This is a genomic window from Stutzerimonas tianxiuensis (genome assembly GCF_053470365.1).
On record NZ_JBPVWS010000024.1, the window covers coordinates 1 to 57450 of the forward strand.

General features: G+C 59.8%; 50 protein-coding genes and 1 pseudogene (1 of these 51 only partly in view). 35 read left to right on the top strand and 16 right to left on the bottom strand.

The features are described 5' to 3' along the window. Positions 1-157: 157 nt before the first annotated feature. The 11 genes from ACSSNI_RS21265 (at position 158) to ACSSNI_RS21315 (ending at position 16911) form a co-directional block, all read left to right on the top strand. Positions 158-1225: a TraK domain-containing protein gene (locus tag ACSSNI_RS21265; protein WP_019406468.1), complete on the top strand. Its 1068-nt coding sequence runs from the start codon at positions 158-160 to the stop codon at positions 1223-1225. Between the two features lie 14 nt (positions 1226-1239). Beyond that, on the top strand, positions 1240-2553 hold the full coding sequence (locus ACSSNI_RS21270) for a TraB/TrbI/VirB10 family type IV secretion system protein (protein WP_044315596.1): 1314 nt from the start codon (positions 1240-1242) through the stop codon (positions 2551-2553). Positions 2554-2563: 10 nt separating this feature from the next. Beyond that, positions 2564-3037, top strand: a complete 474-nt coding sequence (gene traV, locus ACSSNI_RS21275) for a type IV conjugative transfer system lipoprotein TraV (RefSeq protein ID WP_044315595.1) — start codon at positions 2564-2566, stop codon at positions 3035-3037. Between the two features lie 517 nt (positions 3038-3554). After that, positions 3555-9593, top strand: coding sequence for an Ig-like domain-containing protein (locus tag ACSSNI_RS21280; protein ID WP_448260235.1), 6039 nt, complete (start codon positions 3555-3557; stop codon positions 9591-9593). Between the two features lie 146 nt (positions 9594-9739). After that, complete coding sequence (traA, locus tag ACSSNI_RS21285) at positions 9740-10084, top strand: TraA family conjugative transfer protein (RefSeq protein ID WP_026012508.1); 345 nt, start codon at positions 9740-9742, stop codon at positions 10082-10084. A gap of 131 nt (positions 10085-10215) precedes the next feature. Continuing rightward, a complete protein-coding gene (locus ACSSNI_RS21290; RefSeq protein ID WP_173425588.1) occupies positions 10216-10917 on the top strand; it encodes a DsbC family protein in 702 nt (233 codons plus the stop codon). A 10-nt stretch (positions 10918-10927) separates the two neighbouring features. Beyond that, positions 10928-13402, top strand: a complete 2475-nt coding sequence (traC, locus tag ACSSNI_RS21295) for a type IV secretion system protein TraC (RefSeq protein ID WP_019406556.1) — start codon at positions 10928-10930, stop codon at positions 13400-13402. Then, positions 13402-13980 (top strand): S26 family signal peptidase, encoded by a 579-nt coding sequence (locus tag ACSSNI_RS21300; RefSeq protein ID WP_019406557.1) that lies wholly within the window; start codon positions 13402-13404, stop codon positions 13978-13980. Before traC ends, ACSSNI_RS21300 begins: the two co-directional genes overlap by 1 nt. Further along, positions 13974-15179, top strand: coding sequence for a TrbC family F-type conjugative pilus assembly protein (locus ACSSNI_RS21305; protein ID WP_019406558.1), 1206 nt, complete (start codon positions 13974-13976; stop codon positions 15177-15179). Before ACSSNI_RS21300 ends, ACSSNI_RS21305 begins: the two co-directional genes overlap by 7 nt. Beyond that, complete coding sequence (locus ACSSNI_RS21310) at positions 15179-16222, top strand: TraU family protein (RefSeq protein WP_019406559.1); 1044 nt, start codon at positions 15179-15181, stop codon at positions 16220-16222. Before ACSSNI_RS21305 ends, ACSSNI_RS21310 begins: the two co-directional genes overlap by 1 nt. Before the next feature lie 14 nt (positions 16223-16236). Then, entirely contained in the window at positions 16237-16911 is a 675-nt protein-coding gene (locus tag ACSSNI_RS21315) for a nuclease-related domain-containing protein (RefSeq protein WP_019406560.1), read from the top strand. Between the two features lie 346 nt (positions 16912-17257). Here the strand turns inward: ACSSNI_RS21315 and ACSSNI_RS21320 are convergent, their stop codons facing one another. Further along, on the bottom strand, positions 17258-17932 hold the full coding sequence (locus tag ACSSNI_RS21320) for a DUF1845 domain-containing protein (protein ID WP_125878296.1): 675 nt from the start codon (positions 17930-17932) through the stop codon (positions 17258-17260). Between the two features lie 456 nt (positions 17933-18388). On the opposite strand from ACSSNI_RS21320, the gene ACSSNI_RS21325 reads away from it, so the two are divergent. The 6 genes from ACSSNI_RS21325 to ACSSNI_RS21350 all read left to right on the top strand — a co-directional run bounded on the left by ACSSNI_RS21325 (position 18389) and on the right by ACSSNI_RS21350 (position 26140). After that, entirely contained in the window at positions 18389-18709 is a 321-nt protein-coding gene (locus ACSSNI_RS21325) for a hypothetical protein (RefSeq protein WP_019406563.1), read from the top strand. After that, complete coding sequence (locus ACSSNI_RS21330; protein ID WP_448260203.1) at positions 18706-19293, top strand: DNA primase; 588 nt, start codon at positions 18706-18708, stop codon at positions 19291-19293. Before ACSSNI_RS21325 ends, ACSSNI_RS21330 begins: the two co-directional genes overlap by 4 nt. 50 nt (positions 19294-19343) lie before the next feature. Next, positions 19344-20462: a DUF7146 domain-containing protein gene (locus ACSSNI_RS21335; RefSeq protein ID WP_080587306.1), complete on the top strand. Its 1119-nt coding sequence runs from the start codon at positions 19344-19346 to the stop codon at positions 20460-20462. A 72-nt stretch (positions 20463-20534) separates the two neighbouring features. Beyond that, positions 20535-21587 carry a conjugal transfer protein TraF gene (traF, locus tag ACSSNI_RS21340; RefSeq protein ID WP_019406566.1) on the top strand — a complete coding sequence of 351 codons (1053 nt, stop codon included), beginning with the start codon at positions 20535-20537 and terminating at the stop codon, positions 21585-21587. Beyond that, positions 21584-22993 carry a conjugal transfer protein TraH gene (locus ACSSNI_RS21345; protein ID WP_019406567.1) on the top strand — a complete coding sequence of 470 codons (1410 nt, stop codon included), beginning with the start codon at positions 21584-21586 and terminating at the stop codon, positions 22991-22993. The genes traF and ACSSNI_RS21345 overlap by 4 nt, the downstream gene beginning before the upstream one ends. 3 nt (positions 22994-22996) lie before the next feature. Then, positions 22997-26140, top strand: coding sequence for a conjugal transfer protein TraG N-terminal domain-containing protein (locus tag ACSSNI_RS21350; protein WP_448260206.1), 3144 nt, complete (start codon positions 22997-22999; stop codon positions 26138-26140). A 611-nt stretch (positions 26141-26751) separates the two neighbouring features. Here the strand turns inward: ACSSNI_RS21350 and ACSSNI_RS21355 are convergent. From ACSSNI_RS21355 to ACSSNI_RS21365, 3 genes are all read right to left on the bottom strand, one after another. Beyond that, positions 26752-27774: a hypothetical protein gene (locus ACSSNI_RS21355; RefSeq protein WP_019406838.1), complete on the bottom strand. Its 1023-nt coding sequence runs from the start codon at positions 27772-27774 to the stop codon at positions 26752-26754. A gap of 3 nt (positions 27775-27777) precedes the next feature. Further along, on the bottom strand, positions 27778-28323 hold the full coding sequence (locus tag ACSSNI_RS21360) for a transglycosylase SLT domain-containing protein (protein WP_037002714.1): 546 nt from the start codon (positions 28321-28323) through the stop codon (positions 27778-27780). Between the two features lie 311 nt (positions 28324-28634). Further along, the gene (locus tag ACSSNI_RS21365) at positions 28635-29615 is read right to left on the bottom strand and encodes a ParM/StbA family protein (RefSeq protein WP_125869360.1); all 981 of its coding nucleotides are present in this window, start codon (positions 29613-29615) and stop codon (positions 28635-28637) included. A gap of 278 nt (positions 29616-29893) precedes the next feature. Between ACSSNI_RS21365 and ACSSNI_RS21370 the strand changes: the two genes are divergently transcribed. The 11 genes from ACSSNI_RS21370 (at position 29894) to ACSSNI_RS21420 (ending at position 37188) form a co-directional block, all read left to right on the top strand. Further along, a complete protein-coding gene (locus ACSSNI_RS21370) occupies positions 29894-30430 on the top strand; it encodes a hypothetical protein (RefSeq protein WP_019406841.1) in 537 nt (178 codons plus the stop codon). Positions 30431-31072: 642 nt separating this feature from the next. Continuing rightward, complete coding sequence (locus tag ACSSNI_RS21375) at positions 31073-31276, top strand: hypothetical protein (RefSeq protein WP_448260209.1); 204 nt, start codon at positions 31073-31075, stop codon at positions 31274-31276. Positions 31277-31286: 10 nt separating this feature from the next. Then, positions 31287-31637 (top strand): hypothetical protein, encoded by a 351-nt coding sequence (locus ACSSNI_RS21380; protein ID WP_019406843.1) that lies wholly within the window; start codon positions 31287-31289, stop codon positions 31635-31637. A gap of 77 nt (positions 31638-31714) precedes the next feature. Continuing rightward, on the top strand, positions 31715-32263 hold the full coding sequence (locus ACSSNI_RS21385; RefSeq protein ID WP_448260211.1) for a hypothetical protein: 549 nt from the start codon (positions 31715-31717) through the stop codon (positions 32261-32263). After that, positions 32263-32727, top strand: coding sequence for a hypothetical protein (locus ACSSNI_RS21390; protein ID WP_448260213.1), 465 nt, complete (start codon positions 32263-32265; stop codon positions 32725-32727). Before ACSSNI_RS21385 ends, ACSSNI_RS21390 begins: the two co-directional genes overlap by 1 nt. Before the next feature lie 87 nt (positions 32728-32814). Continuing rightward, a complete protein-coding gene (locus tag ACSSNI_RS21395) occupies positions 32815-33528 on the top strand; it encodes a DUF2786 domain-containing protein (RefSeq protein ID WP_448260215.1) in 714 nt (237 codons plus the stop codon). A 1-nt stretch (position 33529) separates the two neighbouring features. Further along, entirely contained in the window at positions 33530-34027 is a 498-nt protein-coding gene (locus ACSSNI_RS21400; RefSeq protein ID WP_448260217.1) for a hypothetical protein, read from the top strand. Positions 34028-34353: 326 nt separating this feature from the next. Further along, positions 34354-34983 carry a hypothetical protein gene (locus ACSSNI_RS21405; RefSeq protein WP_044316129.1) on the top strand — a complete coding sequence of 210 codons (630 nt, stop codon included), beginning with the start codon at positions 34354-34356 and terminating at the stop codon, positions 34981-34983. Positions 34984-35049: 66 nt separating this feature from the next. After that, positions 35050-35262, top strand: a complete 213-nt coding sequence (locus ACSSNI_RS21410; RefSeq protein WP_019406848.1) for an exodeoxyribonuclease VII small subunit — start codon at positions 35050-35052, stop codon at positions 35260-35262. Next, positions 35255-36661 (top strand): exodeoxyribonuclease VII large subunit, encoded by a 1407-nt coding sequence (gene xseA, locus ACSSNI_RS21415; protein WP_448260237.1) that lies wholly within the window; start codon positions 35255-35257, stop codon positions 36659-36661. The genes ACSSNI_RS21410 and xseA overlap by 8 nt, the downstream gene beginning before the upstream one ends. Further along, on the top strand, positions 36658-37188 hold the full coding sequence (locus tag ACSSNI_RS21420; RefSeq protein WP_448260219.1) for a hypothetical protein: 531 nt from the start codon (positions 36658-36660) through the stop codon (positions 37186-37188). The genes xseA and ACSSNI_RS21420 overlap by 4 nt, the downstream gene beginning before the upstream one ends. A 43-nt stretch (positions 37189-37231) precedes the next feature. Here the strand turns inward: ACSSNI_RS21420 and ACSSNI_RS21425 are convergent, their stop codons facing one another. Beyond that, entirely contained in the window at positions 37232-37594 is a 363-nt protein-coding gene (locus ACSSNI_RS21425) for a hypothetical protein (protein WP_448260221.1), read from the bottom strand. Between the two features lie 304 nt (positions 37595-37898). Between ACSSNI_RS21425 and ACSSNI_RS21430 the strand changes: the two genes are divergently transcribed. Further along, positions 37899-38237, top strand: a complete 339-nt coding sequence (locus tag ACSSNI_RS21430; RefSeq protein WP_448260222.1) for a hypothetical protein — start codon at positions 37899-37901, stop codon at positions 38235-38237. Between the two features lie 389 nt (positions 38238-38626). Here the strand turns inward: ACSSNI_RS21430 and ACSSNI_RS21435 are convergent. Together ACSSNI_RS21435 and ACSSNI_RS21440 are read right to left on the bottom strand one after the other, a co-directional pair. After that, positions 38627-39220: pseudogene (locus ACSSNI_RS21435) on the bottom strand (sodium:solute symporter family transporter); the annotation flags it as partial. Next, positions 39217-39543, bottom strand: a complete 327-nt coding sequence (locus tag ACSSNI_RS21440; RefSeq protein WP_023123338.1) for a DUF485 domain-containing protein — start codon at positions 39541-39543, stop codon at positions 39217-39219. The pseudogene ACSSNI_RS21435 and the gene ACSSNI_RS21440, both read right to left, overlap by 4 nt. 294 nt (positions 39544-39837) lie before the next feature. Here ACSSNI_RS21440 and ACSSNI_RS21445 point away from each other — a divergent pair, with 294 nt between their 5' ends. Further along, entirely contained in the window at positions 39838-40788 is a 951-nt protein-coding gene (locus ACSSNI_RS21445) for a LysR family transcriptional regulator (protein ID WP_031654918.1), read from the top strand. Here ACSSNI_RS21445 and pqqF read toward each other — a convergent pair. From pqqF to ACSSNI_RS21485, 8 genes are all read right to left on the bottom strand, one after another. Beyond that, positions 40785-43145, bottom strand: a complete 2361-nt coding sequence (gene pqqF / locus ACSSNI_RS21450) for a pyrroloquinoline quinone biosynthesis protein PqqF (protein ID WP_124086851.1) — start codon at positions 43143-43145, stop codon at positions 40785-40787. The genes ACSSNI_RS21445 and pqqF overlap by 4 nt on opposite strands. After that, on the bottom strand, positions 43146-44297 hold the full coding sequence (gene pqqE, locus ACSSNI_RS21455) for a pyrroloquinoline quinone biosynthesis protein PqqE (RefSeq protein ID WP_126870474.1): 1152 nt from the start codon (positions 44295-44297) through the stop codon (positions 43146-43148). Continuing rightward, positions 44269-44547, bottom strand: a complete 279-nt coding sequence (pqqD, locus tag ACSSNI_RS21460) for a pyrroloquinoline quinone biosynthesis peptide chaperone PqqD (RefSeq protein WP_047712918.1) — start codon at positions 44545-44547, stop codon at positions 44269-44271. The genes pqqE and pqqD overlap by 29 nt, the downstream gene beginning before the upstream one ends. Next, positions 44544-45296, bottom strand: a complete 753-nt coding sequence (gene pqqC, locus ACSSNI_RS21465) for a pyrroloquinoline-quinone synthase PqqC (RefSeq protein WP_124086853.1) — start codon at positions 45294-45296, stop codon at positions 44544-44546. Before pqqC ends, pqqD begins: the two co-directional genes overlap by 4 nt. A gap of 29 nt (positions 45297-45325) precedes the next feature. Further along, a complete protein-coding gene (pqqB, locus tag ACSSNI_RS21470; protein WP_448260226.1) occupies positions 45326-46240 on the bottom strand; it encodes a pyrroloquinoline quinone biosynthesis protein PqqB in 915 nt (304 codons plus the stop codon). Between the two features lie 78 nt (positions 46241-46318). Next, a complete protein-coding gene (gene pqqA, locus ACSSNI_RS21475; protein ID WP_003239771.1) occupies positions 46319-46390 on the bottom strand; it encodes a pyrroloquinoline quinone precursor peptide PqqA in 72 nt (23 codons plus the stop codon). A 61-nt stretch (positions 46391-46451) separates the two neighbouring features. Then, entirely contained in the window at positions 46452-48539 is a 2088-nt protein-coding gene (locus ACSSNI_RS21480; protein WP_448260229.1) for a PQQ-dependent dehydrogenase, methanol/ethanol family, read from the bottom strand. 48 nt (positions 48540-48587) lie between these two features. Continuing rightward, positions 48588-49496: a transporter gene (locus ACSSNI_RS21485; RefSeq protein WP_124084237.1), complete on the bottom strand. Its 909-nt coding sequence runs from the start codon at positions 49494-49496 to the stop codon at positions 48588-48590. Between the two features lie 252 nt (positions 49497-49748). On the opposite strand from ACSSNI_RS21485, the gene ACSSNI_RS21490 reads away from it, so the two are divergent. Further along, positions 49749-51653: a sigma-54-dependent Fis family transcriptional regulator gene (locus ACSSNI_RS21490; protein WP_448260231.1), complete on the top strand. Its 1905-nt coding sequence runs from the start codon at positions 49749-49751 to the stop codon at positions 51651-51653. 96 nt (positions 51654-51749) lie between these two features. Here ACSSNI_RS21490 and ACSSNI_RS21495 read toward each other — a convergent pair whose 3' ends face one another. Next, positions 51750-53240, bottom strand: a complete 1491-nt coding sequence (locus ACSSNI_RS21495) for an aldehyde dehydrogenase family protein (protein ID WP_226033808.1) — start codon at positions 53238-53240, stop codon at positions 51750-51752. A gap of 303 nt (positions 53241-53543) precedes the next feature. Here ACSSNI_RS21495 and ACSSNI_RS21500 point away from each other — a divergent pair, with 303 nt between their 5' ends. The 4 genes from ACSSNI_RS21500 to ACSSNI_RS21515 all read left to right on the top strand — a co-directional run. Beyond that, a complete protein-coding gene (locus ACSSNI_RS21500) occupies positions 53544-55235 on the top strand; it encodes an AMP-binding protein (RefSeq protein ID WP_214361967.1) in 1692 nt (563 codons plus the stop codon). 70 nt (positions 55236-55305) lie between these two features. Then, on the top strand, positions 55306-56346 hold the full coding sequence (locus ACSSNI_RS21505; RefSeq protein ID WP_023123326.1) for an AraC family transcriptional regulator: 1041 nt from the start codon (positions 55306-55308) through the stop codon (positions 56344-56346). Between the two features lie 69 nt (positions 56347-56415). Beyond that, a complete protein-coding gene (locus ACSSNI_RS21510) occupies positions 56416-57183 on the top strand; it encodes a 3-hydroxyacyl-CoA dehydrogenase (RefSeq protein WP_023123325.1) in 768 nt (255 codons plus the stop codon). A gap of 68 nt (positions 57184-57251) precedes the next feature. After that, on the top strand, positions 57252-57450 hold the start of the coding sequence (locus ACSSNI_RS21515) for an acetyl-CoA C-acyltransferase (RefSeq protein WP_023123324.1). The gene runs 989 nt beyond the window's last position; only the first 199 of its 1188 coding nucleotides appear in the window; its start codon is at positions 57252-57254; the stop codon falls past the right edge of the window.

The following is a 57450-nucleotide window of genomic DNA, read 5'->3' on the forward strand; positions in this document are numbered from 1 at the left end:
CTGAACCGCCGTATACGGAACCGTACGTACGGTGGTGTGAGAGGACGGCGGATGTGAATCCGCCTCCTACTCGATCTTACCAGAATGTTGTCGAATTAGAGCCCATAGCGCGCGCTCAACTCGGGAAAATGGGTCATCAGTGATCTGAGGCCTTTCGATGAAAACCCGACCGCAAAACAATCCATTCGCACTGGGCACGCTCGTCGCAGCGATGACCATCGCGCCGCTGGTGCACGCTAGTGAAGAAATCAAGATCCCTGGGCTGAACATGCCCGTGGCTGCCAGCGTTCAACCTGTTGAGCCGCAGACCGCGCCTGAGGCCAAACAGAACAAGCATGAGGGCCAAGTAAACCCTGGGCAATCCGCAGCTCCCGCTGAGGCCGCAGAGGCGCCCAAACGTCTTGTTCTGGTTGAGAACAGCGCCAAAGACCTACCCCCTGTTCCAGCCAGTGTCGTGCCGCAGCGGCAGGCCCCGCACAAGCCGGTGGAAACTCGGCAGGATGTTGTCGTTGCATCAGGCACCAACACGCTGATCCCAATCAGTCGTTCCCAGATTAATCGGCTGGTTACGCCCTTCGACAGCCCGAACATCCAGACCGTAAGCCAGGCCGAAATCTCTACTAGCGGCAATGTCATCTACGTCACCACGCAGGATGATCAGCCGGTCACGATGTTCGTGACACCTGAGGATGATGAGTCTGTCGCCATCTCCCTCACGCTTTTGCCTCAAAGCATTCCCCCGATCCAGGCAAACCTCATCTTCGGCCGCAGCATCCAGGGCGGGGCTGTGGGTATGCCGGCGATGGGCTCGACTGCCTACAGCGGAACCGCTCGCAAGTGGGAGCGCAGCCAACCCTATATGGACACCCTGCGTTCGCTCATGCGCGAAATGGCCGTGGGCAAGCTGCCTCGCGGATACAGTTTCGGCGCACTCAGGTCGGGGGACAGCATCCCGGCCTGTGCTCAGCCTGCACTGAGCTTTGATTTCTCAAAGTCTCAGCTGATCCAGGGCCACGACTTTCGGGTTTACGTGGCTGTAGCGGAAAACATCTCTGGCCAAACCGTCGAGTTCGATCATGGAGCGTGCTCGCACCCGAATCGCGCAGCTGTAAGCAGCTGGCCTCATGAAATGCTTGAGCCAGGCCAGAAAACCGAAGTGTTTGTAGTAACGCGAGTCCCGGCTATCACCGCCGACACCTCCGTGCGCCCGAGCCTATTGGATTAAGGAGAACACAGTCCATGGAATCCATTCGCAACGCGATTGCAGGCTTGTCGCCAAAAACGAAGATGTACACCGCAATCGGCGGAACCGTGTTGGTAGTCGGTACGCTGGTGGGATACGCGATGAATCTCGCAACGCCTGAGGCGCGCTCCAGAGAGGCCGTGAGGCCAGCAGTTGCAGCTGTGCTTACCGACGAAGATCCGCGTGCACTCGGTATCGATGCAATGGCTGCACAGCTTCGGCAGATGCAGGTAGAGCAACAGCGGCTGCAGCGCACCCTTGGCGCCTCCGATAAGGATCGCAAGCTGGTTGAAACACAGGAAAAGGTCACCAGCCTCGAAGAGCAGATCAAGCTGCTACATCAAGAGATTGGACGCGTTGGCCGCAATGTAGAAAAAAACTCTGAAAGCAGCAGTAACGATGCTGGTTCAGTGAAAGAAGCCGCGACGGCGCTGATCCCTGAGCGCAATCCTCACTTCGTGCAACAGGCGACAAACTCAGCTGATGCCCTGGGAGACGTTTACTCGAATCTCCCGCCTCCACCGCCAGTCGATCCACGCGCGCGGAGCAGTGAGAAGGTCGAGGCACCGAAAATCCGAGTCATCCGCAACGAGAAGGCCAAGGATGAAGATCAGGAGGATAAGGAGTTGTCGGTGACCATCCCGGCCGGCTCGATCCTTTCTGGCGTACTGGTTACCGGCATGGATGCACCTACCGGCAAACAGGCTCAGCGTGACCCATTCCCATCGCTGCTTCGAATCAAGAGCGAGGCCATTCTGCCCAACCGTTTCCGGGCCGACTTTCGTGAGTGCATGTTGATTGCAGGAGGTTGGGGAGACCTTAGCTCCGAGCGCGCATACATGCGAGCCGAGCGTATCTCCTGCGTGCGTAATGACGGCACGGTGCTTGAGGCCCCTATCGAAGCTTACGCCACTGGCGAAGACGGCAAGACGGGGCTTCGGGGACGACTGGTCAGCAAGCAGGGGCAGCTCATCGCGCGCAGCCTGATGGCAGGCCTCATGGAGGGGGCCGCGTCAGCGTTTGATGTACGCCAGGTGCCATCGATCAACATCACCCGTGGTTTCCAGGACGGTGGCGAAACGCAGGCGCCTGTTTACGAGCAAGCCTTTGATTCGAATGCGCTACAAGCCGCTGGTGCCCGTGGTGCCGGATCAGCCTTGGAGCGTATTGCTGATTATTACCTCGAAATGGCTGAAAACATCTTTCCTGTTATTGAAATCGACGCAATGCGAAATGTTGATTTCATCGTAAACAAAGGGATGACTGTAAAGTTCAACTCAACAACCCTGAAAGTTGCAGACGTAAATTAAGGAAATTGACATGTATAAACTAATCGCAATATATGCTGCAGCTTTCGTTGTGACTGGGTGCTCGAACATGCTCAGCATCGGCTCAACAGAATATGCTTGTAAGGGCATGCCAGAGGGTGTGTCTTGTATGTCTGCAAAGGACGTTTACAGCGCTACGGAAAATGAGAACTACAAGACCATGCTGCAGGCAGAGCAGCAAGCGGCGAAAGAAGGCTCTGATAAAAGTAATAAGACAGATGGAGAGCCATCTACTCGCGTCCTATATGCCGAAGGGGCAGACAACGCTCCCATCCCTATGCGCGCTCGAAACCCGCTTCCGATTCGCACCCAGGCTGTTGTTATGCGAATTGCAGTAGATCCTTGGGAAGATGAAAACGGTGATCTTTATGTGCCTGGCTTTATCTATACGGAGATTGAACCGAGGCGTTGGGAGATCGGGTCGAGGCAGAACATCAAGTCGCACACATTAAAACCTCTTAATTGAATATATATCGGGCAGCTTAATAGCTGCCCTTCATGCTTTGGGGGCGGGTATGTGGAACAAAGTAGTACGTTATATATTTCTCTTCGCGTTAACCCTGTTCAGCGGCAATATAATGGCGGCATGTGTTTATAACAAGAATCAAGCGACTTATGTAAGCATTGCTAGCAATAGAAGCGGTGACGGGATGATAAGTACATCGTCCCAAATGTACTTTTATAAAGGAATACCAATTCTATTATCAAACGGGAACTATTACACAAGTCATCCTGCATCTGGGTCGATTGGCGGTCAGACCTTTACTAGAGGGAGTTTAAAAAGCTCTTACACAACGACAGGCATTTATCCCGTCGAAATGAAAGAGTATGAAATATGCTTCAACTTCACACCTGCAAATTCAGACCCCACTAGAACATATATTGACACCAAAAGCTTCTTCAAATATAGCACTAAACAAGCCCATCACAACGGAGAGCTTATTGGTGGGCTGTCGCAGATATATGTCCCCCCCATGTCTTACATGCCGGGAGGACACGTCTTGTTTAAGAATGGATATATATATTATGGTCCTGAAGCTGGGAGTGGTGATCTACGTGAGCTTTCTACCGATCATCCAATAGTGACTAATGCCGCGCCAGTTTCTCATAACGGTAGTATCTTAATGGCTGAGGATACTACGTTCTCTACTAATCTTTCAGGTTCCGATCCTGATGGAGACAGTCTCACGTACCATTTGGTTACCCCACCCAGCAGTAATCATGGCACTGTTTCAATTAGTGGTGGCAAAGCTACGTTTACGCCCAAAGATGATTGGAACGGAAATACATATTTTACTTTTCGTGTACGCGACAGCGGTGGGTTATACTCGAACATATCTACAATAAGCGTAACTGTAACGCCAGTTAATGATGTTCCAAGTGTGATCGACCACAGCTTGAGTCTTGATGAAGACACCATGGGTACGCATACACTAGAAGTGTCGGACGTCGATCTGCAGTTCGAGGGCGACAGCCATACTTGGAGCATCGTAACCGCACCGAACACCGCGCACGGCACAGCCAGCATTTCGGGCAACAAGCTGACCTTCACGCCGGTGAAAGACTGGAACGGGATTACGACGCTGACATACCGCGCCACCGATTCCAAATCAGCTACATCAAACACTGCCACCATCACCATCACAGTGCGGCCGGTGAACGATGCGCCTGTGGCAAGCAATCGCACTCTGACCACGGCAGAGGACACGGCCGGCACTGTGGTGCTGGTCGCTAATGATGTCGAAGGCGATACGCTTACCTACAGCCTTGTGAACGCGCCGAACAATGCCCACGGCACGGTAACGATTAGCGGCGACAGAGCTACTTTCACACCGAAGCTGAACTGGAACGGTACGACCACTTTCACCTATAGGGCCAATGACGGAAAGGCGAACTCCAACACCGCGACTGTCACGGTGACAGTGACCCCTGTGAACGACGCTCCATCGGTGAGTAACACCACTCTGGCTCTCGACGAAGATACCGTTGGTGAACTCACGCTTGCTGTAACTGATGTGGATCTGCAGTTCGAGGGCGACAGCCATACTTGGAGCATCGTAACCGCACCGAACACCGCGCACGGCACAGCCAGCATTTCGGGCAACAAGCTGACCTTCACGCCGGTGAAAGACTGGAACGGGATTACGACGCTGACATACCGCGCCACCGATTCCAAATCAGCTACATCAAACACTGCCACCATCACCATCACAGTGCGGCCGGTGAACGATGCGCCTGTGGCAAGCAATCGCACTCTGACCACGGCAGAGGACACGGCCGGCACTGTGGTGCTGGTCGCTAATGATGTCGAAGGCGATACGCTTACCTACAGCCTTGTGAACGCGCCGAACAATGCCCACGGCACGGTAACGATTAGCGGCGACAGAGCTACTTTCACACCGAAGCTGAACTGGAACGGTACGACCACTTTCACCTATAGGGCCAATGACGGAAAGGCTAACTCCAACACCGCGACTGTCACGGTGACCGTGACCCCTGTGAACGATGCTCCATCGGTGAGTAACACCACACTGGCTCTCGATGAAGATACCGTTGGCACGCTCACGTTGGACGTTGCAGATGTCGATCTGCAGTTTGAAGGCGACAGCCACACCTGGAGCATCGTCACCGCACCAAACAACGCGCACGGCACAGCCAGCATTTCGGGCAACAAGCTGACCTTCACGCCGGTGAAAGACTGGAACGGCACGACAACCCTGACGTACCGCGCCACTGACTCCAAATCAGCTACATCCAACACCGCCACCATCACGATCAACGTGCGGCCGGTGAACGACAAGCCCGTGGTACACGAGAAAACTGCAAGCATTCCTGAGGACACGAGCACGACGATTCGTTTGACCGTTAGCGATGTTGACCTGGGTATCGAAGGCGATTCGCACACTTTTGACATCATCGGAACGCTCAACCCCGCCGAGGGTTCGTTCAGTTTTGCTGGCTCTGACATCACCATCACGCCGGCACAGGACTGGAACGGCACACTGAGTCTGAGCTACCGCGCTCGGGACAGCCAAGGTCTGTACTCAGAGCCTAAGCCGATCACGGTCGAGGTCACCTATGTGAACGATGCTCCGACAGCGACTGAAGCCTTTATCCCTGCCAAGGAAGGGATGGCCAGTGACCATGTGCGCCCATCGGTAACCGATGTGGATCTGCCCTACGGCGACGAGCATTCTTTCGAGATCCTGACTCAACCGGCGAATGGCTCGGCCAAGTTGGTTTACGGCATGCTTGAGTACACGCCCAACCCGCAGTTCTTCGGAGAAGATAGTTTCACAATCCGGGCGACAGATAAGGCTGGGGCCAGCGTGGACGGCGTGGCCAATGTGGTGGTTGAGAAGTTCAACTATGCACCTACCGACATCGTGCCGGGTGAAGTGGTGCTGTACGCAGGCATCGGTGGCACCACGCAACTTCAGGCGACCGATCCTAATAACTGGGGATCGCACACGTTCTCGGTTGTGGGCCAACCCGAGGCCGGCACTGCGAGCATAGAAGGGAACACGCTGACACTGCGCACGGATGACGACAAACCGACCGTCATTCGGGTGAAGACGACCGACCAGGACGGAATGATCTTCGAGAAGGACATCAAGATCAGGTTTCAGTCGGCATGGGCGATGTTCGAGGGCCGGGAAGTCGAGCAGAGTGGTTCTGCACCTACGGTGCCGGCTGTCACCACTTTCATGACCTATCGCAACGGTAGCTATGGCCTACAGGTGAGCAGTCCCGAGCTGCTGGCTGCACTGGGTACCGATATTGTGGCGGCTGTATCGCCGGATTCTGCGGTGGGTGTGAAGCTTGAGCATCGCGACCTTGAGCCGGATCTAGGCATGCGGCTGACGCCTACCAAACTGCAGCCCAGTTATCTTGAGGCGAAGCTGGCGGGCCTGAAAGCGGGTGTGGATGGAACGGCGAATCTTTACCTTTCGCGTGCTGACATGAGCGGGCCGATCTATGCCATCCCTGTGAATGTCTGGACTCCGAAAGGCTCGCTGCAGGCTGACCGCTGGGAGGTAAAACAGGGGCTCGAAACTGCTCAGATAAGCTTCGCATCCGAGGGTTCCGCATGTGCGGTTCTGACATCCGAGCAGCTGGTCAAGCCGAAGAATGTCCTGCAGGAGCCTACCTGCTTGATCGAGTGGGAAATCACCCCTACGGAATGGCGCGACACCGGACATGCCAACCTGCTTTCTATGGTGGCTATTGGCGGCGAGGTCGGGCAGTTCCCGGTCAGAGCTAAGGCCTATGTGTTCGATCCGAAGGGAGGCAAACACTGGATCGCTGACTTTTCGCATGACCTGAAAGTGGTGTCGCCCACGGGCCTGCTGCAGCTCGGACTTAAGCCGGCGCCAGAGCAGACCTATCAGGCCGTGCAGGAGCTGTCGCTGCTGCTGCGCGCCCAGGACAACGATGTTTGCGAACTGACGACAAACGAAACGATTGCGCGCAATGCGGCGAAGAACTGGAACCGCTCCATGTGCTTTATACGCTGGACCGCGCTGCCCGAAGGACTGTCACAGAGCACCACTTGGCATGCACCTCAGTTGGTCGGGGCGGCGTCGGTACTGGGACAGCATTCAATCGCATGGAAAGCATCGGTATTCACGCCTAGCGGTCAGGAGGTTGATCTGACACATGGCGCCCATGAGGTAGAAGTCATCGAGCCGCCTGCCATCGAGATCGAGCTGCCGCAGGAGAAGAAGATCGATGAGAACACCTACTGGGTGTCGCAGCGAGGAGGCTATGTCGGCAGCCTTTCCATAATGGCGCTGCCTGCGAGCATCGACCTCAAGCTCAGCCGTGACAGTACCGTTATTGAAAAGGGGACTTTCCCGAGCTATGGCCGTAACCAGCGGCTGATGCGCAGTCTCGAAGGCACGGAAAAGCCTCTGTGGAGCCTAACGCCGTTCAACATAGACGCGCGCTTTACCAAGCTGCCAGCGGTCGAGACGGTCAAGGAAGTACAGCTTTACGCTGTTCCGCACGAGCAGATTCTGCCAGTAATCCTTAACGACGAGCGGAGCGTTCTGGATAGCGTCGCGCTGCCGGTAAATGTCCAGATGCTCGATACCCAGTACCCGCAGGATGGTTACAACCTGGCGACGATGGGGGATTGGGACATTCGCCTGCTGATGACCTCTGCTGGCATCAACTATGAGCCGGTGACTGACTGGGAACCGATAAACGAGGAGGGGATTGCCAGCTTCGAGCTAGACCTTGCAATGCTGACGAACAAGGCGGTTCGGGTCATTGCTGAGGCGCGTGTGCGCTCGCCGCTGCCGGGCTATGAGTCAATTCGGCAGTCCAACTACCCGATGTTCCTGACCATATTAAACGGCGAACCGCTGGATGGCGTGATCCAAGCACTGCGCGTTATTGGTGTGGCCCCGCTGCGAAACACCTTCTATGCCATGACGGTGGATCGCTTCGAGGCAAAGGACGTGGGTGATGTTCGCTGGGAGATGAGCACGGACAACGGCGTCACCTGGGATACAGTCGAGAACACCGGCAAGATTCCGCAGCGTCTCTCGATGACGTTTGAGAAGGGCACTTACCTGCTTCGCGCTGAGATGACAAACCGGAACTCGGGAGCCAAGTCGATGACCCCCCAGATCGAGGTCATAGCCTACGAAGTCCCGACAGCGCGGCTAAAAGGACCGAGCAACGTCTTCATCGGCGACGTTGGAAGGTTTGTGCTGACTGACCTTAACGGTGAAACCCTAGACACTACAGGGATGGTCGTCGAGTGGTCAGAGGATCGAGGAGAGACATGGGTACAGGGCACAGGCGAGTACGAGCTGACGCGCGACCAGGCTGAGCGGGTCTACCTGATGAGCCGGGTGAAATTTGCGGATTCGCCTGATGACAGTCGCGTCTACAAGAGGCTGCGGGTAGGTGTTGCGTTTCGCGCAGTCCGACCGCCGCGAGTTCAAATCATCGGCCCTGGGCGTCCTGAGGTCGGAAAAGAGGCGACTTGGCGAGCCAATATGATGATGCCCTATCCGAAGATGGATCTGACCATGGATGGGTACTTCATTCTACCGACAGGGGAAGAAGTGCACGAACGTGAGGTGTCCTATACCCCGACCATGGAAGACTTCAACAAGGAGCAGAGCTTTTTGGGCTTCATGGGCTGGATCAACGGTTACGAGGACATGGGCGGTAAGGGTCTAACTCAGCAGCGGTTGATTTTCTGGTCGTATGACTGGCCTACCTGGGCGATCAAAGCCAGAATTTCGGCCGTCTACTCGCCTGCCGATCTTGACCTGCAGGTGCGTTCGCTCGGTCTGTTCAGGGAGTTTGAAGAGCTGGAAATGGACTGGGACATCCCGCCGTATCCAGGCCTTGAAATCATCAAGGACACTTCGCAGACAAGCCGCTCCCTGCGGATCACCGAGCCAGGCACTTACACCTTCGGTGTGCACGTAAGTGATGCGCGCGGCAACTACACCTACGCTGAAACTGAGCTGGAGTTCAGCGATCCACTGCCCTACGAGGTAACTCTTTCTTGGAGTGGCGATAACCAGGCCAATCGTGCTCCGTTGGGTGTTCTGATTCGACCAAGCATTACAGGAGGCCATCCAAAAGACCGAATTGAGACACGCACGTACACGCTCAATGGTGATCCTCTGGAGGGTTCGGGCAACTATGGCCGTGCCGTCTTGGACAAGGGTGAGCATACGGTACGGTTGGAGATTGGATCGATGATGGGTCATACCGCTTCTGGCGAGACGCATATCAAGGTCGAGTCCAATATCCCGCCGAGCTGCAGCATCGAAGTGGTCGAAGGTCGGTCAAGCTGGATCGCCCGCGCCAGTTGTGCCGATGAAGATGGGCGTATCGTTCGGCATCTCTGGTATATCGACGGCGTACAGCAGTCGCTATCGTCCAGTTCGATCTCGATACCGATGTGGCGCTACCCGAATGGGGAGCCGATAATCACGCTGATCGGCATCGACGACTCGGGCGCGGAGTCACCAACCGTGGCGAACTACTGATGGAAACAAGGGGCCACGCGATGGCCCCTTTTTTCGTGCCTAAAACTTACAACGATCTGGTCGAATACCGGCACAAATAGGCGTTTTGACTATGGACAATGGTTGCCGAGCGCAGGCCCTGCGCATATTTGAAGGAGCGACATGCGATGCAACTGAGTAAACCGGCAATGCAAACCCTTATCCTGGCTGGGGCCATGATCGCGGCCACCGCTGCGTTCGGCGGTACCGGCGGGGATGACTTCGACAGTGTGTGGATTCAGCTCACTGACTGGATGCAAGGCACCCTTGGCCGCATCATCATTGGCCTGATGGTGCTGGGTGGTATCGGTGCCGGCGCGCTGCGCCAGTCTCTGATGCCGTTTATCACAGGCGTGGGCGGTGGCGTTGGCCTCTACGCTGCACCGGACGTAATCGAGTCGATCATGACCGCAACCGTTCCTGCTACCCTGGATGTAATCGAAGCGCTGAACACCCTGCCGGTAGGGCTCTGAATCCGGGATAATCCCCTTCCTGAGCCTTCCGCCAAAGGCCGTCTAAACCGACCAGAATCTGGTAAGTTTAGACGGCCTTTTTCTTTCCCCTCTCCCTATCCTGTGAGCATCCTCCCCGAAGAGAAATGCTCATGCCCCGCGTTCTGATCTCCTCCATTTGTGCCTTGGCACTTGCCACAGCTACCACTACCGCGTTCGCGCAATCGAAAAAAGACAACATGGTAATTCTGCCTGCGGCGGGCATGGTTGCCATCGAGAAGGATGGCAAGTTCGCCGTGATCAGCGACAACGGCCGCTTCCTCATTCAGGGCATGCTGTACGACACCTGGACCCAGAAGGAGCTGAAGACCCTGCAAGAGGTCAAGGTCGCCGCCAACTACATCCCTATCGATAAGGCCAATGTGGGCTTTGAAGATCTGGCTCCGATGACTGTCGGTACCGGCGACAAGGCCATTACGATGTTCTCAGATCCGGCCTGCGGCTATTGCAAGGAAGTGATCGCCGAGGCGCGCAGTTCACTACCTGAAGGCTATCGGCTCGATGTTCTGATGCTCCCCCTGCTAAGCGACCGCAGCGCCTCCCGCACGAAAGAGTTGCATTGTGCTGAAGACAAGGCGGCTGCCTGGAAAGCTGGCGTGCAGGGTGACCTGACGACACCTCTGGCGCAGAAGCCGGAGGGGGCCTGTGATGTCGATGTGATTGGCAAGCGGCGAATTACCGCCCAGTTCCTTGGGGCACGCAACGTGCCCTTCCTGATTCGTGATGACGGCCTTACCCGCGAGGGCAAGCCGACTGAAGGGCTTCGTGCCTGGATTGAAAACAACCGAATCTGAGGAATCGCAAATGCTGTCGTCGTTCGCCGCGCTCATCAACCAGACCCCCCGGCTGTCGAAGCTGATCAACGGTCTAGCCTATGACCCGAACCTGCACCTGTTTCAATTGGCAGGCAATCGTCTCGGTTTCGCGTTCCTCTGCCAGCCGCTGGCCGGCTCCTCCGGTGACGAGGGGGCGCGCCTTAAAGCCGGCTTAACCGTGGACTGGCCTGAAGGAACCACGATTCAGTTTTCGCTGATCTGCACTGAAAACATCAACCGCATCAAAACGAGCTTCACGCGCATGCGTCAAGCATTCATGGAAGCCGGCAAGTTCGATATGAGCAAAGAGACTCTGGACTTGCTGCAGCGTGTTACCCATGCCCGTGCTGACTATCTTGCCGAGCGCACCTTGGAGCCGGTGGACAAGATCTCCGGGGTGCGTGTTCGTGAGCAGAGCTTGGTCATCTCGGTGACCATGCCGATATCCAATGCCACGCCTTCTATGACCGAAGCGACGCGAGCAAAGGATCTGTCGGACGGCCTGGGCACCTCGTTGGATAGTTGCGGCTTGGCCCCAGTGCCGCTGAGCAACGATCTGTACAAGGAAATCTTCACCTCACTTCTCAACCAGGGACAGCATGCCAGCTGGCGGGAAGATCCACAGATCACCGCAGACGAAGACAAGCCACTCAACGAGCAGATCCTAGACTTCAATCGCGCGGTTCAGGTCCGCCCAGACCGAATTCTGATCGGCGACGATTGCATGCTCAAAACGCTGAGCATCAAGAAGTTTCCCGACATCATGTGGCAAGGTGAGGCATCGCAATATCTGGCCGACATCATGTCCCAGCGCGGCGGTATTCGCGGAAACTGCGTGATTACCATGACGCTCTTCTTCCCCCCTCAGCTTGAAACGAAAGACAAGCTGTCACGCGGTCGAAGCTGGGCCATCAACCAGACCCAAGGCCCGATGGCCACCTTCGTTCCGAAGATCGTCCAGAAGCGAAACGCATACGAAACACTCTTCACTGATCTCGACAAGGGCCTGCCCAACGTACAGGCCGCAATGACACTGGTGGTGTTCGGTCGAGACAAGGAAGAGCTGACGCAGGCTACCTCCAACGCAAAAAGTCATTTCTCTACGCAGAGCTTCACCTTCATGGAGGACCGTTATGTCGTCCTGCCGGTGTTCATTAACGCGCTGCCGATGTGTGCGGACCCTGACGCGATCCGGGACATGTTCCGCTACAAGACAATGAGTCTGGCTCAGGCACTGCCGCTACTGCCTATTTACGGTGACTGGAAGGGTACCGGCACGGCCGTGGCGCCATTCATCTCGCGCAACGGGCAGCCCATATCGTTCCACCTGTTTGACTCGGACACCAACTACAACGGAACCATCGCTGCTCAGTCAGGCTCGGGCAAATCGTTCCTGACGAACTATCTGATCACGTCCTACCTGTCGATTGGAGCGAAGGTCTGGTGTATCGACGTGGGCCGTTCCTACCTGAAAACCTGCGAGGCCTATAACGGCGACTTTGCAGAGTTCGGCCAGGATTCGAAGCTGTGCCTCAATCCTTTCGAGCTGATCGAAGATTATTCCGAAGAAGAAGACGTGCTTGTTGGGCTCCTCGCCGCTATGGCAGCACCCACCGTGCCGCTGATCGACCGGCAGACGGCTGGCCTGAAGAAATATCTGACTCAGGTATGGGAGATCAAAGGCAAAGCGATGATCGTCGATGACATCGCCGAGGCTCTGCTGCAGGACGAAGATCCGCGAATTAACGACATCGGACACCAACTCTTCGCCTTTACCTCCAAGGGTCAATACGGGCGCTTCTTCAACGGCAAGAACAACCTCGACTTCCGCAACCCTTTCACCGTTCTGGAGCTGGAGGAACTGAAAGGGCGCACCCACTTGCAGCAGGTTGTGCTGCTGCAGCTCATCTACCAGATCCAGCAGGACATGTACCTCGGTGAGCGCGACCGGCCGAAGCTGGTAATCATCGATGAGGCATGGTCATTGCTGAGCCAGGGCAACGTGGGTGAGTTCATCGAGCATGGCTATCGCCGCTTTCGTAAATATGGTGGCAGTGCCATCGTGATCACGCAGGGTGTCAACGACCTTTATCAGAACAAGGTCGGCCAGGCTATCGCCGAAAACTCGGCTTTCACTCTGCTGCTGGGCCAGAAAGCCGAGGCCATTGACGCCATCCAGGAAAACAAGCGACTGCCGCTTGGAGACGGTGGTTTCCGCATCCTCAAGACCGTGAAGTCCTACAAGGGCCACTACTCCGAAATTTTCATGCTCACACCGCGAGGAGCGGGTATCGCGCGGTTGACGGTGGATGAATATTCGAAGCTGTTGTACTCGACGGCTCCCGAGGATGTTCAGGCGATCCGCAACTACACGATAGCCAATGTGCCTCAGCACGAGGCGATTCTTCGTGTGCTGCGAGATCGCGGTGTGGCCTTCAAGTCCAGCGCTTACGAGGAGGTCTGATGGGCCTTCTACGGTTTGACCCGGAACAGGCGGTTGTGCGAGCCGAGGCCCGCGTCGCGGCGAAAAAGCTTCGCGGTGCGCGGCCGATGCCAAGCGCACGATTCCTGATCAAGGGAAGCGTACTGTCCTTGGTTGTGGCCGGAATGATCGTTGGCCTCGCACATCGTTACAGCATCGCCATCGCACCGCAGGAATACCTGTGCCTACCGCCATATCGGATCTGGATCATCGACAAAGGCGACCGCGAGCCTGTGAGGGGCGGCATTTACGCCTTTCATTCGGTGGGCCTCGGTCCGATCTTTCAAGACGGAACGAAGATCGTAAAGGTGCTCGAAGGTATGCCCGGCGACACCGTGAAAGTGGAACTAGAGCAGACCACGATCAATGACCAGGTGGTCGGGGAGGGACTTGCCGTAGCCACCGAGAAGGGGATCGATCCGCAGCGATACGTGCGCGAGGGGGTGATCGCCCAGGACCGTTACTGGTTCTTCGGCAAGACCAATGACTCTTTCGACTCTCGCTATTGGGGATCGGTCAAGGGTGAACAGATTGTGGGAAGGGCATACCCGATATGGTGAAGCACCTCGTTGGCGTGGCCATAGCGCTTGCGCTCTCTACCTCAGCAGTGGCCGGTGACCTTGGCATCAAGCCAATCGATATCAGCACGATGGACCCGCAAATACTGGAACAGGCCCGGCAGGCTGTCAGCGATGGGGAGAGTGCTCGCCAGCAGATCCCCGAGACAGAAACGCAATGGATTGAGCGGCTTGCTTCGCAAAGCCCCGTGCAGCCTGAGCAGCTGCAGGGTGCCGGTAACTCCGAGCAGCCCAGCAAGAAACATCCGCTGGGTGAAGGCGTGCGCACGCTGATCTTTGTTTCCTGGTCGCTAGGCGCCACGGCCATCAAGGACATCTTGACCAGCTACGATGGACGCCCTGCAACAGGCATCGTCTTCCGGGGCATCCCTGAAGGCATGAAGATGGTCGATGCAGTCACCAAGATGCACATGCTCACGCAGGAAACGCAGAGCCAGGTTAGCGTGCTGCTGGACCCGCTCGCGTTCCAGCGACATGGCATCGAAACCGTGCCGGCTATCGTCCTGGAAGGTGAGAGCGACGAGCTGCTGGTGAAGGCCTCAGGGATCTCTTCGACTCGCCTGGTCGATCAGGCGCTGTCGGAATCGGGCGAGAAGGGGCGCGACCTCGGTGTGTATGGACCAACCAGCGAAATCATTGAGCCTGATTTCCTGCAGGTGGCCAAGGCACGCATCGAAGCGCTGGACATGGAGGCCATGAAGAAGCGCGCTGTCGATCGTTTCTGGCATACCCAGACCGGCACACCACTCCCGCCCGTTACTACGCCCGCAACACGGTTCGTGGACCCCAGCGTCATCATTCCTGCTGACCTCAAGGACGCAAACGGCAACGTGGTGCAGAAAGCGGGGCGAATAAATCCGCTGGAAATGATGCCGTTCAATCAGAAACTCGTTGTGATCGATCCCACGCAAGCTTGGCAGGTTCGGCTTGCCCAGCGGGAATACGAGGCGCATGGCGATGAGCTGTTTGTGACGGTGATGGCGACACAAATACCGCCTTCCTCTGGCTGGGATCTTTTCCAGACTGTGGAGGACGCGATCAATGGCCCCTTGTACCTGCTGCCGGGTGACATGGCGCAGCGCTTCCAAATCCTGCGAGCACCATCGGTCGTGACGGCCGAGGGACTAATGTTCGCGGTGCGCGAGTACACCCGAGATGAGCTTGAAGGAGCAGAAAAGTGATGAGGCGGATCAAACGGTTCCTGCCGGCAATAGCGGCGTGCTTGTTGGTGATCTTCTCCCTACCAGGGACAGCATCAGCTGCTGATGCGATGTGTGAGGACTCTGGCATTTTCGGGCCAAAGCTGTTCACTGATATTTGCTGGGCGTGCCTGTTTCCCATCAAGGTTTCCGGTGTGCAGATCACCCCCGGCACAGCTCCGGCGAAAGCCTCGAAGCAGGTGTTCTGCGTCTGCCAAGAAGGCACATCGGGCATCTACAAGCCGGGCATCATCACAGCAATGTGGGAGCCAGCGCGCATCGTTGAGAATGTCCGTAAGCCCGGCTGCTCGCCCACTCTCGGTGGAGTTACCCTGCCACTTGGCTCCAAGCGTTCCTATGGCCGGCTGGTACAGGACCATGCAAAGCGCGATGACATGGAAGACGGGTCTTTCTACCAGACTCACTACTACGCCTTCCCCTTGCTGCAGATCCTCGACCTGTACACGCCGACCAAGTGCAATCCTGATGGCTATCTGGACGTGGACATCATTTCCTTCACCGAAATTGACCCAACCTGGGGGAACGCAACGCTAGCTTTCTTCCAGCATCCTGAATCTGCAGCGGTGGCCAACCCGGTGGCACGCGCGGCATGTGCCGTCGAGTCCGGCGCCCTGGCCGCTGGCAAGGAGCCCCTGGAGTCGATGTGGTGGTGCTCCGGCACCTGGGGCGGGATATATCCGCTGACGGGCCATGTATCAGCGCAGGACTTCAATCGCACCTCTGCATTGATCAGTGCCCGCTTGCTGAGCCAGCAGCACCGTCGCGGACTGGCCAGAAGAACGATGGGTGACGAAAACGTCTGCACGGCTGGCATTTACCCAACCATTCCGAAATCCCAGTACAAGTTCGCACAGTTCTGGCCCAAAGCGATGACGCAGGAGGGGATGTGGATCGGTGAGCACCCCTACCACTGGGACGGCGGCACGAATCGACACATTCCCGGCACCCTCAACGACAGCATGTACATGATCTGGCGATGGACAGATTGCTGCTCAAAACTGTAGTGAAGCGCTAACAAATGACTGACTTTCTCTCTCTCTATCTCCCGCCAACCATCGCGATGGTCATCCTGGCAGGCTTTCTTCACGTTCGTCTCATGGAGACGCCTGCATACCGGGGCTGGTGGGGCGAATACAAGGTCAACCTGATGCTGCGGCTGTGCTTGAGCGGCGAATACACCGTGTTCGCTAACGGCATCTACCGGGGAAAAAACAAGGGTGAAAGTACCCAGATCGATCATCTGGTGGTTTCCCGCTACGGGATTTTCGTTCTGGAAACCAAGGCCTACAAGGGCAAGATCGTCTACGACCCCCTGCAGCCAGAGCAGTGGCTGCAGATCGTTGGGCGGCGCAAATACAGGATGCAAAGCCCTTTGCTACAGAACTATGCCCACGTCAAAGCTGTTCAGCAGGTTGCAGGAGTCCACAGCACGAAAATCTTCAGCTACGCGGTCATGGCGGGAAGTGCAGACTTTCCAAATGGCAAGCCTGAGCGCGTCTATGGCATCTGGGAAGCGGTGCGCAAGATCCAGAGCTACAAAACACCTATCTTCTCCAGGCGGCACACGGACGATATCTGCGCGTCATTGCGCCGTAGGCGCATCAGAGGGGGGTATTGGGCCGGCAAACGTCATGTTGAACGGCTACAGGCCCAGACGAAAGGAGGCAGGAAGGATGCGGATCAGGGGTTGTAGTAGAGGTAGATTCCGATGGGAATGCCAGCAATAGAGCCCAGCAGCATGCCAATGCCTATCGCAGCGAAGAGCTGACTGTCCAAGAGCGGTACTCGTACCGCATGGTTACCCATATCAACCACGTCTAGCTCGAAGTCCTCCAGCGCATCAACCTCTTGCGGCCCAAGGGCCGCAAGTGCTTTCCCCTCATTTGCCGGGTTGGTGGGATCGTCGTTCCGCTCCCGTCGAGTCCTTCCCCGCCTCACCGGGACCGCATTACCAGCATCAGATGACATGTTTCGGAGCCCTCAAATGATTCGCCCTGCATAAAGCAGGGCGATGTCGGTACGCGTGAATCAGCGTTGCACTACGCAACGGCTTCCGCCTTGGTTTCAACCGCTTCTTCAACCGCCGTGTCGGGCAATTCGCTGGGTGCGTCTGTGATCTCGTGTTTCTGCTCTTCCACGGCGATCTCAGCGAGCACTTCCTGGTCTTCCTGATCGTAGGCGCTCTTTTTCGCTGCCTGGCTGAGCTTGTAGATGTTGACGAACAGGCCCTTGAGCTGGCGAGACTTGAGCTGGCGGAACTGATTCGCCTCGTCCGTTTCCATGATGCCCATCAGCCAGACGGTATCTACCAGGATGATGAGGTTGTCGAACGCCAGCAGCAGATCCACGGCACGCTTGAGTTCAGGCGTAGTGATCTCGACCTGCGTCGAGCGCGGATTGTTGTGCTCAGCGCGATCAGTGATCCGCTGGGCCTTGAGCACGGCTTCGAGGCGGGCCGAGTCGTCCTTAATTTCTTTCTCGAAGTCGGCAAACAGTTTGTTCAGCGCCTTGGTAGCAGCTTTGTGCTGCTTGGTGCTCATGTTCAGCCGTGCGAGGCGCTTGCGCGAAATCACGTCAAGCGTGAAGAGAGCAAGGGAGACGTTGTTGAGCCAGGTGCCGATGTAGTTCTTGGCTTCCTGAGTCTTGAAGGTGATCGTCTGCCGCATGATTGCAGTCGAGTACGGTGCGCGCTTGGCTATAGGGGTAAGGGCCATTGGAAAAACTCCGTGATGTTGGTGGCGACACCATTTCACCAAACCGCGCAGCACAAAAAACGTCCAATCTGACAACAATGTGGTAAGCAAAAGGCTTCGTCGGGATACCGCACGTATCGGGTTGACGAAACGCGCTCGACAGCTTCAAAATTCAGCCAAGCACTCATGTTCTCCGTAGTGCTTGCGAAACATCAGCCTCATCCCCGCGCCTCAGCGCAATGAATCTTCGTCAGGTGCATGTTGCACTCGACAAGAGCCTGAACCGATCTTCGGCCAGGCAGCCCAGCATCATCATGTGAGCTGGGTACAGCCAAATCGGGGCTTCATCCGATCTAACCAACGGCAAACAGAAAGAGCGTCCCACTAGGGGCTTTTTTTGCGTGCCATAACAACCCGCAGCGGGGAAAACTCCCTGCGGGGGTTTCTCCGTCTGCAGCAAGCAAACGGAGAAATGAAATGGAAAATCTGAAGGTCAAAGTCATCCTGGGATATAGCGTCCTCGCTACCTTTCTGGGAATGATCTATCAGCCGGAAGTGGTACGTGCGCTGATGCCTCTCGCGCTTTGTGTCGTGCTTGCAGCGTTCGCGATGTACGCACCAGACATAATTCGAGCCGTCACCACCAACCTCAAGTCCCGCCGAAGCTACACCATGGCGAGCAAGACGTTTCGCGTTAAGTGCACCACCCCGGTGCCTGCACGCGTGACAGCCATCCCAAGTATCGATTACGACAACTACATCATTCCCACCTATCTGCGCTGCCAGGAGGTGAAATGATGATTCGCGTCGATTTCGATAAGCCAACCTACCTGCGGGCCAGTCTGGGCCTCGCAATACTGTCACCCCGTTCTCAGCACCTCCTTCCGGGAGCTGATGACGAGGTTGCGGAGCCAACCTTGGAACCTGTCGTCATCAACCGTCTTTTCAACGGAAGAGCACAGGTCAACACCGATGTTCAATCTGAAGAAATTCGAGGGGAGTTGATCCCCTTCAAGCCCGACGACTCCGATGATCAGGAAATCCAGTCATCTGAGAAGGGCGTTGAGTTGAGCTTCGGTGACATCGCGGGCAAGTCAGTTACCGGCCTGTATGGCGGTAGCGGACACGCCCCTTACCGCTTCAACAAGAAAAATGGACCCTCATTTTTCTTGCGAGTCGGTGAGCACCTGATCTGGGGTGTTGAGCTGGCCCCTGAAATTCGTCGCTCCGGCGCGGAAAAGGGGGTTAGCACAATCAGCGTCACCTTCATGGGTAAAGAAGCAGTAACGGTGCTCAGGAAGGCGAATATCAAAAACGGACAACTCGAAGACGAGTGGGTACCCACCCATAAGAACCTTTGGGAGGTGAGAAAACTGTCTTGAACCCAGCGCCCGGCCGTAACAGGCCGGGTTCCTTACGATTGGAGGTCGTCATGTCAAATGTATCCTCGGGCAACTACGCCCCGGAAAAGCAAGATGTGCTCGACGCCGCAGAAGGGCGCTGGGACGACATCTTTCAGTCACTCGCTGCAGAGCTTCTTCCGTTCCAGAAACGGCCGGGATGGCATGGTCCGTGTCCTGTCCATGGCGGGGAAGATGGTTTCCGAGTGTTCAAAAAAACCGCTGATACTCACAGTGGAGGCATGTGCCAGACATGTGGTGTCAAAGCCGATGGCATTGCGCTGCTGATGTGGGTAAACAAATGGACCTTCAGCGAGGCGCTGGCTGAGGTGGGTGCGCGGTTGCGGATAAAAGATCCATACGGGCGGTATGCCGATGGTGACCGCGAGCCGCTACCCCCTAAGCCTGCTGTTCAAGCGAAAGTCCACAAAGGGCCAAGTGATGCGTGGATTCGAGAGTCACTGCGCAAGATTTGGAAGGGCACTGTACCCCTCACAGATCCTGCAGCAGAGCCGGCACGGTTGTATCTGCGCTCACGAGCAATTCTTTGTTGGGATCGTGCAGGAATGGAGCGATCCGTTCGTTTCCACCCGGCACTGACCTACAAGGATGAAAAGGGCAAGCTGCAACAGCACCCAGCAATCGTCACGTTGGTGATATCACCGGCAGGTGACGGGATAACCGTCAATCGACTGTACCTAACACCTAAAGGCGAGAAGGCACCACTGCGCGACTGCAAAATGATGTTCCCTATCCCGAGCGACCGCACACTTCCAGGTGCTGCAGTCATCACCTCGCGAGCCAGCGAGGTGATTGATGTTGCCGAGGGGTTGGAAACTTCACTGGCCATTGAAACAGCACTGGGACTCCCGGTGTGGCCAATGGTCAACACATACCTGATGGAGCAGTTCGTTCCTCCGGCCGGTACCAAGGCTGTCCGCATTTGGGCAGACAAGGATCGGAGTGGGGGTGGTAGGAAAGCCGCCGAAGCACTCAAGGTTCGGCTGTGGGAGATGGGCATCCGTGCTCAGATCAAGATGCCACCCATGGAGATTCCAGACGGTAAAAAATCGGTCGATTGGAACGATGTGCTCATTGCACTCGGACCGCTCGGCTTCATGACTCACGAGGCCCACCGCGCTACGCGGTAGGCCTCGTGCCTTTTTCAAACTGACCAGAATGTGGTTGGTTTAGACCACCTCTCCGCTATTGCCATCAGGATAATGAGCCGCACTGTTCAGTTGCCGGCATTCACGATGGCCTATACAAAACTCCCAGTTCTGCTCATTGCAACGATGCTTTCGAGTGCCAATGCGGCCACCTCCACGAAGGATGTGCAGAAAGCCGAGTCCACTCCTGCAATCGCCGGCTCGTCGTTTTACGCCGATAAGGAACGAGGGTGGTTCTGGTATGAAGAGCCAGAGCCGGAGCCAGAGCCGGAGCAACCGAAAGAGGAGCCGCCTGCTCCAACACCGCCTCCGCAGCCGACCGAGAAAGCTGAGGAGTTACCCCCTGTTGGTAGCGTCGCCTGGCTCCAGATCATGATCCCCAAGCTCAAAGAAGCCGCCATCGACGATCCATCAGAGGTGAACGTCAAGGCCTTCTACTACGCGCAGCGCCTGATGATGGACAAGGCCGAGCGGTTCTCCAGGGCGTCGATGCAGACGATCAAAAACGAGCCATTGCTGGATGAGGATCTTCGGTATCCGACATCGAACGCCGCATCGAGCGCTCTGGCCTCGGCTGCCGAAGTACAGAAGAAAGAGCTGCTGAAAATCATCGCCAACGATGCAGCGCTGATGATTTTCTTCAAGGGCCGCGACTGTGCATTGTGCGGACAGGCTATATCAGCACTGCAGGGATTGGAGCACGCATATGGCTTCACCATCATCCCTGTGTCAATGGACGGGGAGCCCCTGCCAGGAGGGGAGTATCAGAATCTGCAGTATGACGCAGGCCTGGCGAAACACCTGGGGATCATTACCACACCGGCTATCGCAATGGCGGTTCCGCCAAACGATGTTCGCATCATCAGCTACAGCACGATTTCGCTGGAGGCTGCCAGTAATCGCATCCTGCAAGCGGCAAGCGATGTTGGGTTGATCTCCAAGGAAGAGATGAACGCCACCTCTCGGCTGGCGCAGATCGGCTTGATCGCACCAGAGCAGATCGTCGATGCGCCCGCTGATCCGACCAAATCACCCGAAGACTTTGTGAACGCAATGCGCGATGCCGCAGTTCGTGCTTTCGATTTCCAGAATGGAGAAGACCAGTGAGGATTAACGCTCTCGCATTTGCCGTTGCTGTAGGAATCGCCATTCCCCTAACGGCCTCTGCCACCATCGAGCAACAGGTCAACAGCATGTTTGGCCAACTCATTAACGTGACAGGTCCTGGCTCATACAAGACCGCTTCGCGGGGTGTCGTATCGGGTGGCGGTATTGTGCTGCGAAATCGCATTACCACTTCCAACCTGATAAGCATCACGCCACCCTCTGCAAAAGGCGGCTGCGGCGGTATCAACCTTTACACAGGCTCTTTTTCATTCATCAATGGCGAGGAGTTTGTCGGGCTGATGAGAAACATCGCTTCCAACGCGGCCGGCGTCGTGAGCGGCTATGCATTTGAAGCCGCGCTGGATTACATGGATGCGTCAACTGCAAGCATCATTCGAGGGCTGCGCAACAACATCCAGCGCCTAAATGAGATGTTCTCGAATTCATGCCAATTGGCTACTGGGGTCATAGATGCCGGCAGGAAAGCATATGCCGAACATAACGATCTGAAATCGGCTGCCACTGGCATGCTTGAGAACGTAACGTCTGACTTCTTTTCATCCAAAACTGCAACTGCTACATCACCGTCAGAGCGGCTTGCAAGCGCAGGCAAGATGAAGCCGTGTTACAACACAGGCAACGTCATGTGGTGCGGCTTGCGCAAAATGGGGATCGCTTCACACCTCACTAGCGGAAACGACGAGTTTGCCGAGTTGATCATGTCGATTGTCGGTACACATATCCTTACCCTAAAAGATAATGATAAGGGTGGAAAGGAGATAACTGCGTCCCCAATCCAGCCGACTATCACAGACCGATCAATCTCCCTTTTTGTGGATGGGAGTAAGGGGTCGGACGAAAAGGTACTCAGCTGTGATTCCGATGACAAAGAGCAATGTTTGAACCCATCTGTTCGAACACTCGGCTCATTCAAAGGTTTGAAGCAACGCATCATCGATGACGTTAGAACCTCAGGTGTTTTCGACAGGCTGGCGAACGGAACTGCGTCTGAGGCTGATGGCGCAAAAGTTCAGTATTTCATGTCCAGCGCTGTTGGACACAATCTTATGCGTGTTATTCAGAAAGCTGGAGCAGCTGAGGGCTATATCTACTTTGAAGAATTTGCACATGTCATCGCCATCAACGCTGCATATGCAGCAATTATGGAGCTGATTGACGCTGCCCACGCGGGACTAACAGGCGTTGACTTCGCTGAAGCGGAAAAAATAAAAGAGGATTTGCGTGCCGCGCGGCAACGAGTCACAAGCGAGTGGACAAAAGAACTCATGAACGGAACCAATTTCCGTGATGCAGATAAGCGAGCTTCTGAGATTCTGCAATTGGCTGAGAACAATGATAATGGCAAAACAGTTCAAGGTCGTCAGAACCAGGGGGCAGGGAGCTAATTTATGTCCATGAACATTTATACGACTGGCAGCGGCGAGTTCCTTGAGATAATCCTGAACGCAAGTGCCATGATTACAGGCTCTGGATTCAGTGAGGATCTGGCGCGCATCGGCTTTCTAATTGGTTTGGTGCTGCTCAGTTTCCAAGCAATATGGAACGGCCAAGGCATTTCATTTCATAAGGCGGGTATGCTATTCGTTGTATACCTGATGCTTTACGGCCCAACAACTACTGCCGTCATTGAAGATACAACGACGAACCAAGTCCGCATTGTAGATAACCTCCCTATCGGACCTACGTTTATTGGCTCCGTCATATCAACTGTGGCCTACAATATTACGAAAACCTCAGAGCAGGCTTTTTCGACTCCATCTATGACGAACTACGGTTTGTTTAGCAGTTTGAATACACTGGCCAAAGTGCGCGACGTGCTTAGAAATCCGCTAGCGCTTGACTCATTTGTAAACTACCGGAGAAACGGTGGATGGGATCTTCCGAAAAGCGTAAATGAGTATCTGACGTTCTGTACGCTTAACCCGATCAACCTTAGAAACTATACGACTATCGACGAACTTTATCGTGGCGCCGGACTGGAATCCGTTCTTGCTGCGCCGCTTATATCGCAGTCTGCGTACATATATGACGGGCAGCCTAATGGGCGTCTGGACTCATGCACAAATATCCAGCCTCGCCTCAATGCAGCCATCCGAGAGGCGATGATGGATGTGATGGGTGAAATTCTGGATAAAGGGTTTGCAGCTGAGAAAGCTGCAGGCAAGGTTACTACGCAATTTGAACTGCAGGCGCAAATTGACCAGTCTATCCAGAGCTTTGCCATGAGCGCCAAGAGTGCTCAGGGCTACACCGAGATGTCGCTTATCCAACCAATCTTCGGTGACGCGCGTGTCAATGCGTTGAACCACTGGCAGGAACAGAATGCCGCTCTGGCACTACGAGAATCGCTTAACCATCAAGAGATCCAGTGGGCCGGGAAGGGCGACACCTTCAAGCACTATATGCGTCCCATGATCGCCTTCTTTGAAGGTCTGCTGTATGCGATGACTCCGTTCATGGCATTCGCCCTGGTACTCGGCGACAAGGGCATGTCGATTCTTGGGAAGTACATGGTGCTTCCCTTGGCAGTCGCGCTTTGGATGCCCCTGCTGAGCATCGTAAACGCCTTTACCCTCTGGTATGCCGGCGCGGAGATGCAAGCAATCTTTGACGGGTACGATGCAACCTCGCAAAGCTTTGCAATGCTTCAGTTGCTCGATATAGATCATGCCATTTCCAAAGCTCTAGGCGTCGGAGGCATGCTCGCAGCATCGGTACCGCCGCTCGCGCTCTTCATCGTCTCCGGTTCAGCCATGGTTGCAAATAGCATCATGGGACAGATGACTCAGGGCGATAAGTTCCGCACGGAAGATGTAATGCCTCGTACTAAGGATCAGGCGCCGATTATGGACACATCGGCCAGCTACACGTCTGATCAGATGACTACAGGTGCAAGCGTCACGGGCGCGCGAGCAACAGCACCTAAGTTGTCTGTGGCTGCAGGAGCTGATGCAACTGTTCAAAGCAGCCACGCAAACGCGCAACAAAAAATATCCAACCTTCAAGAGACTCTTCAAAGTGGAGCATCGCAGCTCTCTTCAACATCTGCGGGAAGACAACAGCTTTCGCAAATTGGCGACCAGCTGCAAACGAATCTAAAGCTCGGTGAAAGCACAAATTACAATGAGGCTGTAAGGAAACTTTCCTCAGCGGGATGGAGCCAAGACGAAATTAAAGCTGGCTCAGCATCTGGCCATCTGGGCGGTTCCCTTCCAATGGGTCTGGCTGGCGGAAGGCTGGAACAGTCTGCAAAGTTTCAGCAAATGAGTTCCGAGCAGCAGCAATTAACGAAAGAGGGCGTTCTTCAGCTTCAGCAGGTTGTAGACTCCAATAGGAGCGACACAGCTACGTTTGCTGCAGCTGAAGCATTTACCCAAAATAACCAAGCCATGGAGCAGGTATCTAATAGCGATACAATCGGAAGAACGCTCACGGAAGCGAAATCGGCACAAGCTACATATACAGATACCAAGGCTTCTAGCCAGGGCTGGAGAAGCCAGCAAGACCTTGACATAGGACAGGCTGCGGGTAAGGCAATTGCAAATAGCGGCCTCACAAAACACGCGGCTGCACTGGGCATACGAGAACTTGCAGGACAGAATGAACAGGACTACGCAAGTATTCGCAACCTGATGAATTCTGCTAGTGTTCAGCAAGCCACTACGGATAATGATGAAAGAATCATTGCCGCCTCTATGCTTCATATGCAGCAAACTGGAAGAATGGGTGAGTTGGTAGACTCTCAGTTCTCTCCATTCGACTTCAAGGTTGATTCTGGAAACTCAAACGAACTTGCAGGCCTGAAAGGAGCAGCGCCCGACACCTCTGGTATGGATGATCGCTTCGAGAATGCTCGTAGGGGCGCAGCTGGCGCATTCTTAGAAATGAATGACATGAATACAAGTGGCTATCATTCTATGAAAGCCGATGGTAGAGATGTCATTGACGTTAAGGATGACGCAAATGCAGCAGTTGTTCAGGAGCACTATCAAACAGGTCTGAATAATCAGCCAACGGATCAGCCTCCCGTTGTGGATACGTTCATGAGCAATCCTGAGCCGCTTACACATCAACTCAGCGAGATGCCTCAGAATTTCTCGAATGCGGGGCAGGGCATAAAAAATGCGGCTCAGACAACTTACAGAGAGCTACAAGAAGCTGGCGAGAAATATCGGGAATCAAGTAAGCCACGAAGCTTAGAAATGAATGACATGAATACAAGTGGCTATCATTCTATGAAAGCCGATGGTAGAGATGTCATTGACGTTAAGGATGACGCAAATGCAGCAGTTGTTCAGGAGCACTATCAAACAGGTCTGAATAATCAGCCAACGGATCAGCCTCCCGTTGTGGATACGTTCATGAGCAATCCTGAGCCGCTTACACATCAACTCAGCGAGATGCCTCAGAATTTCTCAAATGCGGGGCAGGGCATAAAAAATGCGCCTCAGACAACTTACAGAGAGCTACAAGAAGCTGGCGAGAAATATCGGGAATCAAGTAAGCCACGAAGCCCAACGAGCATAGACTAAAAAAAAGCCCGCGATGCGGGCTTTTTGTTTACCTCTGTGCGGGTATATGTGTAAACCATTTATAGAAGCTACGTCCGGCATATATAGCACAGACAAGCGCGATAAGGTCAGGAAGCCACGAAGACCTGACACCGAAAACTGCATCAAACAGTCCGATGCCAAAGATGAGGGCAACGAGGACCATGAAGGTAAACAAGAATGCGAGAACGACCCCTAGTGCCTGATACCAGACCGCTTCACGGACGTCAGGCGAACTCCCATCCCACCTTTCGGATAGGCAGAACGGGCAGCAGCTCGATACGGGGCGACCACCTCCAAGCCACCATCCCCAGCCGCCGTAGAAGCCGCGACTAAAGATTGTCTTGGGCACCATCATCTTTCCGCAGCACTGGCACTTCACTGAATCATGGCTCGGCATAGCCACCTCTTTCCACTTCAACCTTGTCATGACTACATCATCGCTCGGTATCGCAGGAACCCAAATGCTCATCGGATATCGCGCCCATAATCGCCATAGCTCTCCCTGGTAGGGAGCCCAACGAAGACGCCAGGCATTGCCTGGTCCGATAGCTCATTGCAGCCTGACTGTGAGCAATCAAGCCCTTATCTTGTTAGCACCAATGGCAGGTGCTCGCCTTTCGCCTATCTTGGATTTTGATCTGACGGCAGGAGGAGCATTCGACAACGCTAACCTCCTGAGAGCGATAACCCGACGCAAGAAGCCAGCATTCAGATGCGTCGAGAGTATCGGCCTCAGAGAAATTCAGGTACGACCAGATCAGGCGGTACTCATTGAGCGCGAGCGAAAAGGCCAGCGCATTGATACGAGTCTCGGGGTTCTTGGCCAGCAGCAGGTAGATGCTCATGAAGAGCAGAGCGTGGCGAGGCATTCTCTCGATACTGCTCGAATGACTGCCGATTCGACCGCCTCCCTTCGGGCCAACACGATTCTCACGGCGCAACTTACGATGAAGGCTGTTAACGCGCTCAGGCAAGCCAACGTGGGCGGTAACGAGTTTGGGGGTCACACCATCCTTCAGCAGCCTTTCTGCGACGACATCACCACTGGTTAGCTCCGCGTTCCAATCCCGCACGCGGCCCATACGCTTACCTCCATTAGCGCGCTGGTGCTTCAGCTCGCCGAGGATAATGCGCAGGCAATCACTCAACTGTGCCTCAGGGTTGTCCGGCATCAGCTCTAGGGAAGCGAGGTCGCACCGAAGGCCAACCTTGAAGCCTCCTTTCTGAATCATCATGAGCCGTCGCAGAAAAGGTTCATGCCGGAAACGGTCGAAGCCTTCATTGTCGAACCCGATGCTGATCAGTGGGTTCGTCTTGTTAGTGATCGCGAAATTGATGGTTTCAGTGACCATGGTCAACCGGATGCATGTGCGCTCAAAAAGGTCATCATCCAGCCCTCCACGCCCAACATCCAACCTGTCATAGGAGATCCTAAAGAGAGAGATCGGAAGCCGGTCCAAAGCCTCCAGTTTTCTCCGGTTGAGCAGGTGCAGCCACATCACATCCCTTGAACTGATCCGCTGTTCCTGGAGCACATCCGGGAAGCCCTGTGGACCTGCCAGGATCATGCGGCGCATTGTCATCTGAATCAGCGCACTGTTGAGTGAGTACATTCCTTAGCTCCCCGATTTCTCTAAAGCTTGAAGTGAGCGCCAGATCATCAGGACATTCCTGGCGTATGCACGAGCGTCTGCTTCACGTTCTGGATTCATTGTGTGGTACCCACCGATGCCTAGCTCGATGTCGTTTCGCTTAACAGAAAGAGACTCGCAAAGGATCTGGGCAGCCACCGCGATATTCGTTTCTGGATCAAGCAGCATCTCAGGCGACTTTACGCGCGCACCGTTCCACCGAAGATTAATCTGCATCATGCCGACATCTGTAAGCGGATCTTCCTGAATGTAGAGCTGTAGAAGCCGTGCGGCTTCGGCCTGACTATCTGGATATTTTGAACCGCTGATTGCATTGCGTAATGCGAACGGATGGGGAGTAATTAACCCCCTCCCTGCCGGATGCCGTGACTCCTGAATCGCGAGCGAGTACAAGAGTAGTGGTGGTGCTTTGCAAGAACTCGCATTGGAAACCCGTTCCCAGACAGTTCCCTTCAAAGTGAACGCCCATACTGTAGGGCTTGCGAGTGCCACAATCAGAAGAAGTGGCATTAGCAAAATTCTATGCGGAGCCATTTGCTGTTCTCGTGATCCAATCTGGTGCTCGTTTAGCTGGCGCAACGGGGGCTACGCCATCAGTTACTTCCGCACACGTTTCAGCTGCAATGGACGGCTCGGAAATGTGACCTTTAAACGGAGCGGATGCTTCACTTCGAGCTAATTGCATTGCGGCCAAAGCGAGAAGCCGTTTCCCTCGCAACTCTGGTTTTAACGACTCCAAATGCGCGAGCAGTTCCGAATATTGCTCGCCAACCCTCACCTGAAAACGCATAGCAGACCTCATTTATCTTCTGAAAGGCGTCTCAAGACATGGCGATAATGTAGAAGCCGTTCGCGTTGCTTTTGACACTATTGGCAGGCTTAATTACCAGAGATTCGGGAAACTCAGAGCGAGCATATTCTTCGTAAATCGAGGCGCCACCGCCTCCCAAAATCACGCAGTCGATTGCGCGACCACGAAGAAAACGAAGAGATTGTTTGATTTCACCTAACACCGCAGGAATAACACGATCAGCTGCGCGCTTTAAATAAACGTCCAACTCAACCTTGCGGCCGAACATCAGGATGTAAGACCGGCCGGACTGTAGCGCATGCTCGATCTTTTCAACACCCGGAATGCCACCTTGTTCCAAGCCAATCTCTTCGTTGCAAGCCTGAAGTAGAACGCTCATTGCTTTAACGCTACTAGAGCTTGACTGCGCAACCAGTTCACGGTGATCAAATAGAACCCAATCCACACTGAAGAATCCGGGATCAAGAACGAGCGAAACAGACTCCTCTACAACATCCGCACTATCTGATGTGCAATAAATATCGGTAAGGGTGCCGATTGGCTGTGCAACAACTACGACGGATTTGACTGTGACTTCGCGTTTTGAACTGATGCGGTGAGTACCAGTCATTGTTTCAACGAGCGCTTTAACATAGCTCTCATCTCGTGCTTGAGTGACCGGCAATCCAGTTACAAGCACGTCGATTACATCTCCACTACCTGCTGCATGTAGCAGAGATGCTTTAAACAGGGCCTGATAGGCCTCAGAACTGGTGTAATCCTCGTGTAGCTCTCGGCCTTCCTGGACCCTTCCAGGGGCAGCGAATGCAACCCAAGGCTCGCCATTTACATCAACCAGGACCTCGCCGGCCCGCAGACCTGAATCACCGGGGATAGAGGCCAGCGGTGCAGCCTGAGACGGCCTTACGAAGGATTCCGATTGCCCTACGCCGTCACCAAAGGTGCCAATTGTGTTGCTGTAACCGATATCCAGGCCCAAGAAGGTACTCATGACTCTCTCCAGAGGTAGTGCCCGTTATGCATTGGGGCAAAGTTATGTGCTTGGCGATGCCGTAGCGGAGCCGTAATGGCAACAAGGTTGCTAATTTGTCGCCTGCGAAGGGTCGAAGCGACAGATCGTTGCCAGCATGGCAGCCGATTGGCCACGGAGAGAGATTATCGAGACTAAAAACCCGCCTGTGCGGGCTAAAGGTACAAGAATCTTGTAGGTTTAGCCCGCCTAACCGCTCAGTGGTCTGCCATGCTTCTGAAAATTTTACGGTACCTGGCATGAGTCCCAAGAAGCTGCGCATCGATCACCCGCTGGATGAGCAATACCAAGCCCTTTATGAGATGGCGCTGGCTGTAGCTGAGGGGTACCTAGCCCATGCCAACTGGTTGATTGCGCGGTCTGGTGACCGAGATCTGCATACGCACCTGCTCATCTCTGTGCGGATCAGAACGCCGGGGTGCTGGTCGGCTACCTGGGCAAAGAAGGTCGATATTAAGGACACGAGCTTATCCCGCGCCGTGGGGGCCAAATTGCGGCCAACTGGCCTGGCAACAGCGGGGCGATCCGTGACCATCGATTTACCTAAAGGAGCGGGTTTCAGCTACAAACCCAGCACCTTCAAGTCATTGCCCAAGGAGGTCAGAGAGGCCGCAATGCACCACGAACGTCTTCTCGCCGACCTTCGCAAAGCTGCCCACGAAAACAGGGCGCTGTGTCGCACGATGAACAACTCAATAGCAAGGTCCAAGAAGGCTCTGGAAGCTTGCGAAGCAGCGTTATCAGCAGGTGAAAGTCTCAGAGAGGCATTCAGCTAGTAAAAGCCAGTAATGACGGGGCTTCCAGCGACTTTCCACGCTCAGTTTCCACTCTTAAAGACCAGAATTTCCACCTTCGCTGCTGAGGGTGGAAAGTGAAAGCCTCCTTAGCCATGGGTGGAAACTGTGAAAGCCAGTAATGACGCGGGTTCCAGTGACTTTCCACGCTCAGTTTCCACTCTTGAAGATCAGAATTTCCACCAACGCTGCTGAGGGTGGAAAGTGAAGGCCTCCTTAGCCATGGGTGGAAACTGTGAAAGCCAGTAATGACGCGGGTTCCAGTGACTTTCCACCTTCCAGCAACCAGGCATTATCACTTTCCAGCTACGGCGGAAAAACTGGGGTTCATGCCGTATAAATCTACAACGACTGTTCGTTTTCAGAAAAAGCGGGGGAGTCTGTGTCGCGTAGCGGATGTAGCCGATGCCAGGGAGGCAGTGGGCAGTTGGGACTGCCGCGAGAGGTGTGAAGATGGTACCACCGGGAGTGACTGAGGCGGGTTTTTTCTGATGGTGCTGGAGCTATTGGTGGGGAGCGTTTTCGCTCTGGGGACAGGTGTTGGGGTAGCGGTCGGTACCAGGAAGATCTGGTGCGATCTGCTGGCCGAACTGAGAGGCGACATCGCCAAGGTGCGAGCGCTGCATGCCCGCCTGCTTGGTGATCCTTCAGGGGGCAACGATGGGAATTGAGATTTCGCTGCTGCCGAGCTTCGGACTTTGGACCGATTCGCTCCATGGGTTTGTGCTGGCAGCTGGCATGGTGCTGACGCCGCTCACGGGTGTCGTCGTGTTGGCCCGCGTGTATCGGTATGCGCTGACGGCTTTGGTGTGGCTGCTAGGAAAGTGAGGGAGGCCGATTGGAATTCAAAGAGATAAGGGCTGGCGAGTTCTGGCCACCGATCCTTCCGAACGGGAGGTTCTTCGCTCAGGCGCCTGAGTCAGGGGTGGTACAGCAGATCCTGGAGGTAACTGACACCGGGCTGGAGTGTGGGGGTGTGAGCTTTAACTGGGGGGACATTACCGGCTTCGCAATCCAAGGAGATCAGGCAGTGCTGCTCAGCCAGAAATACCCCTCTGGCGGTTTGAAGTTCATGGTTGGAACCTGCCATTACATTGGCAGCGGGTTATCGCCTCAGCAGTACGTCAACGGCTACCCGGTCGAGTATTGCCTGATGAATCGAGTGACGTTCGAGCAGCAGCGGCTTTAACACTGTGTCGCGTAGCGGATATGCACGCTGTATGCGGGACATGGAAGGACAGTACATATTTTCTTGGGGATGCGGTGATGAATGAAGTGAGCACCAACGAGCGGAGCAAGCAGCTATCCGAGATGCGAAAGTATCTGTGGGAGATTAATGATTCCACCACGAACGGTCCACGCGAAGAGGCCATACGTTCCAAAGCATCAATCGTCGTCGGTGTAATTTATATCCTAGTGCTTTTCCTTGTGATCACTCTGAACGTCGAGCAATGGGGACTCCCCTCGTGGGTGAATGGCATTAAAGTATTGATTTTGCTCTGTTATATATTGGCTGGGATCAATCTATCGAATTTCACTGCGCCTATAGAAAACTGGTGCGTTAAAACATGCAATGGTAAGGGATGGTTCCAAGGCCCAACATGGAGCGATCTTCTGCGCGAGGCCTTTAATCGTTATCAACCGCTTAATAAAGAAGCTTACGAAGCGCTAAGAACCGACAGCGATAATGGGCGACTCTCCGCAGGACGCATCAGGGAGTGGTTAGATGAAGAGCAAGTAGCGGTAATAGCAGCGCAAGTAATGGATGCCCGTAATGACAGTTCTGAAGTCCAGCTTTTCGATTCGAAGGCCTGATGAAGATGATCGAGGGCAGCAGAAACCAAAAGAAAATGAATCTCTCAAGTTTTGAGCTACCTGCAAATAGTGACCGCTTCTGGCAGCAACTGTCTCAACTGGAGGGCGATTACCCGGCTGGCGCGAACCTGGTCGAAGCCATGTTCTGCTTTCAGCGCTGCTCCAAGCTGATTCCGCTGGTTGTTCGTTCAATCAACACAGTGCTTGCAGTTCATTCTGGATGCATGGGCCTAACTCGCAAGGATCGATGCGGCGAGTTCCTGCTTGCGTGTCGCGAAGCGTATGTGAGCATGATCGAGCAATTGCGAATTGCGAGCGATGTTGAGCGCGAGACGGTTTTACTTCTGCTCGAAGGACGGCCCGGAATACGTGCGGATTATTTCCGCTCGACACGTAACGCAGGTCCTGCAGAGCTGGCAGATATGGTTTTTGGCCTTGAGGAACTTCGTAATCGGCATGGCTGATGTGGGCTTGGGATATTGCACAACCGCGCTTCACTGATCGCGCGTACTTAGATGGCGAACATGTGTCGCGAAGCGGAGGTTGTAGAGATGTCGAGCGAACTCGATCCAGAGAAGCGCAAACGCGCCCTGGACAAGATCAAGAAGTGTTTTGCGCTGGCCAAGTCGAGCAATGCTCACGAAGCTGATGCGGCAATGCGCCAGGCGCAAAAGCTGATGGACAAGTTCAAGTTTGAGCTTGGCGATGTGCATGCATCTCGGGCAGAAGAATTCACCCTGAAAGTGGGCAAGGGCAAGAGCATGCCGGCGCGCTGGGTGCGAATGCTCGCGGCGACAGTGGCGAAGGCCTTTGGCTGCATCAATCTCTACGGCTACGGTCGATCCGGGCAGACACTGACCTTCATCGGTGATACCGGCACGGCCGAAATGGCGGCTTACGCCTACGAAGTGCTGGCTCGACAGCTGACCGATTCACGCAGGAATTATCTTTCTGGATTGCAGCTCGCGAGCCCATCGAACAAGCGCCGCGCCGGTGACCTGTACGCCGAATCGTGGATCACCTCCGTAGCACGCCGGGTAGAGGAGTTCGCCGGAGTGTCCGAGGAGGTGGAGCGGTCGATCAGTGCCTACATGAGCAAACACCACCCGGATGTTCCGGTGGGCAAGATGAAGCGCCGCAAGGTGAGCCCGCAGGAATACGGGGCCTACCAGCAGGGACTTGAGGACGGAGCCGGGGTTTCGCTGCACACCCCGATGGGACATGACCAGGTGGCCCAGATCGCACAACAGGCCAACGGAGGTTGAAATGAAAGGGCAGAGATTTGCGAACGCGCTCGTCGTGCCGCTGATACTTGCGGGCGCTTTGAGCGGATGCAGCAGGGCGACGCTGCCGGATGCATACGCTGCCGATGATGACTACCTGGATATCAGGATCGGTCACCGGCAATGGGCAGCGGCTCCCACGCCGGTACTGGCAAACATCATCGTGTGCGAAGGCCAGATCCGCTTCCACAACACCCTGCAGCCCGAGCCAGTGTGCGAGGCGAGCAGCAAGGGAGCAGGGCAGGTGAACTACGCGCCGGCTCGGTTCGTGCAGCTGACAGACTGGCTGGAACAGAACGGCTACGGCCCGGCGAGCTTCATCCACATCGACGACGATCATTCCCTCTGGGTGAGCGTGCTGAAGGGCGAGACGCGGGGCTTGGAGGGCGCCGAGTACGAAGATTTCTATGGCCACAAGCCGGGCTATGAGTTTTCGGGTACCGGCCCTCTGACATCTGGCGCGATTCGTCCCGTGCGCTGATGGCGTCTACATGAACCTCAGAAAAGTCCCGCCTTGAGCGGGATTTTTTCTGCCTGCGGTTTATCCACGGAAAGCGTGGGCAACCTTGTGGATAACCTCAGGCAGGCGAGCAGGTACCGAGGCGGCAGGGCGTGCTCAAGAAATGATCAGCCGGTTGGCTTGACTGACGACCAACGTCAGGAGATATTTTCTGCTGGCACTCCGGGTAGGTGCCGGCCGTCCACACGGGCAAAGCGGAAGCACTACCGACTTCACAGCAGACAACTACCGGCACCTTCGCAGGGTGCTCTTCAGTGGACACCGAGCAATCCCTTGGAGGTTTCCGTATGCAAATGCACACCCCCCTTCTTGACCTTGAGCGCGCCAAGAAGCTCGCCAAGCAGGCCAAGCACTCACACCCTGATCTGACCCATGCCCAGCGTCTGGACGTGACCGCACGAGAGCACTTTGCCGTGCGCCACTACCATGAGCTGCGCAAGCGTGCATCTGATGCGGTGGCTGCGCTGTGCGCAGGGTCTGGCAGTGGCACCGTCACCTGTTCGTTATGCGGACTTCAGTTCGCGCCGGATCTGGCAGAAGACCGGATCACCCACGAGAAAAGGCACCTGGCATTCGAGGAGGCGCTTGTGGCCCTTGGCCGATTGCCTGCTGCGTACAACGAGCGTGAGCAAGCCAAGCGTGACGGCCGGCAGATGATCGACGACGCAAAGTCGGCTGAGGAAGAGTTGGCCGGCGTGGAACGGCTGCTACAGGGCTGGTTTGATCGATCTCTGTCGGCAGCAATCGGCGGCGGGTACTGGAAGCGTCACCCCGCGTTCGGCGAGTACGCCGCAATGGTGCACCACCTGGTCCGGCCCCACCTGAACCTGGCCAAGGAGCTGTTCCTGGCCAAGTACGGCGACAAGCCAGGTCACATCGAGCAGGGTCAAAGCTACTGGTACCCACCGACTCGCTGATTGGCTTGGGTGTTCCGGTATTCCTGTGATAATGGGCTCGAAACTGCCCTGTCACAGGAATCCCCAATGAGCCGAGACACCTACGAAGCGAACATCGCCTTCATCGAGCAGACCGTTAAGCGCCTGGAGCGCAACGAGGTCAGCATTGACGAGCTGGAGTCACTAGCTCAGGAGTTCGCTAAGGCCCGTGCATTCTGCGCAGACCGGCTGTCGCGCATCGAGCAGGTTGTGCAGGCAACACTGGGTACCGAAGGGGAGCGGGGCATTGAGCGTGGCTGATGAGGGCGAGGGCCACCTGAGCCTGAGTGCCTACCTGACCCAGATCCAGAAGGCGTTTCGCGCTGCGATGCCCGACAGCTGCTGGGTGGTCGCCGAGCTGAGCGACTTCAAGCGTCGCCCCAATGGGCATTGCTACATGGATATCCTCGAATCGCGAGACGGTACCGAGGTGGCCAAGGCGCGGTGCACGATGTTCGCCAATGTCGCCGGCAAGGTGCTGCAGCAATGGCAAGAGGCGACCGGGGGCTTGCCGCAGGCGGGCATGAATGTGCTGCTCAAAGTCAGGGCGGATTTCTCCCCTCAGTTTGGCTTCAGCCTCATGGTGACCGGCATCGACCCGAGCTACACCCTGGGCGACATGCAGGCAAAATTGCAGAAGATAATTTCCTCTCTACGTGAGCGGGGCTGGCTGGATCTGCAGCGCGGGCTGCCGGCGCCGAGTGGGTATTGGCGCGTGGCGGTTGTCGCGCCCCACGAAGCGGCCGGGCTTGCCGACTTCAGGCGTGATGCCGAGCAGCTGGCCGGCGCCGGGGTGTGCCAGTTCGAGTATTTCGCAGCGACCTTCCAGGGGAAGGATTGCTCCGAGAGCATTCGCGATGCTCTGCGGCAGGTTCATGAGCGTCACCAGGCTCAGGGCTTCGATGCAGTCGCAATCATTCGCGGGGGCGGGGCGAAGAGCGATCTGGCCTGGCTCAACGATGCGAACCTCGCGGCGTGGGTATGCCGGCTGCCGGTGCCCGTGTTCACCGGCATCGGTCACGAGGTGGACGAATGCGTGCTCGATCTGGTTGCGCACCGGCGTTTCGACACACCGTCAAAGGTGATCGGGTTCATCAAAACGGCGCTCATGTCCGAGGCATCGGCGGCGCGGGCACGGGCAGAGCAGGCGAGCGCCTTGATTCAGCGGCTGGTGGCCGGGCAGGGGCCGTACCTGGATCGTGCATGGGGCTACTTCAGCCGGCGTGTGGTTGAGCGGCTGCATGCCGAGCACCGAAACCTGCTGGACCGTCAGTCGCGGTTTGACAGCGGCCGAGCCCGGCTCATTACCCAGCAACAGGCCGAGCAGCAGGCTGCGCAGGATCGCTTTTCACGCTTGACCCTTGGTCTGATCGCCAGTGAGCGGCAAAAGGCCCTTCTGGGCGCTTCCAGGGCCTCCGCTCAGTCGCTCGCCCTGATCGCACGGGAAAATGCGCGTTTGGCGCTGGCGGGCACCCTCTACGACAAGACCAACCCGCTCGCACTGCTGAGCCGGGGCTTTGCCCTGATCCGTTCCCCTGGTGGGGAAATCGTTACCAGTGCACAGCAGGCACGGGCAGCCGGCCGGCTGGATCTGGCCTTTGCAGATGGCCACCTGAGCGCAACAGTCACTGAATCAACCAATGGAGCACAGACGACATGAACCCTCAGACCAAGCTCTTTCTCAGTGCCGGCCTGATGCCCCTTTTGCCTATTGTCGGATTGGTGAACCTACCCGAGGTACCGCCCTACTTGCTGGAATTTTTCGTCGGCGTTGGGGTGACGGGTTTCTCGCTTGCCGGGCTGAGCGCGCTAAACGAATGGCTGACCCGCAAGGTGAAAGCCAAGCCTGTCCGCGTCGAGATCCGCCCCAACTTGCTGGCAGTCGATGGGGTAGAGCTGCACATCCCGTTCTCCGGCGACGCACATCTCTTCAAGAACCGGGAGAGCATGCAGCTGGTGGTCAACGAAGTCGTTGACCACCTGATCAACCGTCAGCGCAGTTGGATTCAACTGAGGCTATCGGCGGATGTGCTTGTCCTGCCTCAGCCACTTCTCCTGAGCGAAATCGAGGCAGACGCGCTAGCCGATCTGCTGAATGCCGAGTTCGTCGAGCCAACGGTTCGGGCGTCGCGCGGCGCGGTGTCGGCTGAGCCTGCAGACATGGCGCTCACCGGCGCCAACGGGTAGAAGCACCCCGCATGAGTCTGCAGGGTGCCAGCCAGGCGATGCCTTACTGCTCCGGCGCAGCAAGCCGCATGGCATAGGTCTTGGCCACCTCGGCGTCCACCTCGGCATTGAACGCTACCGCCATCTCGTGAAGCTCCTCGTCCGACTCACCGTGGGTGATGGGCTTCCAGCCGGCCCGCAGCGTCGCCAGCACGTTGCGGCCCTCGCTCCAGTATGAGGCTTGGAAGAATGCCGCCTTTTCGCCAGACGGCGGCAGGTAGGCGATGGCCTGCTTTTCGCCAACAGCCGTTTGGTAGGTCTTGGTGCCAAGAGCAATAGGGCCTACGTCTGTGATTTGCCAGCCGAGTGTGGAGAGGCTGGCGCGAAGCTTTGCCTGTGTGGCGAGGTACTTTTCAGAAAGAATCATGGGTGGCCTGCTTGAGAGTTTCGGTTAGGTCGCACCCATACTTCCACGCCCTCCCGAAATCCCCAGCGCAAGGCCGTGCGGCTCTATCGGCTCTCCGTCTAAACCTGCCAGATCCTTGCAACATTGGCATGCCTGCCGGTATGCCGGCCGCGATAGCCTATGCCCGTTCGAAATCCCAGAGAAAAACATCCGCTGGGAAATCCTGTCGGTCAGCTGGTGCAACGGCTGCTCCGGCGAGGGCTTGGGATTCCCCAGCCCCGTGCGAGCCTAGAGGCATCAACAGACCAAGCATGGAAGTCCGCAAATGACCGCCCGCATGAACGCCCTAGTCGCAAACGCCTACTCCATCCAGCCCTTCGCTGAATTACCGCTGCCGTACCAGCTGGCCATAGTTCAGTACCTGGCCGTCGAGTGCGGCGTATGGAATGAAGTCGCGCTTTGGCACTACAGCGAAGCCTTCCTGAAGTCTTCGCTGGCTGAGCTGCTTCCAGCATTCGTTGAAGTGCATGGCGAAGAGCTGTTTGGCACCGTTCGTCTCGGGGTTTCGCAGCTCACCGAGGCCGTAATGGAGGACGAAGAGATCTCAGACAGCCATGCGAGCTGGGAGGGGACGATAGAGAAAACGGACAAAATCGTACGCTAAGCGTGCGGCCTGTCAGGTTGAGGCCCTAGAGGTTGCAGGCGAGTCGTCAGAAAATGCTGGAATCGGCCCTATTCTGACACTGCCCAAGGTTCCGGCCTGACGCCCAGTTAGGGCATAGCCTAGATTGACATGCGCGATGCAACCCTTAACTTGCTTGCACCTATCGTTTCCATGCTAGCTTTATCGTAACGCTAAAGAAATTGGGCTTAATGCCGAATACAATAAAATAAAACAGCCAACCCTTGAGGCTCTTATGCGCCAGAATTTACCAGTGACGGGTCGAAACTTAGAACTCCCAAAAGATACCAATATTCTTTCGACTACCTCCCCTCAAAGCCATATCACGTACGTTAATCCTGACTTCATTAAAATCAGTGGTTTCACTGAGGAAGCATGCCGCCGAAAATCACGTAGACCAGCATCAGCGCGCCGACCACCACTACCGCGGTGCTGTAGTCGAGGCCGAACAGCAGTTTGATCAATTGGCCGGCGCCGACCATCTGCACCACCAGGTAGCAGCACACCACGGTCAGCGAGCCGAGCGCGGCGAAGCTGCGCACGCGGGTCTGGTCCAGCCGGTAGGAGACGATGTCGGCGAAGGTGTAGCGACCCAGGTTGCGCAGGCGCTCGGCCATGAGGAAGGTGACGATGGGCCAGCCAACGAAGAAGCCGATGATGTAGACGAAGCCGTCGTAGCCCCGGGCGAAGACCAGGCTGGACAGGCCCAGCAGGGTGGCCGCCGACATGTAGTCGCCGGCGATCGCCAGACCGTTCTGGAAGCCGCTGATACCGCCGCCGGCGCTGTAGAAATCGGCGGCCGAACGGGTGCGCCGCGCCGCCCACCAGGTGATCGCCAGGGTGGCGAGGACGAAGACGAAGAACATGCCGATGGCGTGCAGGTTGAGCGGCTGTTGCTCGGCCGTCAGGGGGGCGGCCTCGGCCAGTGGTGCACAGAGCGCGAGCAGAAGGGCTGGACGTTTCATACCTGGGACTCCTCGAGGATCTGCGCGCTGATGGCGTCGAAATGCAGGTTGGCGCTGCGCACGTACCAGGCGGTGAGCAGCCAGCACAGCAGGATCAGCGCAGCTCCCAGCGGCAGGCCCAGGCTCAGGTGGCTGCCGGCGTACAGCGGCAGGTGCAGCCAACCGGGAGCGAAGGCCACCAGCATGATGAAGCTGTAGTAGAGGGCCAGCACCAGGGCGCTCAGGGCCCAGGCGAGGCGCGCGCGGCGGCGGGCGAGGCGCTGGAACTTGGGATTGCTGCGGATCAGTGCGCAGGTCAGGGCATGGTTGGCGTGGCTGCTCATGCTGGTGCTCCGTGGTTGTTGTTGTCGGATCGCTGCAGATGTCGTCGCGTGTGGGACGCGGACGCTGGGTACGTGGGAGAGCAGTGCCCGGGCGGGTGGGGGGAGGCGGGTCGTCGTCGACGGCGCTGCCGCGGAGCGATCCGCAGCCGCCGCACACGCCGGTGATGGACCATGCGTTCATGCGCTAAGCCCTGAATTGTTGTTGGAGGGGCCGGCCCGATCTGGTCAGGCGTTGTGACAGGGAGTATATGTAGGCGTATTTACTCTATGAATTGACAAATAAGCCTGACTCATATGCAAAAAAGCACAGCTATGGAGCGAATCAACTGGGACGACCTGCGCTTTTTCCTCGAGGTGGCGCGCAGTCGCACCGCCAGCGCGGCTTCGCGTCGGCTGGGAGTGGACTACACCACGGTGTCGCGGCGCATCCGCGGCCTGGAACAGAGCCTGGGCGCGCTGCTGTTCGAGAAGTCACGCAGCGCCGGCTTCGTCCTGACCAGCGAGGGGCAGCGCCTGCTGGGGCACGTGGAGAGTCTGGAGGGCACGCTGCAGGTCGCCTGCGAACAGGTCTCCGGCAGCACCGGCGGGCTCGCCGGGCATCTGCGCATCGGTTGCACCGAGGCCTTCGGCTCCTGCTTCGTCACGGCGCAGATGAGCCATTTTCTCGACCACTACCCGAACATCTCGGTGGACATCCTGCCGGTGCCGCACTTCATCAGCCTGTCGCGGCGCGAGGCGGACATCGCCATCACCCTGGAACGCCCGGAACGCGGCCCCTATGTCTGCTCGCGGCTGTGCGACTACCGCCTGCGCCTGTACGCCACGCCCGGCTACCTGGCCAACCACGCGCCGATCCGCAGCCGCGACGACCTGGCCGGGCATGCCTTCGTCACCTACGTCGAGGATCTGGCGTTCAGCTTCAAGCTGCTGTACCTCAACGACCTGCTGCCCGGTGCGCACAGCCGCCTGCGCAGCACCAGCGTGGTCGCTCAGTACCACGCGGCCCTGGAGGGCCGCGCGCTGGCGATACTGCCGTGTTTTCTCGCCGGCCCCGATCCGCGCCTGCAGGCGGTACTGCCGGACGAAGTCGAGGTGATGCGGCAGTTCTGGATGTACTACAGCGAGGATCTGCGCAAGCTCAAGCGAGTCACCCTGGTGGCCGAGTACCTGCGTGCCTGCGCCGAACTCAATCGCGACCTGCTGCTGGGCGAGTCGACGCAGATGGTCTACCTGCCGAGTCTCTAGGCCGACGGGCGCCAGCGCGAATCGGCAGGCGCGCCGGTGGCCAGGCAGAAGCAGCCGGCGGCGGGCGAGCCCAGCGCCAGCAGGGCCCGATCCAGGGCCTCCGAATCGAGCGCGGCCACCGCCTCGCGCAGCCGCTGCAGTTGTCCAGCGTCGTCCCCAAGTTGCCAGAGCAGGGTCGCGGCCTCGCCCGGGGCTAGTTTTGCGGGGGCGAGACGGGCCAGCAGCAGTTCGCGCTGGCGCGCCAGGTCGAGACCTGCCAGTGGTACGCGCTGGGCGTCGATAAAGGCCTGCACATGACCGAGCAGCGTGTGGGCGTCGGCGTATGGCGATTGCACGGCGAACAACAGGCCATCCAGCCCGGCCAGGCGCCGATGACCGGCGAACACGCCGTAGCCCAGCCCCAGTCGCTGACGCCAGTGGTGATGGAAGGGCGCCTGCAGCCACTGGCCGAGCAGGCGCGCGGCCGCCTGTTCGGCGGCACTACCCTGGCCGCTCGGAACGAACAGCAGCAGCGCCTGTTCGCCGGCCATCGGCTCGACCTCCAGCCACAGCCGCTGCTCCAGTCGCGGGCGCTGCGACGGCCAGCGCCCGGCTTGCCCCGGCGCCGCGTTCCACAGCGCACAGACCGCGTGCCACTGCGCGTCGTCCAGGCCCAGGGCCAGGCCGTCGCGGCGGCAATCGCTCAACCTCACCGGGTCGCCAGGCGGATGCAGCTGGCGCGTCAGCTCGCTTTCCAGGCGTTGCCACAGGCGGCGCAGGAACATCGCCGCGGATGGCGAGGGCGTCGGCGCCGGCTGGGGAAGCGGGGCATTGTCCAGGGCGTCCAGGCTGGCGCGCAGCAGGTCCGGCAGCAGCGGCGCGGGTCCGCTCAGGCGCAACTCACACAGCTCGCCGCCGGAACTCAGACCCAGCTCCAAGCCGGCGCGCCGGGTCGTCGTGGCGAGCGCTTGCACGGCGCCCTGCAGCAGGCCGCCGGGCGGCGAGCAGCCCGGCGCTGCCTGCCAGCGGAGCAACAGCGCGCCATGGCCATGGCCGCCGGGCAGGTGCTCGCGGCGCAGGCCGGCGGCCTCGGGCGAGGCCGTCGCGCGGTTCGGGCCGCGCTGCTGCAGCCAGGGATTGGCCGGCGGCAGCTGCCAGTGCGGCGGGGCGGACGCGGACGGCGCCAGCGCACCGCACCGGCCAACCAGACGCAGCAGGTTGCCGGGATGCAGCTGGGGCAGGATCTCGCGCAGCACGGCCTCATCCAGTGATGGCGTCTCGCCGGCCTGCAGCCAGTGGCGCAGCAGGCCCAGCGGTTCCACCGCACAGGCCTGGCGCGCCAGCCAGCGCCGATGTTCGGTACTCAGCGCGCCCCAGTCCTGGCGGGCGAAGAACGCCAGCCAGTCGAACAGCAGCTCGAGCACCGCGGTTTCGCCGTCCGCGGCGATGCTGCCCAGGTCGAGTTGCAGCAGTGCCTGATCCTGGTGGTGGTAGGCCAGGCTCGCCTGTACCGGACCGCCCAGGCCGCGTTCGGCCAGGCTGGCGGCCCAGCCGCCGGGGGCGTCGTGCTGCAGTTGCTGGCAGAGCCACTGCAGCGCCGGCGCGGCGCCGTCCGGCAGTTGCTGCAGGGTAAACAGCAGGCACAGACCGGGGCGCGCCATCGCCACGCGGCTGTGGCGCGGCGGCAGCAGGGCCGGCGGCGGCGGGCGCGGCGTGGGCGTAGCGGCACGCAGGCGATTGCCCTCGCGTTCGGCGAGCTCGCGCAATTGCTCCGGCGGCTGCGGGCCGAGCAGCACCAGGCGGGCCTGGCCGGCGTGGTAGAAATCCCGGTGGAAGCGGCGCAGGGCCTGCTGAAACCCCTCTTGCTGCAGCGCCAGGCTGGCGCGCTCGCCGGCGTGGCAGCGCGCCAGCGGGTGCCGCGCCGGCACGGCCTCGGCCAGGGCCCGGCTGGCGGCGCTCAGGTCGTCGCGCGACCAGGCCAGGTATTCGGCGTGCAGCACCTCGCGCTCGGCGTGCTGCTGGCGCAGATCCAGGGTCGGCGCGGCGAGCATGTCGCACAACCGCGCCAGGCCGGCGTCGACGGCGGCCGTCGGCAGCTCGAAGAAATAGTCGGTGTGGCGTTCGCGGGTGCTGGCGTTGGCCTGGCCGCCGTGCTCCATCGTCAGGGGCAGCAGGCCGTCCTGCGCAGCGAAGTGGCGGCTGCCGAGAAACACCAGGTGTTCGAGGAAATGCGCCAGTCCCGGGTACTGCGGCGGTTCGTCGTGGCTGCCGGCGCCGATGCGCAGGGCGGCGGCGCCGCGGTTCAGCCAGGGCGCATGCAGCTGGGTCAGATGCAGGCCGTTGCCCAGACGCAGGTGCTGCACGCGGGGGCTGGGCATTCAGCGAACCCGGGCGATCAGGCGCGAGGTGGCGGCGTTGCGGAAGGTCAGCTCGGCGATGGCTTGCCCGGCCTGCTCGGCCTCCGCGCGGGCGGCGAGGATCACGCCGTGATGGGGCGACTTGCTGCACACCGGGTCGGCATTGCTGGCGTCGCCGGTGAGCAGGAAGGCCTGACAGCGACAGCCGCCGAAGTCCTTGTGCTTCTCGTCGCAGTTGCGGCAGGGCTCGGCCATCCAGTCATCGCCACGGAAGCGATTGAAGCCGAAGGATTCGCGCCAAATGTAATCCAGACTGTGTTCGCGCACATTGGGAAATTGCACCGGCAGCTGCCGCGCGCTATGGCAAGGCAGCGCCGTACCATCCGGGGTGATGTCGAGGAACAGATTGCCCCAGCCGTTCATGCAGGCCTTGGGGCGCTCCTCGTAATAATCCGGGGTGACGAAGATCAGCTTGCACGGGTGGTTCTCGACCGCGAGCCTGTCACGCCATTGATTGGTAATGCGTTCGGCGCGTTCCAGCTGCGCACGGGTCGGCAGCAGCCCAGCGCGGTTGAGCTCCGCCCAGCCATAGAACTGACAGGTGGCGAGCTCGACGAAGTCTGCCTCCAGCTCAAGGCACAGCCTGATGATGCGCTCGATATTGTCGATATTGTGCCGGTGGGTGACGAAGTTGAGCACCATCGGATAGCCGTGGGCCTTGACCGCACGGGCCATCGCCAGCTTCTGGGCGAAGGCCTTCTGCGAGCCGGCCAAGAGGTTGTTCACCTCCTCGTCGGCGGCCTGGAAACTGATCTGGATATGATCCAAGCCCGCCGCGGCGAACTCGGCGATGCGAGCCTCGGTCAGGCCGATGCCGGAGGTTATCAGGTTGGTGTAGTAGCCCAGGCCACGTGCCGCCGCGATCAGCTCGGCCAGGTCCTGGCGCACCAGCGGCTCGCCACCGGAAAAGCCCAGTTGCACCGCGCCCAGCGCGCGGGCCTGGCGAAACACCTCGATCCACTCGGCGGTGGAGAGCTCGGCGCCCTGCTGGGCGAAGTCCAGCGGGTTGGAGCAGTAGGGGCACTGCAGCGGGCAGCGGTAGGTCAGTTCGGCCAGCAGCCAGAGCGGCGGGCCGAGTGGGGTGTCAGGCGAGTTGCAGCCAGAACTTGTCACGGGCCACCTCCATAAACTGTTGCACATCGTCGCCCAGTTCCGCGACGCCGGGATAGCGCGCCTCCAGCTCGGCGACGATGTCCGCGACGCTGCGCCGGCCGTCGATCAGGCTGGCGATGGCACCGGCGCTGTCGTTGAGCCTGACCATGCCCTCCGGGTAGAGCAGCACATGGGCCTGCTGCGCGGGCTCCCATTGCAGGCGGTAGCCGGGGCGCAGGCGCGGCACCAGGCGACGGTCGAAGCCGCTCACAGGGTGATTCCCCGATGCCAGACACGCTCGGCCGTCACCGTGTGGTACGGCGGGCGCTGCAGCTCGTAGGCCATGCTCATGGCGTCGAGCATGCTCCACAGCACGTCGAGCTTGAACTGCAGGATATTTAGCATGCGCTCTTGCGCCTCGCGGGTGCGGTAGTGCTCCAGGGTGATGCGCAGGCCATGCTCGACGTCGCGCCGCGCCTGGCTCAGACGATTGCGGAAGTAGTCGTAGCCGGCCGCGTCGATCCAGGGATAGTGCTGCGGCCAGGCGTCCAGGCGCGACTGGTGGATGGTCGGGGCGAACAGCTCGGTCAGCGAGCTGCTGGCCGCTTCCTGCCAACTGGCTCGGCGGGCGAAGTTGACGTAGGCGTCGACGGCGAAGCGCACACCGGGCAATACCAGCTCCTGCGACAGCACCTGCTCGCGCTCCAGGCCAACCGACTCGGCCAGGCGCAGCCAGGCTTCGATGCCGCCTTCCTCGCCTGGAGCCCCATCGTGGTCGAGGATGCGCTGAATCCACTCGCGGCGGGTTTCCCGGTCCGGGCAGTTGGCCATGATCGCGGCGTCCTTGAGCGGAATATTGACCTGATAGTAGAAGCGGTTGGCCACCCAGCCCTGGATCTGCTCGCGGCTGGCCCGGCCTTCGTACATGACCCGGTGGTAGGGATGGTGAATGTGGTACAGCGCGCCCTTGGCGCGCAGCGCCTGCTCGAATTCGGCAGGGCTCATGGCAGGCTGGCTCATCGGCTCTCCGGATTTTTGTTATCGGCCCGTTACAGGTGGATGCTCATCCCATCGAACGCGACCTCGATGCCGCGGGCGTCCAGTTCGGCACGCTCGGGCGAGTCCAGGTCGAGAATCGGGTTGGTGTTGTTGATATGGATCAGGATCTTGCGCGCCGCCGGCAGGCCATCGAGCACCTCGAGCATGCCGCCTGGGCCGCTCTGCGGCAGATGGCCCAGCTCGCTGCCGAGCTTGTCGCCCACCTCGCACCGGCGCATCTCGTCGTCGCGCCACAGCGTGCCATCGACCAGCAGGCAGTCGGCGCGGCGCATCCAGCCCAGCAGTTGCTCGTCCACCTGGCCCAGGCCGGGGGCGTAGAACAAGGTCCCGCCCGTGCGCAGGTCCTCGATGAACAGGCCGATGTTGTCGCCCGGGTGCGGATTGCCCCGATGCGGCGAATACGGCGGCGCGCTGCTGCGCAGGGCGATGGCGGTGAGGCGCAGCCCCGGGCAGGCGGGGATACTGAACGGCTTGGCATCCAGCTCGATCAGCCGGTGCTGCAGGCCGCCGTTCCAGTGGCTGAGCATGTTGAACAGCGGAAAGCCGGTGGTCAGGTCCTGATGGACCATCTCGGTGCACCAGACTTGGTGCGGGCAGCCTTCGCGCAGGGTCAGCAGGCCGGTGCAGTGGTCGATCTGGCTGTCGAGCAGGACGATGCCGGCGATGGCCGTGTCGCGCAGCTTGCGCGCCGGCTGCAGCGCCGGGAAGGCTTCGAGCTGGGCGCGGATGTCCGGCGAGGCGTTGCACAGGATCCACTCGCCGCCGTCATCGGAAAGGGCGATGGACGACTGGGTACGCGGCTGCGCCCGCAGGGTACCGGCGCGCACGCCGCGGCAGTTGCGGCAGTTGCAGTTCCACTGGGGGAAACCGCCGCCGGCGGCGGAACCGAGAATCTGGATTTGCATCTGGGCCTCGCGCGGCAAAAATCAGGCCCCGGCAGGCCGGGGCGGGAAACGCGGCGCGCCAGGCACGCCGCGGCAGGCTCAACGGTTGGCGAAGTACAGGGTCACTTCGAAGCCGATGCGCAGGTCGGTGTAGCTAGGTTTGGTCCACATGCTGCTGTTCCTCCGGTGCTTGGGGTGGTGTCCACGGGCGGGCCGAGCCCGCTCATGGGGGTCAGGGTCTGGCGGCTTGCTGCGCCTTGAGATGGTCCTCGTACTCGCGGCTCATCACATAGGCCTTGATCTGTTCCACCTCGGCCACGCTCAGCGAGTTCTTGAAGGATGGCATGCCCAGCGGACGGAGGATGCCGTCCCGGACGATCTGCTGGAAGTTGTCGCGGCGCCATTGATCCGTATGGCGCAGGTCGGGGATCAGGCCGCCGCTGACGGCGCCGACGCCGTGACATATCGAGCAGTAGTTGCCGTACAGCAGCTTGCCGGCGTCCAGGTCCGCGGCGCTCGCCTGGACCGCTTGCGGCGTGCGCTGCACGGCGATCGTGGTCGCCTGCGGCAGCGGTGGCAGGCTGCTCTGGCCGCCGAGCTTGAACACCAGCAGGCGGCTGAGGTTGCGCACTCCGGGCGCCAGTGCCGCGTCGCCGCCGATCAGCGGCGCCGCGCCGCCCCAGCCGGCCATAACCGCCACGTACTGCTCGCCGTCCAGGCTGAAGCTGATGGGGGCGGCGACTATGCCGGTCTGCGCGGCGAAGCTCCACAGGCGCTGCCCCTTGTCCGCCGAATAGGCGTGCAGCTGGCCGTCGGCGGTGCCCTGGAACACCAGGTTGCCGGCGGTGCTCAGGGTGCCGCCATTCCAGTAGAAGCTATGCGGCACGCGCCAGGCCTCGCGCTGGCGTACCGGGTCCCAGGCCAGCAGGGCACCGCTCACCGCATCGCGAGGTATCTCGTGGGTGTCGCTGAAGCCGGTACCGGTGTTCAAGCCGTCGATCTTCTTGAACGTGGCCCCTTCGTTGCGATAGACGCCTGGGATTTCCTGGTAGGGGATGTACATCAGCCCGGTCTGCGGGTTGAACGACATGGAGTGCCAGTTGTGCGCGCCGAACGAGCTCGGCCACATCACCACCTGCTCCTGCTCGTAGCGCGAGCCGGGCACCTCCACCGGGCGGCCGGTGGCCAGATCGACCTTCTCGGCCCAGGTCACCTTGCCGAATTTTTCCGCCGAGAGCAGTTCGCCGGTGGCGCGATCAAGCACATAGAAGAAGCCGTTCTTCGGCGCCTGCATCAGCACCTTGCGCGGCTTGCCGTCCAGCTCCAGGGTGGCCAGAGTGATCTGCTGGGTGGCGGTGAAGTCCCAAGCCTCGCCCGGCGTGGTCTGGTAATGCCAGAGCAGTTTGCCATTGTCCGGACGCAGGGCCAGGATCGACGACAGGTACAGGTTGTCGCCGCCGCCGGGGCTGCGGATCTCGCGGTTCCACGGCGAGCCGTTGCCGGTGCCGATGTACAGCAGGTCCAGCTCCGGGTCGTAGGCCATGCTGTCCCATACGGTACCGCCGCCGCCGAGTTTCCAGTACTGGTCGCCCTTCCAGGTCTTGGCCGCTGCCGCCAGTTCGGGGTGCTCGTAGGGCTGGGCCGGGTCGCCCGGCACCGTGTAGAAGCGCCAGGCCATCTTGCCGGTCTCGGCATCGTAGGCGGAGAAGAAGCCGCGCACGCCGTACTCGGCGCCGCCGTTGCCGATGATCACCTTGCCCTTCACCACACGCGGCGCGCCGGTGATGCTGTAGGGCTTGGCCGGGTCGGTGGTCTGCTCGCTCCAGACCTCGCGGCCGGTCTTGGCGTCCAGGGCGATCAGGCGACCGTCCAGTGCGCCGACGTAGACCTTGCCGTTCCACAGGGCGACGCCGCGGTTGACCGCGTCGCAGCAGGTGTAGCGGGAGTGGCCGCGATCCACCTGGGGATCGAACTGCCACAGGCGCTTGCCGCTGCGCAGGTCCACGGCCATCACCCGGCTCCAGGACAGCGAGGCGTAGAGCACGCCGTCGGACACCAGCGGGGTGGCCTCCAGGCCACGGTTGTTTTCCAGATCCAAGTACCAGGCCAGGCCCAGCTTGCCGACGTTGCCGGCGTCGATCTGCTTGAGCGGGCTGAAGCGCTGCTCGGCGTAGGTGCGGCCATGGCTGAGCCATTCGCTGCCGTCTTGCTCGCTGGCACGGATGGCGGCCTCGTCGACCTTGGCGGCCTGGGCGCCGGCGGCGACCAGCAGCGCGGTCAGTAGGCAGACGAGACGGCGTGATTGGGTGAGGTTAGGCATCACGCGAAACTCCTGTTGTTGTTGGAATGGGAAGGCAGGCGGCGGTGCTTAGAAGATGTGCAGCAGGCGCAGGTTGACCCGTCCCTGCTCCTTGAAGCCGTTGTCCACCGAGATGTCGCGGCCGAAGTTGACCATCAGCTGGTCGCTCGGGGTGACGAACCAGCTAGCCCCGACGCTGAACTTGCTGGTGTTCGGTTTGTCGTCCATGTCCAGGCCGTCCACCTCGGTCTCGCCGCCCCACAGGCGCGAGACGCCGGCACGCAGGTCGAAGCGCTCGTTGACGTGGTAGCGCAGGAACGCCTGGGCCTGGAACAGCGGCTTCTGCTTGAGAGTCTGGCTGGCGGGGCCGAAGTCGTCGTTCTTGCCGAAGAAGGTCACGTCGCCCACCAGGTCGAGGCTGAACTTGTCGCCCAGGCCCTCGATGTAGCCGGCCTGCAGCGCACCCTTCCAGCGGTTCTCGCCGAGGTTGATGGCGCGGTCGTTGTCGTAGCTGCCGGTGGGCAGCCAGAGGTGGGGGCTGATGCCGAAGTAGCGGCGTTGCTCCGGCTGGTTCACCAGCCATACGGTGGCGGCCAGCATCAGGTCGCCGGTGCCACTGTCGCTGCCCAGGGCCGACAGGTCGTCCTTGGCGCGCATGTTGCCGAAGGGCAGGAGGAACTGCGGGTCGACGATGTAGCCGCCCAGCTCCATGAAGTGCACGCCGCGCAGGATGCCGATATCCGAATCCAGGCCGGCGTCCAGCGGCAGCTTGTCGCCGTTGGCGTAGAGGCGGTTGCGTTCGGCGTGCTGGTAGTAGAGCAAGCCCACGTTGGTGCCGGCAGGCATTGCGGTGTAATCGCCGGCGTCTACGTCGAGCGCCGAGGCACCGGCGCAAAAGCTGCTCAGCAGGCCGAACAGCGAAGCATGCAGCCACTGCCGGGCCGGTTTGGGCCGAGCCGCATCTATGCTCATTTTCATGACATCACCTTTATTGTTTTTGTTTAAGATCGTAGTCGTACCGGTTTTTCCCGGACGCTGTGAAGTCATTGAGCAGAGTCTGTGCCAGTTTTCTATTTCGCAAATTGGACTAATTGAATCAATGGCTTATATAACAACAAGAGTCGTCGAACAGAGTGCGGGCGCCGTCTCGTTGTATCGCTGTCTCGATCTGAGACAGTGGCTCGGGCCGGGCTGGCGCAGTTCGAGACACCCGGCCGTGAGACGCATGCCATGCACAGATCCAGCGACCCTTCCGCAACGCCCACCTCGGGCAAGCATCTGGTCGATTCCCAGGTAGTCGCCCGCTCCTGGCAGCGCTCGCAGCACTACGGCCTGTGCCAGCGCGACAAGCTGCTGTTCGAGGCGCCATTGGTGGCCAGTGGCAAGCAGATCGCCGAGCGCTACCGTCTGCTGCTGGACTGCGCGATGCCCGAGATGCAGCAGTTGCACGCGGCGCTGGCGCCGCAGGATTGGGTATTGGCCTGCATCGATCTGGAAGGCGTGGTGCTCAGCAGTCTGAGCGGGCGCGGCGCCGGCACCCGTGAGCTGAGCCAGGTGTGTCGCATCGGCGCGCAGCTTTCCGAGCAGAACGTCGGCACCACGGCACCGGGCTGCGCCCTGGCCGAGCGCGAGTCGGTGTTCTTCGTCGGCGAGGAGCACTATCTGGAGGAGGCCCGCCAGTTCTCCTGCCTGGCCACGCCGATCTTCGGCCTCGACGGCGGCATAGTCGGGGTGCTGGACGCCAGCAGCCGGCAGGGCGCGCCCTCGGTCTATACCCTGGAGTCGCTGGTGTTCGCTGCCCGCGCCATCGAGAACCGCCTGTTCGCCCAGCTTGGCGAGGTGCTGCTGGTACATTTGCACCATCGCCTGGACATTCTCGGCACGCCGCTGGAGGGTCTGTTGGCCTTCGACCCGGCGGGCAAGCTGCGTTGCGCCAACCGCATCGCCGGCCAGTTGCTGCATCTGGGCGAGGTGCGCGCCGGCCTGGACTTCGCCGAGCTGTTCGACATGCCCTTCGCCCACGCCGCCTGTTTTCGCCGTCACGACCTCAGTGCGCCGCTGCGCCTGCGCAGCCACCACGGCGGCGAACTGCACGCCTGCATCACTCAGGGCCCGCCTCAGCGAACGGCGCCGATACTGGCCGAGGCACCGCGCCCGCGGCGCAGCGCCGAGCCACTGCCGACACCGCACAGCGGCCCCTGCCTGCAGGACCCGGCGCTGCAGGATGCCCTGGCACGGGCGCGCAAGGCCTTCGCCCGCGACATCCCGGTGTTGATCAACGGCGAGACGGGCACCGGCAAGGAGGTCTTCGCCCGCTTGCTGCACGAGGGCAGTGCGCGGGCCGGCGAAGCCTTCGTGGCGATCAACTGCTCGTCGATTCCGGCCAGCCTGATCGAGTCGGAGCTATTCGGCCATGTCGAAGGCGCCTTCACCGGCAGCCGCAAGGGCGGCGCCATCGGCAAGATCGAGCAGGCGCACAAGGGCACGCTGTTTCTCGACGAGATCGGCGACATGCCGCTGGAGCTGCAGGGCCGTCTCTTGCGCGTGCTGCAGGAGCGCAGCCTGAGCCGCCTGGGCAGCAACCAGCTGATCAAGGTGGACTGCGCGCTGATCTGCGCCACCCACCGTGACCTGCAGCAGCTCAGCGCCGAGCAGGGCTTTCGCGAGGACCTCTACTACCGCATCAACGGCCTGCGCGTGAGCCTGCCGGCACTGCGCGAGCGGCGCGACCTGGCGGCGCTGATCCAGCACCTGCTGCGCGCCGAGACCGACGCACAGCAGCCTCTCCAGCTGAGCCCAGCGGCGCTGCAGGCGCTGCTGGACTATCACTGGCCGGGCAATATCCGCCAGCTCTACCAGTGCCTGCGCCTGGCTGCGGCGCTGGCCGAGGACGACGGCGAGATCGGCGTGCAGCACCTGCCGGACGAGGTGCGCGCCGGCCGCGGCGAACAGGCCGCGGCGGTGGCGAACGAAGGGCTGACGGCGGAGGCGGGGAGTACGCTGCAGCGTGCCGAGGCGCGGGCCATTCGCGCCGCGGTGGAGGCCGCCGGCGGCAACCTCTCGGCCGCCGCGCGCAGCCTGGGCATCGCCCGCGCGACGCTGTATCGCAAGCTCAAGGGTATGGAACAGGGGTAGCAGGCCGCTCGCCTGCGTGGTGTCTGGCACGCCACCGGCGCGCCCGGAATAAAAAAGGGCAGAGGGCCGCTCGGGACAGCCCCCCACCCGTAAAACTCACAGCTTGATCATCACCGTCTTCAGTTCGGTGTAGTGCTCGATGGCGGCGGCGCCCATCTCGCGGCCGATGCCGGAGAGCTTGTGGCCGCCGAACGGCAGGGCCGGGTCGAGGGCGCTGTGGCAGTTGACCCACACAGAGCCGGAGCGGATGCGCGGAATCATCCGGTGCACCGCGCCGAGGTCGTTGGACCAGATGCTGGCGCCCAGGCCATAGGGGTTGTCGTTGGCCAGGCGCACCACCTCGTCGATATCGTCGAAGGGCATGGCCACCAGCACCGGGCCGAAGATTTCCTCCTGGACCAGGCGGTGGCGCTGGTCGACGTCCACCAGCACCGTCGGCTGAACGAAGTAGCCGGGGCCGAAGCCTTCGCCGCCGCAGGCAACGGTGGCGCCCAGTTCGCGGCCCAGGTTGATGTAGCCGGTGACCCGATCCTGCTGCTTGGCGGAGATCAGCGGGCCCATCTGCACGCTGGGGTCGAGGCCGTTGCCCAGCTTCATGCCGTTGGCGATGGCGGCGATGTCGGCCACCACGTTGTCGAAGTGCTTGCGCTGCACGTACAGGCGCGAGCCGGCGCAGCACACCTGGCCCTGGTTGAAGAAGATGGCGCTGGCGGCGCCGGCGGCGGCCTGCTGCAGGTCGGCATCAGCCAGCACGATGGTCGGCGATTTGCCGCCCAGTTCCAGGGTCACGCGGGTCATGTTGTCCATGGCCGCCTTGCCGATCTGCTTGCCCACCTCGGTGGAGCCGGTGAAGGTCAGCTTGTCCACTCCGGGGTGGCTGGACAGCGCCGCGCCGGCGTTCAGGCCGGTGCCGGTGACCACGTTGAACACCCCGGCCGGGTAGCCGGCTTCCTGAACCAGTTCGGCGAGCTTCAGTGCGCTCAGCGGGGTTTCGTCGGCCGGTTTGAGCACCAGGGTGCAACCGCTCGCCAGTGCCGGACCGAGCTTCCAGCAGGCCAGCAGCAGCGGGAAGTTCCAGGCCACGATGGCGCCCACCACGCCCACCGCCTCGCGGCGGATATAGGCGTGGAAATCCTCGTTCGGCATCAACGGCAGGGAGGGTTCCACCGTGCTGCCTTCGATCTTGGTGGCCCAGCCGGCCATGTAGCGCAGGGAGTCGATGCACAGCTGTACGTCCATGGCGCGGGCGACCTGGGCGCTTTTGCCGTTGTTCAGGCATTCCAGCTCGGCCAGCACGTCGGCGTCGCGCTCGATCAGTTCGGCCAGGCGCCACAGCAGGTTCTGCCGCTCGCGCGGGCGGGTGCGGCTCCAGGCGGAGTCGTAGAAGGCGCGGCGGGCAGCCTGCACTGCCTGATCCACGTCCACGGCGCTGGCCGAGGGTACGCTGGCCAGCGGCTCGCCGGTGGCCGGGTTGCGCACCTGCAGGCTATTGCCGTTGGCGGCATCCAGCCACTGGGCGCCGATCAGCATGCGTTGCGGTCTGGCAAGGAAATCGAGGGTTTTGCGGTGTAGCGGTAGGGTTTCCATGGACGAAGCCTCTTGTTGTGGTTTTGTGTCGGGGCTTAAGCAACGCCTGTGCCAGTGCCGGCAAGGCCGTGCCAGATTGCGTCTGCGGGCTTCCGCTGGCGGTCGCGGGGCTGGCCAGGCTGTATCGAAGACATACAGCTGTCGCAAAACGAGACAGCTGCACCGCTCCGATTGAAACCGCGCAGCGGTAGCAGGCGCTGGGAACAGACGGCTTGCGTCTCCTTGGCATGCTTCCTGTTGGGAGTGCCGGCGATCTCCGCGCTCGCGGATTCCCCATAACAAGCACAACAAATGGGTACCGACATGACTCAGCTCAGCTACACCCGCGGCCCGCAGGACAACCCCCTGCTGGCCATGACCATAGGCGAAGCCTTCGACGCTACGGTGCGCCTGCACGCACGCAGAGAGGCGCTAGTAGTGCGCCATCAGAGTCTTCGTTACAGCTGGGGCGAACTAGCCGAGGTAGTCGAGGGCTGCGCCCGCGGCCTGCTCGCCCTCGGCCTGCTGCCGGGCGATCGGGTCGGCATCTGGGCACCGAACTGCGCCGAGTGGTGCATCGCTCAGTTCGCCATGGCGAAGGTCGGCGCGATCCTGGTCAACATCAATCCGGCCTACCGTCTTAGCGAGCTGGAGTACGTACTGAAGCAGTCCGGCTGCCGCTGGCTGATTTGTGCCGAGCAGTTCAAGAGTTCCGACTACCACGCCATGCTCGCCGAGCTGATCCCGGAGTTGGCCGATAGCCCGCCCGGTGGGCTGCATGCCACGCGGCTTGCCGACCTGCGCGGAGTGATCAGCCTGGGGCGCACGCCGACCGCCGGGATGCTCGGCTGGGCCAAGCTGCTTGGCCTGGCCGGGCAGATCTCGCGCGACGTGCTGCGTCGCCGCCAGGCCCAGTTGCAGTTCGACGACCCGATCAACATCCAGTACACCTCGGGTACCACCGGCTTTCCCAAGGGCGCGACGCTGAGCCACTACAACATCCTCAACAACGGCTACATGGTCGGCGAGAGTCTGGGGCTGAGCGAACAGGACCGCATGGTGATCCCGGTGCCGCTGTACCACTGTTTCGGCATGGTGATGGGCAATCTCGGTTGCATGACCCACGGCAGCACCATGATCTATCCCGGCCCGGCCTTCGAGCCGCTGAGCACCCTGCAGGCGGTGGCCGAGGAGCGCGCCACGGTGCTGTATGGCGTGCCCACCATGTTCATCGCCGAGCTGGATCACCCGCGCCGCGCCGAATTCGATCTGTCCAGCCTGCGCACAGGAATCATGGCCGGTGCCACCTGCCCGATCGAGGTGATGAAGCGGGTGATCGAGCAGATGCATATGGCCGAGGTGCAGATCGCCTATGGCATGACCGAGACCAGCCCGGTGTCGACCCAGAGCGCCGCCGACGATCCGCTGGAGCTGCGCGTGGCCAGTGTCGGTCGCACCCAACCGCACCTGGAGACCAAGCTGGTCGACGAACAGGGCAACGTGGTGCCGCGCGGGCAGATCGGTGAACTCTGCACCCGCGGCTACAGCGTGATGCTGGGCTACTGGAACAACCAGGAGGCGACCCAGGAGAGCATCGACGAGGCCAAGTGGATGCACAGCGGCGATCTGGCGGTGATGGACGAGGCGGGCTACCTGAAGATTGTCGGGCGCAGCAAGGACATGATCATCCGCGGCGGCGAGAACATCTATCCGCGCGAGATCGAGGAGTTCCTCTTCACCCACCCGGCGGTGGCCGACGTGCAGGTGATCGGCATTCCCGACAGCAAGTACGGCGAGGAAGTGGCCGCCTGGGTCAAGCTGCACCCGGATCAGGCACTCACCGCCGAGGCGCTCGCCGAGTACTGCAAGGGGCGCATCGCGCACTTCAAGGTGCCGCGCCACTTCCGCTTCGTCGAGGAGTTCCCCATGACAGTAACCGGCAAGGTGCAGAAGTTTCGCATGCGCGAACTGATGCAGGCTGAGCTGGCACCGCCGCTGCGCCTGGTCGGCCGCTGAGCGGCTGGCCTCGCGTCGGCGGCGCAGGCAAACTGGGCCGCGTTGCAGGACGGGGCTGACGCGGGGCGGCATGGCAGTGGAGAAGGGCACCATCTCGGTACAACTGGTCGGCGAGGCGTTGCTCGAGGCGCGCCGCCGCGGGCTCGACGTGGCGGCGCTGCTGGAGCGCGTCGGCCTGCCTGCACAGGCGCTGGAGCGCCCCTACGGGCGTGTGCCTTCGGCGCTCTACGGCCAGCTCTGGCGCGCTCTGGCGGCGAGCATGGACGACGAGTTCTTCGGCATGAACGCCCGGCGCATGAAGGCCGGCAGCTTCTCCTTCATGGCTGCCATCGCCCTGCGCGAGCCCACCCTGGGCGCGGCGCTGGAACGGGTGCTGGCCTTCTGCGGCCTGGTCTTCGACGGCCTCAGCCCGCGCCTGGTGCAGCAGGGCAGCCTGGCCGAAATCGCCCTGGACGAGCCGGACGGTCAGCACAGTCGGGCCTTCGCCTACTTCACCCTGTGGCTGATGGTGCATGGCCTGCTGTGCTGGCTGGCCGGCCGGCGCCTGCCGATCCTCGGCATCGACCTGCGCTGTCCCGCGCCGGGCTATCTCGAAGACTACCGGGTGATGTTCTGCGACAACCTGCGCTTCGAGCGCCCCTCCAGCCGCCTGCTGTTCAACGCCGACTGCTTGGCGCAGCCGGTGCGCCGCAGCGAGCGCGAACTGAAGCGCTTTCTGGCCGGCGCACCAGCCAATATCCTGGTGCGCTACCGCGACCCGCAAAGCCTGGGGGCGCGTATTCGTGCCTATCTGCGCTCGCTGAGCGCCGCACGCTGGCCCGACTTCGAGGCGCTCAGCAGCCACTTCTACATGGCGCCCTCGACCCTGCGCCGCAAGTTGGCCCAGGAGGGCCAGTCGTACCAGGGGCTCAAGGATCAGGTGCGGCGCGAACTGGCTATCACCCGCCTGGATGCCGGCGAGGGCGATTTCGTCGAGCTGGCCGGCGTGCTCGGTTTCGCCGATATCAGCGCCTTCTACAAGGCGTTCAAGAAGTGGACCGGCTCTACGCCGGGGCAGTACCGCGCGTTGATGCACCCGACGCCCGATTGTCCAAAGCGCTCAGATCGATAGACGACTTTCGCCATTGTCGACGGCGGCGCTCGGCGCGAGCATGGTTCTGACTCGTTGCTGGAGCGTGCTATGCGTATCGAAGATTCCGTATTTATGATCACCGGTGGCGGCTCTGGCCTGGGCCTGGCCGCTGCCCGTCAGCTGCTGGGCCAGGGCGGCAAGGTGCTGCTGCTGGATATCAATGCCGAAGCGGGGCAGCGCGCTGCCGCAGAGCTGGGCGAGGGCGCCCGCTTCGTGCAGGCCGACATCACCCGCGAGGAGGATGGCCGTGTGGCCGTGGCGCAGGCACTGGAGGCCTTTGGCGCCGTGCACGGGCTGGTCAACTGCGCCGGTATCGCACCGGCCGAGAAGATACTGGGGCGCAGTGGCGTGCATGGCCTGGACAGCTTCCGCCGCACCGTCGAGGTCAACCTGATCGGCAGTTTCAACCTGCTACGCCTGGCCGCCGAGGCCATGGCGCAGAACCCGCCGAATGCCGAGGGCGAGCGCGGGGTGATCGTCAATACCGCTTCGGTGGCGGCCTTCGACGGGCAGATCGGTCAGGCCGCCTATGCCGCCTCCAAGGGCGGGGTGGCCGCCATGACCCTGCCGGCGGCGCGCGAGCTGGCGCGCTCGGGCATCCGCGTGATGTGCATCGCCCCGGGCATCTTCGAGACGCCGATGATGGCCGGCATGCCGCAGGAGGTGCGCGACTCGCTGGCCGCCGGCGTGCCGTTCCCGCCGCGCCTGGGCCGCCCCGAGGAATACGCCGCGCTGGTGCGCCACATCGTCGAGAACCCCATGCTCAACGGCGAGGTGATCCGCCTCGATGGCGCGCTGCGTATGGCGGCGAAGTAACCGACACATGACCCGGATTGCGGCTTGACCGCAACCCATGGCACCCCAACGACTTTCAGGAGACAACCATGTCTGCAACCGATCCGGTCGTGATCGTCAGCGCCGCCCGTACCCCCATGGGCGGTTTTCTCGGTGACCTGGCCGGCCTGTCCGCCGCCGAACTGGGCGCCGCCGCCATTCGCGCCACCCTGGAGCGCGCCGGCCTCGCGGCCGAGGCGGTGGATACCGTGCTGATGGGCTGCGTGCTGCAGGCCGGCCAGGGGCAGG

Excerpts from the sequence above, each read along its gene's own strand:
- ACSSNI_RS21265 (WP_019406468.1), top strand. The coding sequence starts at position 158 with ATGAAAACCCGACCGCAAAACAATCCATTCGCACTGGGCACGCTCGTC.
- ACSSNI_RS21270 (WP_044315596.1), top strand. The coding sequence starts at position 1,240 with ATGGAATCCATTCGCAACGCGATTGCAGGCTTGTCGCCAAAAACGAAG.
- traV (WP_044315595.1), top strand. The coding sequence starts at position 2,564 with ATGTATAAACTAATCGCAATATATGCTGCAGCTTTCGTTGTGACTGGG.
- ACSSNI_RS21280 (WP_448260235.1), top strand. The coding sequence starts at position 3,555 with ATGCCGGGAGGACACGTCTTGTTTAAGAATGGATATATATATTATGGT.
- traA (WP_026012508.1), top strand. The coding sequence starts at position 9,740 with ATGCAACTGAGTAAACCGGCAATGCAAACCCTTATCCTGGCTGGGGCC.
- ACSSNI_RS21290 (WP_173425588.1), top strand. The coding sequence starts at position 10,216 with ATGCCCCGCGTTCTGATCTCCTCCATTTGTGCCTTGGCACTTGCCACA.
- traC (WP_019406556.1), top strand. The coding sequence starts at position 10,928 with ATGCTGTCGTCGTTCGCCGCGCTCATCAACCAGACCCCCCGGCTGTCG.
- ACSSNI_RS21300 (WP_019406557.1), top strand. The coding sequence starts at position 13,402 with ATGGGCCTTCTACGGTTTGACCCGGAACAGGCGGTTGTGCGAGCCGAG.
- ACSSNI_RS21305 (WP_019406558.1), top strand. The coding sequence starts at position 13,974 with ATGGTGAAGCACCTCGTTGGCGTGGCCATAGCGCTTGCGCTCTCTACC.
- ACSSNI_RS21310 (WP_019406559.1), top strand. The coding sequence starts at position 15,179 with ATGAGGCGGATCAAACGGTTCCTGCCGGCAATAGCGGCGTGCTTGTTG.
- ACSSNI_RS21315 (WP_019406560.1), top strand. The coding sequence starts at position 16,237 with ATGACTGACTTTCTCTCTCTCTATCTCCCGCCAACCATCGCGATGGTC.
- ACSSNI_RS21320 (WP_125878296.1), bottom strand. The coding sequence starts at position 17,932 with ATGGCCCTTACCCCTATAGCCAAGCGCGCACCGTACTCGACTGCAATC.
- ACSSNI_RS21325 (WP_019406563.1), top strand. The coding sequence starts at position 18,389 with ATGGAAAATCTGAAGGTCAAAGTCATCCTGGGATATAGCGTCCTCGCT.
- ACSSNI_RS21330 (WP_448260203.1), top strand. The coding sequence starts at position 18,706 with ATGATGATTCGCGTCGATTTCGATAAGCCAACCTACCTGCGGGCCAGT.
- ACSSNI_RS21335 (WP_080587306.1), top strand. The coding sequence starts at position 19,344 with ATGTCAAATGTATCCTCGGGCAACTACGCCCCGGAAAAGCAAGATGTG.
- traF (WP_019406566.1), top strand. The coding sequence starts at position 20,535 with ATGAGCCGCACTGTTCAGTTGCCGGCATTCACGATGGCCTATACAAAA.
- ACSSNI_RS21350 (WP_448260206.1), top strand. The coding sequence starts at position 22,997 with ATGTCCATGAACATTTATACGACTGGCAGCGGCGAGTTCCTTGAGATA.
- ACSSNI_RS21355 (WP_019406838.1), bottom strand. The coding sequence starts at position 27,774 with ATGTACTCACTCAACAGTGCGCTGATTCAGATGACAATGCGCCGCATG.
- ACSSNI_RS21360 (WP_037002714.1), bottom strand. The coding sequence starts at position 28,323 with ATGCCACTTCTTCTGATTGTGGCACTCGCAAGCCCTACAGTATGGGCG.
- ACSSNI_RS21365 (WP_125869360.1), bottom strand. The coding sequence starts at position 29,615 with ATGAGTACCTTCTTGGGCCTGGATATCGGTTACAGCAACACAATTGGC.
- ACSSNI_RS21370 (WP_019406841.1), top strand. The coding sequence starts at position 29,894 with ATGAGTCCCAAGAAGCTGCGCATCGATCACCCGCTGGATGAGCAATAC.
- ACSSNI_RS21375 (WP_448260209.1), top strand. The coding sequence starts at position 31,073 with ATGCCCGCCTGCTTGGTGATCCTTCAGGGGGCAACGATGGGAATTGAG.
- ACSSNI_RS21385 (WP_448260211.1), top strand. The coding sequence starts at position 31,715 with ATGAATGAAGTGAGCACCAACGAGCGGAGCAAGCAGCTATCCGAGATG.
- ACSSNI_RS21390 (WP_448260213.1), top strand. The coding sequence starts at position 32,263 with ATGAAGATGATCGAGGGCAGCAGAAACCAAAAGAAAATGAATCTCTCA.
- ACSSNI_RS21395 (WP_448260215.1), top strand. The coding sequence starts at position 32,815 with ATGTCGAGCGAACTCGATCCAGAGAAGCGCAAACGCGCCCTGGACAAG.
- ACSSNI_RS21400 (WP_448260217.1), top strand. The coding sequence starts at position 33,530 with ATGAAAGGGCAGAGATTTGCGAACGCGCTCGTCGTGCCGCTGATACTT.
- ACSSNI_RS21405 (WP_044316129.1), top strand. The coding sequence starts at position 34,354 with ATGCAAATGCACACCCCCCTTCTTGACCTTGAGCGCGCCAAGAAGCTC.
- ACSSNI_RS21410 (WP_019406848.1), top strand. The coding sequence starts at position 35,050 with ATGAGCCGAGACACCTACGAAGCGAACATCGCCTTCATCGAGCAGACC.
- ACSSNI_RS21420 (WP_448260219.1), top strand. The coding sequence starts at position 36,658 with ATGAACCCTCAGACCAAGCTCTTTCTCAGTGCCGGCCTGATGCCCCTT.
- ACSSNI_RS21425 (WP_448260221.1), bottom strand. The coding sequence starts at position 37,594 with ATGATTCTTTCTGAAAAGTACCTCGCCACACAGGCAAAGCTTCGCGCC.
- ACSSNI_RS21430 (WP_448260222.1), top strand. The coding sequence starts at position 37,899 with ATGACCGCCCGCATGAACGCCCTAGTCGCAAACGCCTACTCCATCCAG.
- ACSSNI_RS21440 (WP_023123338.1), bottom strand. The coding sequence starts at position 39,543 with ATGAGCAGCCACGCCAACCATGCCCTGACCTGCGCACTGATCCGCAGC.
- ACSSNI_RS21445 (WP_031654918.1), top strand. The coding sequence starts at position 39,838 with ATGCAAAAAAGCACAGCTATGGAGCGAATCAACTGGGACGACCTGCGC.
- pqqF (WP_124086851.1), bottom strand. The coding sequence starts at position 43,145 with ATGCCCAGCCCCCGCGTGCAGCACCTGCGTCTGGGCAACGGCCTGCAT.
- pqqC (WP_124086853.1), bottom strand. The coding sequence starts at position 45,296 with ATGAGCCAGCCTGCCATGAGCCCTGCCGAATTCGAGCAGGCGCTGCGC.
- pqqB (WP_448260226.1), bottom strand. The coding sequence starts at position 46,240 with ATGCAAATCCAGATTCTCGGTTCCGCCGCCGGCGGCGGTTTCCCCCAG.
- ACSSNI_RS21480 (WP_448260229.1), bottom strand. The coding sequence starts at position 48,539 with ATGCCTAACCTCACCCAATCACGCCGTCTCGTCTGCCTACTGACCGCG.
- ACSSNI_RS21485 (WP_124084237.1), bottom strand. The coding sequence starts at position 49,496 with ATGAAAATGAGCATAGATGCGGCTCGGCCCAAACCGGCCCGGCAGTGG.
- ACSSNI_RS21490 (WP_448260231.1), top strand. The coding sequence starts at position 49,749 with ATGCACAGATCCAGCGACCCTTCCGCAACGCCCACCTCGGGCAAGCAT.
- ACSSNI_RS21495 (WP_226033808.1), bottom strand. The coding sequence starts at position 53,240 with ATGGAAACCCTACCGCTACACCGCAAAACCCTCGATTTCCTTGCCAGA.
- ACSSNI_RS21500 (WP_214361967.1), top strand. The coding sequence starts at position 53,544 with ATGACTCAGCTCAGCTACACCCGCGGCCCGCAGGACAACCCCCTGCTG.
- ACSSNI_RS21505 (WP_023123326.1), top strand. The coding sequence starts at position 55,306 with ATGGCAGTGGAGAAGGGCACCATCTCGGTACAACTGGTCGGCGAGGCG.
- ACSSNI_RS21510 (WP_023123325.1), top strand. The coding sequence starts at position 56,416 with ATGCGTATCGAAGATTCCGTATTTATGATCACCGGTGGCGGCTCTGGC.